49 protein-coding genes and 1 tRNA gene (1 of these 50 only partly in view) are annotated in these 57,671 nt (G+C 74.8%); 16 read left to right on the forward strand and 34 right to left on the reverse strand.

Annotated elements, in window-relative coordinates:
- Positions 1-283: 283 nt before the first annotated feature.
- The 5 genes from MT994_RS15450 (at position 284) to MT994_RS15470 (ending at position 5,271) form a co-directional block, all read left to right on the forward strand.
- Positions 284-784 (forward strand): MarR family transcriptional regulator, encoded by a 501-nt coding sequence (locus MT994_RS15450; RefSeq protein ID WP_021482856.1) that lies wholly within the window; start codon positions 284-286, stop codon positions 782-784.
- A gap of 63 nt (positions 785-847) precedes the next feature.
- Positions 848-2,176 (forward strand): MFS transporter, encoded by a 1,329-nt coding sequence (locus tag MT994_RS15455; RefSeq protein ID WP_354806972.1) that lies wholly within the window; start codon positions 848-850, stop codon positions 2,174-2,176.
- A gap of 137 nt (positions 2,177-2,313) precedes the next feature.
- Entirely contained in the window at positions 2,314-3,261 is a 948-nt protein-coding gene (locus tag MT994_RS15460) for an ATP-binding cassette domain-containing protein (RefSeq protein ID WP_354806973.1), read from the forward strand.
- Positions 3,258-4,079: an ABC transporter permease gene (locus tag MT994_RS15465; protein WP_211435873.1), complete on the forward strand. Its 822-nt coding sequence runs from the start codon at positions 3,258-3,260 to the stop codon at positions 4,077-4,079. The genes MT994_RS15460 and MT994_RS15465 overlap by 4 nt, the downstream gene beginning before the upstream one ends.
- 175 nt (positions 4,080-4,254) lie before the next feature.
- Positions 4,255-5,271 (forward strand): TetR/AcrR family transcriptional regulator, encoded by a 1,017-nt coding sequence (locus MT994_RS15470; RefSeq protein ID WP_168946124.1) that lies wholly within the window; start codon positions 4,255-4,257, stop codon positions 5,269-5,271.
- Positions 5,272-5,341: 70 nt separating this feature from the next.
- On the opposite strand, the gene MT994_RS15475 is transcribed toward MT994_RS15470, so the two are convergent.
- Complete coding sequence (locus MT994_RS15475) at positions 5,342-5,944, reverse strand: NAD(P)-binding domain-containing protein (RefSeq protein ID WP_076406275.1); 603 nt, start codon at positions 5,942-5,944, stop codon at positions 5,342-5,344.
- Between the two features lie 119 nt (positions 5,945-6,063).
- On the opposite strand from MT994_RS15475, the gene MT994_RS15480 reads away from it, so the two are divergent.
- Entirely contained in the window at positions 6,064-6,549 is a 486-nt protein-coding gene (locus MT994_RS15480; protein WP_021483746.1) for a MarR family transcriptional regulator, read from the forward strand.
- Between the two features lie 69 nt (positions 6,550-6,618).
- On the opposite strand, the gene MT994_RS15485 is transcribed toward MT994_RS15480, so the two are convergent.
- From MT994_RS15485 to MT994_RS15520, 8 genes are all read right to left on the reverse strand, one after another.
- Complete coding sequence (locus MT994_RS15485; protein ID WP_034654213.1) at positions 6,619-6,945, reverse strand: hypothetical protein; 327 nt, start codon at positions 6,943-6,945, stop codon at positions 6,619-6,621.
- A complete protein-coding gene (locus MT994_RS15490) occupies positions 6,942-8,795 on the reverse strand; it encodes an ABC-F family ATP-binding cassette domain-containing protein (RefSeq protein ID WP_354806976.1) in 1,854 nt (617 codons plus the stop codon). The genes MT994_RS15485 and MT994_RS15490 overlap by 4 nt, the downstream gene beginning before the upstream one ends.
- A 94-nt stretch (positions 8,796-8,889) precedes the next feature.
- Positions 8,890-9,867: a carbohydrate ABC transporter permease gene (locus tag MT994_RS15495; protein ID WP_354806977.1), complete on the reverse strand. Its 978-nt coding sequence runs from the start codon at positions 9,865-9,867 to the stop codon at positions 8,890-8,892.
- Positions 9,857-10,744 (reverse strand): sugar ABC transporter permease, encoded by an 888-nt coding sequence (locus MT994_RS15500; protein ID WP_228485059.1) that lies wholly within the window; start codon positions 10,742-10,744, stop codon positions 9,857-9,859. The genes MT994_RS15495 and MT994_RS15500 overlap by 11 nt, the downstream gene beginning before the upstream one ends.
- Positions 10,745-10,746: 2 nt before the next feature.
- The gene (locus tag MT994_RS15505; protein WP_061268083.1) at positions 10,747-12,090 is read right to left on the reverse strand and encodes a sugar ABC transporter substrate-binding protein; all 1,344 of its coding nucleotides are present in this window, start codon (positions 12,088-12,090) and stop codon (positions 10,747-10,749) included.
- A gap of 54 nt (positions 12,091-12,144) precedes the next feature.
- A complete protein-coding gene (locus MT994_RS15510) occupies positions 12,145-13,776 on the reverse strand; it encodes an FAD-dependent oxidoreductase (RefSeq protein WP_354806979.1) in 1,632 nt (543 codons plus the stop codon).
- A gap of 48 nt (positions 13,777-13,824) precedes the next feature.
- A complete protein-coding gene (locus MT994_RS15515) occupies positions 13,825-14,913 on the reverse strand; it encodes a LacI family DNA-binding transcriptional regulator (protein WP_061268081.1) in 1,089 nt (362 codons plus the stop codon).
- 248 nt (positions 14,914-15,161) lie between these two features.
- Complete coding sequence (locus MT994_RS15520; RefSeq protein WP_168944534.1) at positions 15,162-17,153, reverse strand: DUF1349 domain-containing protein; 1,992 nt, start codon at positions 17,151-17,153, stop codon at positions 15,162-15,164.
- 258 nt (positions 17,154-17,411) lie between these two features.
- Between MT994_RS15520 and MT994_RS15525 the strand changes: the two genes are divergently transcribed.
- Entirely contained in the window at positions 17,412-18,434 is a 1,023-nt protein-coding gene (locus MT994_RS15525; RefSeq protein WP_354806981.1) for an acetylxylan esterase, read from the forward strand.
- A gap of 68 nt (positions 18,435-18,502) precedes the next feature.
- Here MT994_RS15525 and MT994_RS15530 read toward each other — a convergent pair whose 3' ends face one another.
- The 5 genes from MT994_RS15530 to MT994_RS15550 all read right to left on the reverse strand — a co-directional run bounded on the left by MT994_RS15530 (position 18,503) and on the right by MT994_RS15550 (position 23,775).
- The gene (locus MT994_RS15530; RefSeq protein WP_009864184.1) at positions 18,503-18,916 is read right to left on the reverse strand and encodes a hypothetical protein; all 414 of its coding nucleotides are present in this window, start codon (positions 18,914-18,916) and stop codon (positions 18,503-18,505) included.
- Positions 18,917-18,971: 55 nt separating this feature from the next.
- Positions 18,972-19,922: a 4-(cytidine 5'-diphospho)-2-C-methyl-D-erythritol kinase gene (locus tag MT994_RS15535; RefSeq protein WP_081600140.1), complete on the reverse strand. Its 951-nt coding sequence runs from the start codon at positions 19,920-19,922 to the stop codon at positions 18,972-18,974.
- Positions 19,919-20,860 (reverse strand): 16S rRNA (adenine(1518)-N(6)/adenine(1519)-N(6))-dimethyltransferase RsmA, encoded by a 942-nt coding sequence (rsmA, locus tag MT994_RS15540; protein WP_251176949.1) that lies wholly within the window; start codon positions 20,858-20,860, stop codon positions 19,919-19,921. The genes MT994_RS15535 and rsmA overlap by 4 nt, the downstream gene beginning before the upstream one ends.
- Before the next feature lie 132 nt (positions 20,861-20,992).
- On the reverse strand, positions 20,993-22,444 hold the full coding sequence (locus MT994_RS15545) for a transglycosylase family protein (protein ID WP_354806983.1): 1,452 nt from the start codon (positions 22,442-22,444) through the stop codon (positions 20,993-20,995).
- Positions 22,445-22,785: 341 nt separating this feature from the next.
- Positions 22,786-23,775, reverse strand: a complete 990-nt coding sequence (locus MT994_RS15550) for a WYL domain-containing protein (RefSeq protein ID WP_163188114.1) — start codon at positions 23,773-23,775, stop codon at positions 22,786-22,788.
- A 138-nt stretch (positions 23,776-23,913) separates the two neighbouring features.
- Here MT994_RS15550 and MT994_RS15555 point away from each other — a divergent pair, with 138 nt between their 5' ends.
- Positions 23,914-24,300 (forward strand): VOC family protein, encoded by a 387-nt coding sequence (locus tag MT994_RS15555; RefSeq protein ID WP_251176950.1) that lies wholly within the window; start codon positions 23,914-23,916, stop codon positions 24,298-24,300.
- Between the two features lie 19 nt (positions 24,301-24,319).
- Here MT994_RS15555 and MT994_RS15560 read toward each other — a convergent pair whose 3' ends face one another.
- From MT994_RS15560 to MT994_RS15580, 5 genes are all read right to left on the reverse strand, one after another.
- Entirely contained in the window at positions 24,320-25,486 is a 1,167-nt protein-coding gene (locus tag MT994_RS15560; protein WP_354806985.1) for a ubiquitin-like domain-containing protein, read from the reverse strand.
- Positions 25,487-25,663: 177 nt separating this feature from the next.
- Positions 25,664-26,671, reverse strand: a complete 1,008-nt coding sequence (locus MT994_RS15565; protein WP_194521152.1) for a TatD family hydrolase — start codon at positions 26,669-26,671, stop codon at positions 25,664-25,666.
- A gap of 2 nt (positions 26,672-26,673) precedes the next feature.
- Entirely contained in the window at positions 26,674-28,467 is a 1,794-nt protein-coding gene (gene metG, locus MT994_RS15570) for a methionine--tRNA ligase (RefSeq protein ID WP_251176952.1), read from the reverse strand.
- A 142-nt stretch (positions 28,468-28,609) separates the two neighbouring features.
- Positions 28,610-29,905, reverse strand: coding sequence for a ubiquitin-like domain-containing protein (locus MT994_RS15575; protein WP_354806986.1), 1,296 nt, complete (start codon positions 29,903-29,905; stop codon positions 28,610-28,612).
- 281 nt (positions 29,906-30,186) lie between these two features.
- Positions 30,187-31,434 (reverse strand): PQQ-dependent sugar dehydrogenase, encoded by a 1,248-nt coding sequence (locus MT994_RS15580; protein WP_354806987.1) that lies wholly within the window; start codon positions 31,432-31,434, stop codon positions 30,187-30,189.
- A 211-nt stretch (positions 31,435-31,645) separates the two neighbouring features.
- Between MT994_RS15580 and MT994_RS15585 the strand changes: the two genes are divergently transcribed.
- On the forward strand, positions 31,646-32,455 hold the full coding sequence (locus tag MT994_RS15585; RefSeq protein WP_061268073.1) for an SDR family oxidoreductase: 810 nt from the start codon (positions 31,646-31,648) through the stop codon (positions 32,453-32,455).
- On the opposite strand, the gene MT994_RS15590 is transcribed toward MT994_RS15585, so the two are convergent.
- Together MT994_RS15590 and MT994_RS15595 are read right to left on the reverse strand one after the other, a co-directional pair.
- Complete coding sequence (locus tag MT994_RS15590; RefSeq protein ID WP_354806989.1) at positions 32,439-33,623, reverse strand: aminotransferase class I/II-fold pyridoxal phosphate-dependent enzyme; 1,185 nt, start codon at positions 33,621-33,623, stop codon at positions 32,439-32,441. The two genes, MT994_RS15585 and MT994_RS15590, sit on opposite strands and share 17 nt — an antisense overlap.
- 126 nt (positions 33,624-33,749) lie before the next feature.
- On the reverse strand, positions 33,750-34,214 hold the full coding sequence (locus MT994_RS15595) for a hypothetical protein (RefSeq protein WP_051028253.1): 465 nt from the start codon (positions 34,212-34,214) through the stop codon (positions 33,750-33,752).
- Positions 34,215-34,298: 84 nt separating this feature from the next.
- Here MT994_RS15595 and MT994_RS15600 point away from each other — a divergent pair, with 84 nt between their 5' ends.
- Positions 34,299-34,898, forward strand: a complete 600-nt coding sequence (locus MT994_RS15600; protein ID WP_076406252.1) for an isochorismatase family protein — start codon at positions 34,299-34,301, stop codon at positions 34,896-34,898.
- Positions 34,899-34,907: 9 nt separating this feature from the next.
- Here MT994_RS15600 and rsmI read toward each other — a convergent pair whose 3' ends face one another.
- On the reverse strand, positions 34,908-35,798 hold the full coding sequence (gene rsmI / locus MT994_RS15605) for a 16S rRNA (cytidine(1402)-2'-O)-methyltransferase (RefSeq protein WP_354806991.1): 891 nt from the start codon (positions 35,796-35,798) through the stop codon (positions 34,908-34,910).
- A gap of 35 nt (positions 35,799-35,833) precedes the next feature.
- On the opposite strand from rsmI, the gene MT994_RS15610 reads away from it, so the two are divergent.
- Positions 35,834-37,549, forward strand: coding sequence for a phospholipid carrier-dependent glycosyltransferase (locus tag MT994_RS15610; RefSeq protein ID WP_354806993.1), 1,716 nt, complete (start codon positions 35,834-35,836; stop codon positions 37,547-37,549).
- 51 nt (positions 37,550-37,600) lie between these two features.
- Here the strand turns inward: MT994_RS15610 and MT994_RS15615 are convergent, their stop codons facing one another.
- From MT994_RS15615 to MT994_RS15625, 3 genes are all read right to left on the reverse strand, one after another.
- Positions 37,601-39,283 (reverse strand): hypothetical protein, encoded by a 1,683-nt coding sequence (locus MT994_RS15615; protein ID WP_354806994.1) that lies wholly within the window; start codon positions 39,281-39,283, stop codon positions 37,601-37,603.
- A gap of 94 nt (positions 39,284-39,377) precedes the next feature.
- Positions 39,378-40,865, reverse strand: a complete 1,488-nt coding sequence (locus tag MT994_RS15620; RefSeq protein ID WP_354806995.1) for a family 20 glycosylhydrolase — start codon at positions 40,863-40,865, stop codon at positions 39,378-39,380.
- Positions 40,866-40,970: 105 nt separating this feature from the next.
- Positions 40,971-42,599, reverse strand: a complete 1,629-nt coding sequence (locus MT994_RS15625) for a hypothetical protein (RefSeq protein ID WP_354806997.1) — start codon at positions 42,597-42,599, stop codon at positions 40,971-40,973.
- 198 nt (positions 42,600-42,797) lie between these two features.
- On the opposite strand from MT994_RS15625, the gene MT994_RS15630 reads away from it, so the two are divergent.
- Positions 42,798-43,313 carry a DUF4190 domain-containing protein gene (locus tag MT994_RS15630; RefSeq protein WP_051028544.1) on the forward strand — a complete coding sequence of 172 codons (516 nt, stop codon included), beginning with the start codon at positions 42,798-42,800 and terminating at the stop codon, positions 43,311-43,313.
- A 92-nt stretch (positions 43,314-43,405) separates the two neighbouring features.
- On the opposite strand, the gene MT994_RS15635 is transcribed toward MT994_RS15630, so the two are convergent.
- The 6 genes from MT994_RS15635 to MT994_RS15660 all read right to left on the reverse strand — a co-directional run bounded on the left by MT994_RS15635 (position 43,406) and on the right by MT994_RS15660 (position 51,505).
- Entirely contained in the window at positions 43,406-44,302 is an 897-nt protein-coding gene (locus MT994_RS15635) for a formylglycine-generating enzyme family protein (protein ID WP_194521159.1), read from the reverse strand.
- Between the two features lie 188 nt (positions 44,303-44,490).
- Positions 44,491-44,563, reverse strand: a tRNA-Ala gene (locus MT994_RS15640).
- 64 nt (positions 44,564-44,627) lie between these two features.
- The gene (locus MT994_RS15645) at positions 44,628-45,854 is read right to left on the reverse strand and encodes a hypothetical protein (protein WP_163188101.1); all 1,227 of its coding nucleotides are present in this window, start codon (positions 45,852-45,854) and stop codon (positions 44,628-44,630) included.
- Positions 45,855-45,915: 61 nt separating this feature from the next.
- Entirely contained in the window at positions 45,916-46,566 is a 651-nt protein-coding gene (locus tag MT994_RS15650; protein WP_021479886.1) for a GNAT family protein, read from the reverse strand.
- A gap of 167 nt (positions 46,567-46,733) precedes the next feature.
- The gene (locus tag MT994_RS15655; protein WP_354806998.1) at positions 46,734-49,190 is read right to left on the reverse strand and encodes a N,N'-diacetylchitobiose phosphorylase; all 2,457 of its coding nucleotides are present in this window, start codon (positions 49,188-49,190) and stop codon (positions 46,734-46,736) included.
- Positions 49,191-49,264: 74 nt separating this feature from the next.
- The gene (locus MT994_RS15660) at positions 49,265-51,505 is read right to left on the reverse strand and encodes an NTP transferase domain-containing protein (RefSeq protein ID WP_085387420.1); all 2,241 of its coding nucleotides are present in this window, start codon (positions 51,503-51,505) and stop codon (positions 49,265-49,267) included.
- A gap of 180 nt (positions 51,506-51,685) precedes the next feature.
- Between MT994_RS15660 and MT994_RS15665 the strand changes: the two genes are divergently transcribed.
- On the forward strand, positions 51,686-52,318 hold the full coding sequence (locus tag MT994_RS15665; protein ID WP_034654285.1) for a 5-formyltetrahydrofolate cyclo-ligase: 633 nt from the start codon (positions 51,686-51,688) through the stop codon (positions 52,316-52,318).
- A 72-nt stretch (positions 52,319-52,390) separates the two neighbouring features.
- Here the strand turns inward: MT994_RS15665 and MT994_RS15670 are convergent, their stop codons facing one another.
- The gene (locus tag MT994_RS15670) at positions 52,391-54,925 is read right to left on the reverse strand and encodes a penicillin acylase family protein (protein WP_354807077.1); all 2,535 of its coding nucleotides are present in this window, start codon (positions 54,923-54,925) and stop codon (positions 52,391-52,393) included.
- 298 nt (positions 54,926-55,223) lie between these two features.
- Here MT994_RS15670 and MT994_RS15675 point away from each other — a divergent pair, with 298 nt between their 5' ends.
- The 3 genes from MT994_RS15675 (at position 55,224) to mscL (ending at position 57,049) form a co-directional block, all read left to right on the forward strand.
- Positions 55,224-55,532, forward strand: coding sequence for an FmdB family zinc ribbon protein (locus MT994_RS15675; protein WP_194521168.1), 309 nt, complete (start codon positions 55,224-55,226; stop codon positions 55,530-55,532).
- 184 nt (positions 55,533-55,716) lie between these two features.
- Positions 55,717-56,445 carry an SAF domain-containing protein gene (locus MT994_RS15680; protein ID WP_354807000.1) on the forward strand — a complete coding sequence of 243 codons (729 nt, stop codon included), beginning with the start codon at positions 55,717-55,719 and terminating at the stop codon, positions 56,443-56,445.
- Between the two features lie 130 nt (positions 56,446-56,575).
- Positions 56,576-57,049 (forward strand): large conductance mechanosensitive channel protein MscL, encoded by a 474-nt coding sequence (mscL, locus tag MT994_RS15685; RefSeq protein ID WP_194521170.1) that lies wholly within the window; start codon positions 56,576-56,578, stop codon positions 57,047-57,049.
- A gap of 29 nt (positions 57,050-57,078) precedes the next feature.
- On the opposite strand, the gene MT994_RS15690 is transcribed toward mscL, so the two are convergent.
- Positions 57,079-57,351, reverse strand: coding sequence for a hypothetical protein (locus tag MT994_RS15690; protein WP_354807002.1), 273 nt, complete (start codon positions 57,349-57,351; stop codon positions 57,079-57,081).
- 24 nt (positions 57,352-57,375) lie between these two features.
- Positions 57,376-57,671, reverse strand: the final stretch of a protein-coding gene (locus MT994_RS15695) for a hypothetical protein (RefSeq protein WP_354807004.1). The gene runs 3,742 nt beyond the window's last position; the window shows 296 of its 4,038 coding nt (coding positions 3,743-4,038); the start codon falls outside the window, past its right edge — the gene reads right to left on this strand; it ends in the stop codon at positions 57,376-57,378.

The raw sequence follows: 57,671 nt of genomic DNA on the forward strand, positions 1-57,671 counted from the left end.
GTGGTCGACGACGGTGGGTCGCCCCACCCTGTGCTCGTGTCGCCCTGGTAGGTGCGCGGCCAGGCACGGCCCGCACGACCACGCCTCTACCTCGGCGGACAGCGTCTCTACCTCGCGGGACCACGGCTCTACCTCGCCGAACCTGGGCTCTACCTCGGCGGACAGCGGCTCTACCTCGCGGGGCCAGGGCTCTACCTCGCGGTGGCGGGTCTTGCGGCGCGCCGCGACGACCGGCGAGCCGTCAAGAGTCTTGACGTCGAGACACGTCGAGTACCCTCGCGTCATGGACCAGCAGCACGAGGACGAGGTCGACCGCATCGTCGCGGCGTGGCAGCGCGAGCGGCCGGACCTCGACGTCGAGCCGCTCACGGTGTTCTCGCGGGTCGACCGGCTCGCCCGGCACCTGGACCGGGCGCGGCGCACGGCGTTCGCGCGCGGGCACCTGGAGACGTGGGAGTTCGACGTCCTGTCCGCGCTGCGCCGCGCGGGCGAGCCGTACCGCCTCTCCCCCGGGGCGCTCGTCACCCAGACGCTCGTCACGAGCGGGACCATGACGAACCGCATCGACCGGCTCGAGGAGCGCGGGCTCGTCGTGCGCCGCCGCTCGCCCGACGACCGGCGCGGCGTGCTCGTCGAGCTCACGCCCGAGGGCCTGGAGCGCGTGGACACGGCGATGACCGACCTCCTCGCCGTCGAGGCCCGCATCCTCGACGCGCTCGAGCCGGGCGAGCGACCTGCGCTCGCGGCGCTCCTGCGTACAGTCGGAGGACAGTTCGACGACTGACCGACGGCCCGGACGACCGGGCGGGCGTCGCCGCACGCGCCCGCACCCGGAGGTCCCCGCCCGATGCCGTCGTCACGGCCGCCCCGCCCGAGCACGTTCCGCGGCGGGATCGACGGGGTCCTGCTGGTCGCCGTGCTGCTCGTGGCCGTCAACCTGCGGGCGCCGCTCACGGCGCTCCCGCCCGTCGTCGCGGACGTCGCGGCCGACCTCGACCTCACCGCCGCCGCGGCGGGCCTGCTCACCGGCATCCCGGTGCTGTGCTTCGCGCTCGCGACGCCCGCCGTCGCGGGCCTGCTCGGGCGGTCGTCGCTCCGGACGGCGATCGCCGTCGCGCTCACGCTGATCGTCGCGGGGACGGTCCTGCGCTCGGCGGACCTCGCGGCGCTCGGCGCGGCCGGGACGTTCGCGGGCACGGTGCTCCTCGGGCTCGGCATCACGACGGCGAACCTCGCGGTGCCGATGATCGCCCAGCGCGACTTCCCCGGCCACGTCGCGACGGTGACGGGCCTGTACACGGCGGCGATCAACGTCGGGACCGTCGCGACGACGGCGCTCACCGCGCCGCTCGCGGACGCCGTCGGGTGGCGCTGGGCGCTCGCGTCGTGGTCGGTGCTCGCGGTCGTCGCGCTCGTGTGGTGGCTGCGCGCGGTGCCGCGCGAGGCGCGCGAGCCCCGGGGCGTGTCGGTGGAGACCGTGCCCGGCCCGGCGGCATCGGAGACGGAGGCCGGGGCGGCCGGGGATGCGGCCGAGGCGGACGCGCTGGCGGCGGCCGCGGCGGAGGGCGTCACGGGCACCGACCCGACGACGGCCCGTGAGCGCCACGTGCTCGCGACGCCGTTCACGTGGTGGCTGTGCGCGATGTTCGCGCTCCAGTCGTCGAGCTTCTACGCGCTCACGGCGTGGCTGCCGCTCGTCCTCGAGGACCTCGCGGGCATCCCGCGCTCCGCGTCGGGCGGTGCGGCGTCGCTGTTCCAGGGCTTCGCGATCGTCGGCGGTCTCGCGGTGCCGCTCGCCGCGCGCCGCCTCAGCCTGCGGCAGACGTTCGTCGGGATCGCGGTGCTGTGGCTGACGCTGCCCGTGGGGCTGCTCGTCGCGCCGGGGCTCTGGGCGGTGTGGGCGTCCGCCGCGGGCGTCGCCCAGGCGGCGAACTTCGTCGTGATCTTCACGCTCGTCGCCCAGCGGTACCCGACGGTCCGGCGCGGCCGGCAGGCGTCGGCGACGGTGCAGTCGGTCGGGTACTGCCTGGCCGCCGTCGCGCCCACCGCGGCCGGGGCGCTGCAGACGGCGACGGGGACGTGGACGGTGCCGGTCGCCGTCGTGCTGGGTGCGCTCGTGGTGATGACCGGGATCGGGCTGGTCCTCACCGGCGCTCCCCGTCGTCGCGCGGGCTGAGCGCGCAGCCCTTTCCCCGTGGAGCCTCCTCGCCCTTGACCCCTTCTCGCGCACGTGTTTATGGTGTATACACAGTTTATGGCGCACACGAGCAGTGTGCGCCGCACACGAACGGCCGACGGAGAAGGAGAAGGGCGATGACCGGACCGATGATCGCCGCGCAGGGGCTGGAGAAGTCCTACGGCGACCACGCCGTGCTGCGCGGCGTCGACCTGACCGTGCGCCGCGGCGAGATCTTCGCGCTGCTGGGGCCCAACGGCGCGGGCAAGACGACGACCGTCAACATCCTCACGACCCTCGTCCGGCCCGACCGCGGCACGGCCCGCGTCGCGGGCGCCGACGTCGTGCACGACGCCGCCCGGGTGCGCGAGACCATCGCGCTCACGGGCCAGTACGCGTCGGTGGACGAGTTCCAGACGGGCCGCGAGAACCTCGTGATGATGGGCGAGCTCGCGCACCTCCCCCGCCGGGCGGTGCGCCCGCGCGCCGCCGCGCTGCTCGAGCGCTTCGACCTCACCGACGCCGCGGACCGGCGGGTCGGGACCTACTCGGGCGGCATGCGCCGCCGTCTCGACCTCGCGATCAGCCTCGTGGCCGACCCGGCGGTGCTCGTGCTCGACGAGCCGACGACGGGCCTCGACCCGGCGTCGCGCGCGCAGCTGTGGGAGGTCGTGCGGGGCCTCGCCGCCGACGGGACGACCGTCCTGCTGACGACCCAGTACCTGGAGGAGGCCGACCGCCTGGCCGACACGATCGCCGTCCTGCACGACGGCCGCGTCGCGGCGCGGGGCACGGCCGCCGAGCTCAAGACGCTCGTCGCGGGCGACCACGTGCGCGTGGCGTTCGACGACCCGGAGAGCCTGGCCGCCGCCGTCGGGCTCGCGCCCTCGATCGGGCTGGCCCGCCCGACGGCCGACGCGAAGGACCTCTCGCTCACCGCACCGAGCGACGACCCCGTCCGCACCATCCGCGACGTGCTCGCGGCCGCCGACGCCCACGCGCTCGCGGTCGTGGGGGTCAGCGTCGTGCGGCCCACGCTCGACGACGTGTTCCTCGCCCTGACCCGGAAGGAGGGCGCCCGATGAGCGCCGCACCCACGACCACGCTGCCCCGGCCGTCCCGCACCACGCGGCCGCGCGCGCGGCAGACCCCGGCCACCGCGGCGCGCGACGTCCGCACGATGGTCGGCCGCGAGACCCGCCGCCAGCTGCGCAGCGTCGACGGGCTCGTCACGGCCTTCGCGCTGCCGGTGATGATCATGCTCGTCTTCGTCGTCATCTTCGGCGGGGCGATCGGCGGGGACGACTACATCGACTACGTCGTGCCCGGCGTGCTCGTGATGTGCCTGGGGTTCGGCTCCGCGACGGCCGCGGTCGGCGTCGCGCAGGACATGACGTCCGGCACGATCGACCGGTTCAAGACCCTGCCGATCTTCGGGCCGTCCGCGCTGTGGGGGCACGTCGTGGCGAGCGTCGTGCGCAACCTCGCGTCCGCCGTCGTGGTCGTCGGTGTCGCGCTCGCGCTCGGCTTCCGGCCCGACGCCGGGCCGGCCGACTGGGCGGGGCTCGTCGCGTTCGCGGTCCTCGCCGTGCTGACGTTCACGTGGCTGAGCGTGGCGCTCGGCCTCGTGCTGAGCGTCGAGGCGTCGCAGTCCGTGAACTTCCTCTTCCTGTTCGTGCCCTACCTCAGCTCGGGGTTCGTCCAGATCGACACCATGCCGTCGTGGCTGCACGGGTTCGCCGAGAACCAGCCGTTCACGCCGGTCATCGAGACGTTCCGCGGGCTGCTCGCAGGCGCGCCCGACGCGTCGACGGTCCTCACGGCCGTCGCGTGGCTCGCCGGCTTCCTCGTCGCGAGCTGCACCGCCGGCTCCCTGCTCTACCGCCGGCGGACCGCCCGCTGACCCCCCTCCGCCCCTCTCTCCCACCCACCCCCGCCCCCACCCCCGCGCGGCCGAGCAGGTGGTCCTGGTGCGTCCGGTCGACAGGACGCACCACGACCACCTGCTCGCGCCACCGGGAAGGCCTGCTCGGCAGGGCTGCGACCCACGTCCGGGCACCGTCGGGGAGGATGAAGCCATGACGGACGCACCCGACCTCCCGCCCCGGCTCGCGCTCGCGTGGGGCGTGGCCGAACGCCCCGAGCGCGCGCCGAAGCGCGAGCTGAGCATCGAGCGGATCGTCGACGCGGCCATCGAGCTCGCCGACGCCGACGGGCTCGGGGCCGTGTCCATGGCGAAGGTCGCGCAGAGCCTCGGCTTCACGACGATGTCGCTCTACCGGTACGTCACGAGCAAGGACGACCTGCTGCTCCTCATGCAGGAGGCCGCGCTCGACGTCGAGTACCCGCCCGCGCACGAGCCCGCCGACTGGCGCGCCGAGCTGCGCGAGTGGGCGCAGTTCACGATGGCGGTGTTCGCGTCGCACCCGTGGTTCCTCGACATCCCCGTGACCGGCGCGCCGCTCACGCCGAACAACCTGCGCGGCGCGGACGCCGGGCTGCGCGCGCTGCGGTCCACGCCGCTCGACGACGAGGAGAAGATGTCCGTCATCCTCCTCGTCAGCGGGTACGCCCGGAACGCGGCGCGGCTGCAGACCGACCTCGCACGCGCCGTCGCGGCGGCCGGGGGCGACGAGGCGGTCCAGGGCGGCGCGTGGGCCGACGCGCTGCGCGGGCTCGTGGACGAGGTGCGGTTCCCCTACCTGCGCCCGCTCGTCGAGGCCGGCACGTACGCGGGCGAGGGCGAGATCGACGACACCGCGTGGGGGCTGGAGCGGGTGCTCGACGGGATCGCCGTCTACGTCGACGCGCGGGCCGCCGGGGCGCCCGGCGCGGGCCGCGCGCCCGGGCGGCAGCCCACCACGGTCACGGAACCCGCACCGGCGACGGACCCGCGGGACGCCGTCGCGCCCGTCGAGGTCGCGGTGCACGTCAAGGACGCGCGGGTCAAGAAGGCGACGCTCCGGCGGCGCGACGCGGAGCGGCGCGTGCGCGAGGCCCAGAAGAAGGTGCGCGAGCTCGAGAAGGCCCTGCGGGACGCCCAGAAGGCGGAGCACGAGGCGGCCCGCGCGGCCGTCGAGAAGGCGCGCGGCTGACGCACCACGCACGACGGCGGCCGGCCACCCCCCGGGCCGGCCGCCCGCCGTCGTGCGTGCGCGGGCGGGGTCACTCGGCGAGCGCGAAGCCCGTCGTCCAGGAGGTCTTCTCCCCCGCCGCGAGCGTGAGCTGCAGGAAGCCGAGGGCCTCGAGCTCGTGCGCGCGCTTCAGCGAGCCGGCGTCGACGACGCGGACCCCGGACACGGCGCCCGCGAGGGCGGCCTTCGCGTCGGCGTCGTCGCCCGCGACGAGGACCGTCGTCGCGAGCGGCCCGACCTGGCCGGTGGCGAGCGTCGCCGCGAAGTTCGTGTTGAACGCCTTGAGGACGCGCGCGCCCGGGACGCGCTCTTGGATCTGCGCCGCGGCCGACGAGCCGTCGGGCACGACGAGGGAGTCGAACGTCGCGAAGTCGAGCGGGTTGGTGATGTCGACGAGGACCTTGCCGTCGAGGCGGCCCTCGTAGGCGCCGAGGACGTCGTCGAGCGCCCCGTACGGGAGCGCGAGCACGACGACGTCGCCGGTGATCTCGTCGCCGACGGTGCCCGCCGTGACGCGCGGGTCGACCTCGGTGGCCTCACGGGTCAGGACCTGCACCTGGCTGCCCGCGGCGAGCGCGAGACCGGCGATGGCCGAGCCCATGTTCCCGGCGCCGATGATGGTGATGCTGCTCATGGTGGCTTCCCTTCCTCCGCCGGCCCGACGGTCGGCTATTAGTTGTTGCTACAACTAACACCGTACGCCGCTAAAGTTGTACCGTCAACTATGCGGATCGCCGCACCGGAGGAGGCACGATGACGACGGAACCCCGCTGGCTCGACGACCAGCAGCTCGACGCGTGGAAGCGGCTCGTGGCGGTCGTGGAGCTGCTGCCGGGCGTCCTCGACTCCCAGCTCCGGCGCGACGCCGACCTCAGCCACTTCGAGTACTACGTGCTCGCGATGCTCTCCGAGGCGCCGCGGCGCACGCTGCGCATGACCGACCTCGCGGGCGCCACCAACGCCACGCTCCCCCGGCTCTCCCACGTCGTCGCACGCCTCGAGAAGCGTGGCCTCGTCGAGCGCGTGCCGTGCCCCGAGGACCGCCGCGCGACGAACGCGCACCTCACCGACGCCGGCTGGGAGAAGGTCGTCGCGACCGCGCCCGGGCACGTCGGGACGGTGCGCGACCACGTGATCGACGCGCTCACCGACGAGCAGGTCGAGCAGCTGGACGCCATCGCGGGCGCCATCCTCGAGCGCGTCGACCCCGACGACCGCATGGGCTTCCTGCGGCGCTGAGCCGCACACCCGCGCCCGGCTGGGCCCCGGCGACACGCCCCGGGCGTCCGGACCCGGGTCCCCGCGGGGTCAGCGGGTCCGCACGGGCCCCGCGAGGACGAGCCGCTCGCCCGGCGCGAGCGCGCCGAGCGCGACGAGCGGGTCGTCGACCGCGAGCTCGACCCGCCCGGGCAGGGCGGCGAGCACGTCGTCCCACTCCGGGGCGGCGTCGTCCACCTCGACGCTGTGCCCGTTCACGAGGTCGAACGACACGTACCGGGCGGTGCCGCCCGGGGCACCGAGCGCGAACGCGGTGACGCGGCGCACGTCCGCCCACGGCGCGAGGACGCCGCCCTGCCCGTCGTCGACCTCGACGCCGCGCGCGGACACCGCGACGCGCATCCGGTCGGCCGTCACCCGGCGACCTCGGCCGCCTCGAGCCACGCCGCCTCGAGCTCGTCCTTCTCCGCCGCGAGGGTGCGCAGCTCGGCGTCGAGCTCCGCGACCGCCGCGAAGTCGGTCGCGTTCGCCGCGATCTTCTCGTGCAGCCGGCCCTCGGCCTCCGCGATCTTGCTCAGGCGCCGCTCGATGCGGTTGATCTCCTTCTTCGCCGCCCGCACCTCGGCCGCGCTCGGGCCCGGGGCCGCCACGGCCGGCCCCGCGTCCGGTGTCGCGTCGGCGCCGCCCGTGGGCGCGAACCCGGTCGACGCCGCGCCCGCGCCCGCGAGCGCCGCGCGCCGCAGCTCGAGGTACTGCTCGACGCCGCCCGGCAGGTCGCGCACCTGGCCGTCGCCGAGCAGCGCGACCTGGCGGTCCGCGACGCGCTCCAGCAGGTAGCGGTCGTGCGAGACCACGATGAGCGTGCCGGGCCAGCCGTCGAGCAGGTCCTCGAGCGCGGCGAGCGTGTCGGTGTCGAGGTCGTTCGTCGGCTCGTCGAGCAGGAGCACGTTGGGCTCGGCGACGAGCAGGCGCAGGAGCTGCAGGCGCCGCCGCTCGCCGCCCGAGAGGTCGCGAACGAGCGTCTGCGACCGCTCGCGCGTGAAGCCGAGCCGCTCGACGAGCTGGGACGCGGAGAGCTCCTTGCCGTCGACGACGACCGAGCGCTTCTCGTCCTCGATCACCTGGATCACACGCGCGCCGGCGATGTCGTCGAGCTCGCCGACGTCCTGCGACAGCTCCGCCACGTGGACGGTCTTGCCGCGCTTGACCCGCCCGGAGTCGGGCTCGCGCCGCCCGGCGAGGAGCGCGAGGAGCGTCGTCTTGCCGGCACCGTTGACCCCGACGACCCCGTACCGGTCGCCGGGCCCCAGGCGCCACGTGACGTCGTCGAGCAGCACGCGCTCGCCCTGGCCGTCCTGGCGCGGCACCGCGACCGTCACGTCCTCGAGGTCGAGCACGTCCTTGCCGAGGCGCTTCGTCGCGGTGCGCGTGAGCTCGAGCGTGTCGCGCGGCGGCGGGACGTCGGCGATGAGCGCGGCGGCGGCGTCGAGCCGGAACTTGGGCTTGGACGTGCGCGCGGGCGCGCCCCGCCGGAGCCACGCGAGCTCCTTGCGCAGCAGGTTGTCGCGCTTCTCCGCCACGACGGCCGCGGTGCGCTGGCGCTCGGCGCGCGCGAGCACGTACGCCGCGTACCCGCCCTCGTAGCCCTCGACCTGGCCCGAGCCGTCGCCGCGCACCTCCCACATGCGCGAGCACACGGCATCGAGGAACCAGCGGTCGTGCGTGACGACCACGAGGGCGCCCTTCGCGCCCGGGCGGGCGAAGCGGTCGCCCAGGTGCGCGGCGAGCCACGCGACGCCCTCGACGTCGAGGTGGTTCGTGGGCTCGTCGAGGAACAGCACGTCGTGGTCGGCGACGAGGAGCGCCGCGAGCGCGACGCGGCGACGCTGCCCGCCGGACAGCGTGTCCGCCGGGGCGTCGAGGTCGAGGTCGCCCAGCAGCCCCGCGTGGACGGTGCGGATGCTCGCGTCCGACGCCCAGGCGTGGGTCGCGGCGTCGCCGTGCACGAGATCGCGGATCGTCGCGCCGGTGCCGACGTCGTCGCGCTGGTCGAGCAGGCCCACCCGCAGGCCGCCCACGCGGGTGACACGGCCGCCGTCGGGCTGCTGCGTGCCCGCGAGGAGGCGCAGGAGCGTCGTCTTGCCGGCCCCGTTGGGGCCGACGATGCCGACGCGGTCGCCGTCGTCGAGGCCGAGCGAGACGTCGTCGAGCAGGGTGCGGGTGCCGACGGTCAGCGAGATGCCGTCGGCGCCGAGAAGGTGAGCCACGCCGTCGAGCCTAGGCCGCACCCCGTGAGTGCGGGAAATAGCCGCCGATCCGCGACGGGACCACGACTGTCCCCCGCACCCACGGGAGGGGCGGTCAGCCCTTGAGGCCGGTGTGCGCGAGGCCCTGGACGAACTGCTTCTGGGCGACGAGGAACACCGCGAGGACCGGCAGCACGGTGAGCGTCGTCGCGGCGAGCTGGACGTTCCACATCGGGCCGCCGTAGGCGTCGACGTACTGCGTGAGCGCCTGCGGGAGCGTGAACCGGTCCTTGCTGGACAGGTACACGATCGGCTCGAGGTAGAGGTTCCACGACTTGAGGAACGTGAAGATCGCGACGGCCGAGATCGCCGAGCGCGACAGCGGGAACGCGATCCGCCAGAAGATCCCCCACCGCCCGAGGCCGTCCATGCGCCCCGCCTCCTCGAGCTCGCCGGGGAGCCCGAGGAAGAACTGGCGCATGATGAACGTCGCGAGGACGCTCGGCGCCCCGAGGATCGGGATGACCACGAGCGGCCAGTGCGTGTCGATGAGCCCGAGCGAGTTGACCATCCGGAACAGCGGGACGATCGTCACCTCCGACGGCACGAGCAGCCCGACGAGCACGAGCAGGAACAGCGCGTTCGCCCCGGGGAACCGGATGCGCGCGAACGCGTACCCGGCCATCGAGGCCACGAGGATCGTCCCGACCGTCACGACCACGGCGATGTAGAGGCTGTTCCAGTACTGCTGCGCGAACGGCTGCAGCCGGAACACCTCGCCGTAGGCCGCGAACGACGGGTCGTGGGGCCAGAGCGTCGGCACGGCCCGCAGGATCTCGCTCATCGGCTTGAGGCTCGACGTCGCCATCCACCACGTCGGGAAGACGAACGGCACGCTGAGCACCACGAGGAGCGCCACGAGCGCCGCGCGCCCCCAGCGGCGGCGCGTGCGCGCGCTCCCCGTGCGGCGCGCGGGGCGTCCGCCGCGGGTCGCCGCGCCGTCGGCGCCGCCCGTGCCCGACGCCGCAGGCCGGGCCGGGCCGTCGTCCGCGCCCGGGAGCGTGGCCGGGCCGGGCATCACGTCAGACTTCATGGAAGACCCACCTCTTGCGCGTCTGCCACTGCACGAGTGTCAGGACGAGGACGATGACGAACAGCAGGACGGAGATCGCGCTCGCGTAGCCGAAGTCGTTGAACCGGAACGCCTGCTGGTACAGGTAGTAGACGAGCACGGTGGTCGAGTTCCCCGGCCCCCCGCCCGTGAGCACGGCGATCTGCGCGAACACCTCGAGCGAGCCCACGATCGTGAGGATCGAGACCAGCAGGACGGTCGGGCTGATGAGCGGGAGCGTGATCGACCGGAACCGGCGCCACGCGCCCGCGCCGTCGATGCGCGCGGCCTCCTGGATCTCCTCGGGCACCCCCTGCAGGGCCGCGAGGAACAGGATCATGTTGAGGCCCACGTTCTTGAAGACCTGCACGACGATCACCGAGAGCATCGCCGTCGTCTCCCCGCGCAGCCAGTTCGGGCCGTCGACGCCGAGCAGCGACAGGAACCCGTTGATGCCGCCGTCCGCCTGGAGCAGGAAGCTCCACACGATCGTCCACGCCACGAGGGACACGACGACGGGCGAGAAGAAGAACGTGCGGAACGTCGTCGTGCCGGGGAGCCGCTGGTTGAGCAGCACCGCGAGGACGAGCGCGAGCGAGATGTTGAGCACGACGAGCCCGACGGAGAACCACAGGCTCGCGAGGAGCGAGTCCCGCAGCCCGGGGTCGGCGAGCATCCGCTCGTAGTTGTCCCCGCCCGCGAACGTGAACGTGTTCGCGAGGACGTTCCACTCGTGCAGCGAGTACCAGACGACGGCGACCAGCGGCGCGACGACGAACGCGAGCGCGCCGAGCACGGCGGGCGCGACCATGGTGTAGCCCACGGCCGCGTCCCGTCGTGCGAGTGCGGAGGACGCCACGCTCAGTCCCCGAGCAGGGGCTGGATCGCCGCGCACGTGTCGGCGAGGACGCCCTCGACGTCCGCGTCGGCGGTCCACAGCGCGTCGAGCTGGGCGCGCACCGTGTCCTGCAGCTTGGCGAAGTTCTGGTGCGACGGCTTCGTCACGGCGCCCTGGATGCCGTCGACGACGACCGCCTGGAGCTGCTCCTCGCTGAGCTTCGGGTTGGCGGCCCCGAGCGTCTCGGCGGTGAGCAGCGACTCGCGCGGCGGCGGGAAGTACGCGGCGAGCGTCTCGGCGTTCTCCGGGTTGGTGAACCACGCGAGGAAGTCGGCCGCGACGTCGGGGTGCTCCCCGGCCGCGAAGACGCCGATGCCGGCCTGGCCGATGACGTTCTGCTGGCCCGCCGGGCCCGCCGGGAGCGGCACGACGTCCCACCCGAACGAGTCGTCGAGCGACGACGCGCGGCTGATCTGCGTGATCGTCATGGCGGAGTCGCCCGCGAAGAAGTCGGCCGTCGTGCCGGGACCGGGCAGCGCCTTGTCGACGAACGTCGCGTCGTGGATCCACGTGAGCGCGTCGACCATCTCGGGGTCGGTGAACGTGCACTGCGTGCCGTCCTCGCTCCACGGCGTCGCGTCCCAGCCGTCCCAGATCGTCGACAGGTTCTCCCAGACCTTGTAGTCGAAGTCGCGCACCACGAGGCCCTGCTTGCCCGACGTCGCGGCGGCCGCCGCCGCGATCTCGCGGACCTGGTCGTAGGTCCAGTCGCCCGACGCGACGAGGTCGGCCGGGTTCGGCTGGCCCGCCGCGGCGACCTGGTCGGTGTTGACGAACAGCGCGAACGGCGAGTTGGAGAACGGGTAGGCGTAGAGGCCGCCGTCCTTCTCCCACAGCGCGAGCGACGAGTCGAGCAGGTCGTCGTACGCGTACCCCTCGGTCTCCTGCAGCTTCGGGCCGACGTCGACGAGCGCGCCGCTCGCCACGAACTCGGGCGCGTAGCTCTCGAGGATCCACGCGAGGTCCGGCGCGTTGCCGCCCGCGAGCTGCGTCGTGAGGGACGTCGTGTAGTCCTCGAACGGGATGGTCTCGAACGTCACGCCGGACACGAGGTCGGGGTTCTCCGCGACGTACGCGTCGGCGATCTCCTGGAACTGCGCGAGCTGCGTCTCGTCGGCCGTCCAGACGGTCATGCGCAGCTCGACCGGCTCGCTCGGGGTGCTCGGCTCGCCCGCGACGTCGTCGCCGCCGCCGGAGCACGCGGTGAGGACGAGGGCGAGCGCGACGCCGCCGGCGGCCAGGGGTGCGCCGACGAGGCGGCGGCGCGGGGCGGACCGAGGGGCCGACCGTGGGGTGAGGGGGTTCATCAGTTCTCCTTCGGACTGAGGGTGGGCGGGGGTACCGGGCGCGGGGAGCCCGGGTCAGTAGGGGTGGGCCTCGGCGGGCCAGCGCAGCTCGACGCCCGCCCGGACGAGCTCGTCCTGGTAGTCGGCGAGGAGGTCGGCCTTCGACTGGACGGCGTGCGGCGTGCGGCCGGTCGCGAGGCAGTGGGCCGCGAGGTGGCCGGCGGCCTCGCCGACGTTCCACTCGACCGGGTGCAGGCGGTAGCAGCCGTTGGTGATGTGCGTCGTGCCGATGTTCTTGTTGGCGGCGAGCAGGTTGGTCACGCGCTGCGGCAGCAGGGCCCCGAGCGGGATCTCGAACGGCGTCGACGCCACGTCGATGTACGTGTCGCCGCCCGTCGAGGGGTGCAGGTCGATCCGGTACATGCCGACGCCGACCGAGTCGTCGTAGCGCGTCGCGCCGCGGTCGCCGCGCACGGCGTACGAGACGTCGTTCTCCGTCACCGTCGTCACGGCGCGCAGGCGGCGGGACTCGCGGTGGTAGGCCGCCTGGGCGAGGCCGTCGGCCGAGCCCATGACGTCGGGCCGCAGGCGCAGGCCCGGGAAGCCGGTCCCGCCGTCGGCGCGGGGCGCCTCGGTCTGCATCCAGTAGAGCATCGAGAGGCTGAGCTGCCGGGCGTCGGCGATCCGGGCCTCCTCCACGTCGCGCGGCACGTCGAGCACGGGCGCCAGGAAGTAGTCGATGCTCGGCCAGTTCACGAGGCACAGGTCGCTCGCGTAGTGGCCCGGCGCGAAGAGGTCGCGGGCCGCGATGCGCCGGAACGTCCAGAGGTTGCCGTCGCCGGGGTTCTTCGACTGGTCGGCGTCGACGGCGCGCGGGTCGTCGCCCGGGTTCGGGGTGAACGACCGCACGTCCATCGCGAGCGTGCGCGGGTTGGGCGCCTCCCACGACAGCATCCGGCGCCCGTTCCACGGGCCGGGGGTGTACGTGCTCCAGAAGTCGTAGCGCTCGGGGCGGTCGATCGTGTGGTCGCCGTCCACGTGCTCGACGGCGAAGCACACGCTGAGGGCCTGCACGTTGTCGGGCTGCGCCTCGTCCGGCGCGCTCGGTTCCCCGGTCTCGCGGTTCGACTCGAACCCGGTGACGTACTCGGTGCCCGTCAGCGGCAGGAGCTCGCCCGTCTCGGTCGCGTCGACGACGAACGCCGCGTGCACCGTCACGGCCGCGCCCGCGGCGTCGGCGGTGACCGGGGTGAGCGTCACGGAGGTGACGCGGTCGCCGTCGGTGGTGGCCGTCGTCGGGCGCACGCGCTCGAGCAGGCGGATGCGGCCGGCGGACCGCCACGGGGCGAGCATCTCCTCGAGCACGCCCACCGCGACGCGCGGCTCGTGGCACAGCTTGGAGACCCAGCCCGCGCCGGGGTTGAGGGCGTCCCACGTGCGCGCGGCGTCGGTGAGCGGGTACGAGCGGCGGTAGACGTCGCGGATGCCGTCGCGCAGCGCGCGGTAGCGCGCGGTCACGCCGAACCGCTCGACCCACGGGCTCTCGTCCGGCGGTACCGCCTGGGACGTGAGCTGGCCGCCGATCCACGGGTGCTCCTCGGTGAGGACGACGCGGGCGCCGCGCTCCGCCGCCGCGAGCGCGGCGGCCACGCCGCCGAGCCCGCCGCCGACGACGAGGACGTCTGCCTGGAGGTCTGCATGGGTCACGCTGGGGTTTCCGTTTCTCTGGTGCTCGGTGGTGCGGTCTGAGGTCGGTCAGGCGGGCGCGACGACGCCCGACGGCGCGGCGACGGTCTCGCCGTCGACGTCCACGCACTCGAGGAGCTGGTGGAGCTCGTCCTCCGGGACGGCGACGGCGCGCGACGCCCGGCGGTCCGAGCGGCCCGAGCCGGACTCGGCCGCGACGAGGCGGGACAGCAGCACGAGGGCGCGCGCGCCCATCTCCTCGCGCGGGATGGAGAAGCCCGACCAGCGGCGCCCGCCCGGGCGCCCGTGGTGCGGCTGGCCGAGCAGGAGCACGGAGACGTCCGCCGGCACGCGCACGCCCCGGTCCTCGAGCTCGTCGACGAGCTCCTCCGGGGAGTTCTCGGGTGCCACGACGACGGCGGTGAGCCGCTGGTCGACGATCTCGGCCGCCGTCGCGGGCACGTCGTCCAGCTCGACGAACCGGACGGTCAGGCCGTGCGCCTTCATCGTGGCGCGGTAGGCGTCGACGCGGTCGAGCGTCGGCTGGTCGGTGCCGCGGGGCCCGACGTACCCGATGCGCTCGTGCCCGAGCTCGACGAGCCGCTCGACCTGGCGCGCGGTCGCCGCGACGTAGTCGGCGCCGACGTAGGGCAGGCGTCCGCCGTCGCTGCCGCGCTTGCCGATGAAGACGAAGGGGTAGTTCGTGTCGAGCAGGTGCTGGAGCTCGCCGCGGTCCTCGTGCTGGCCGAGCAGCAGGCAGCCGTCGGCGATCCCGAGGCGCTGCCAGCCGTCGCGCGTGAGGCGGCGGCGCCCGTCGACGACGCGCGCGCTCGTGAACAGCAGGATGTCGATGCCCAGCTTCTCGGCCGCGTGCTCGATCCCGACGAGGAACGGCCCGTAGAAGTCGCGACCGGAGCGCGGGAACGTCGCCTCGTAGGTGAAGACGCCGAGGATCTGGTTGCGCCCGCCCGCGAGACGCTGCGCGACGGGGTTCGCCGAGTAGCCCGTGATCCGGATCGCGTCGAGCACGCGCTGGCGCGTCTCCTCGCTGATCCGCACCCCCGCGGGCGTGGAGTCGTTCAGCACGAACGAGACCGTCGCCTGGCTGACGCCCGCCATGGCGGCGACGTCGGCCTGGGTGATGCGGTGCCTCGGCATGGATCCTCCTCGATCACGTCGTCGATGACGTGGAAGGAGTCTCGCCAGGCCGGGCCCGGCCGGTCAACGAGGTAATACGCATTATTACGCCGGGACCCGCGCGGCTCCGCGGGTGGGCGGGCGCCGGGTGATCCGCATAATGCCCCGGTCGTCGCCGTGGCCGGGCGTGCGGCGCGGGAAGCACGACGGGCCCGGGGCCGCACCGTGGTGCGCCCCCGGGCCCGTCGCCCCCCTGCTCGCGCGGCGCGCTACCCGCAGGTCAGCGCGCCGTACGGCGCGGTCGTCGTCCCCTGCCCGACGCCGTCCGTCCCGACGACCTCGACCGTCGCCTCGCCCGCCGCGACCGTCGTGGCCCGCGTCGCGAACGACTGGTACGCGCTGCGCCCGGGCGCGACGTCGGCCACGGTGCGCTCGCCGAACGGCGTCGCGAGCCGGACCGCCACCGCGTCGTCGCCCGCGGGGCGCGCCGTCACGGCCACGTACGCGCGGCCCGCGAGGCACCGCGTGACGGCCTCGACCTCGACCGCGGGCTCGTCGTCGTCGCACGCCGCCGCCTCCTGGGCGGTCGGCGTCCAGCGGAACCAGTCGAACGACGCGACGATCTCCGGCGGCGTCGCCGAGCCGCGCATCGCGAACGGACCGACGCCCGTCGCCCGGAGCGCCGCCACGTCCACCGTGCGACCCCACGGCGCGAACTCGACGCCGTCGACCGACACCGACGCCTGCACGGCGGTCCCGTCGCTCGTCAGGCGCAGCCAGAAGGTGTCGCCGAGGCCCGCCGGCGGGACGACCGAGTCGAAGCCGGTGTTGCGGTCCGTGCCGTTCTGGCGCCAGATGAACTCGACCCGCGGGCCGAGCGACCCGTGCACCAGGTCGAGCTTCGCGTAGTTCGCGTCGTCGCGGTACAGCAGGAGACCGCCCTGCTGGAACCGCTCCGTCGGGGAGACGGAGACGGCCGTCGTGACCTCCCACGACCCGGCGGGCACGGCCTGGAGCGGCAGCGCGGCGCCCGCGACGCCGGTCGGGTACGCCGGGACGCGCAGCGCGCCGTCGACGAGCTCGTGCCGGGCCGTCCCCGGCCGGACCACGGTCCAGCGCGCCGGGTCGAGCGTCGTGCCGTCGAACTCGTCGGACGCCGCGCCGCTGCACCGCTCGCGCAGCGGGTCGGGGTCCTGGCCCGGCTCGGGGGGCCGCACGGCGTCGGGGTCGCGCTGCGCCCACGCGATCGTCGCGCCCAGGCGGTCGCCGGACTCGTAGAAGAGGTACGTCTCGTCGCCGTCGGTGACGATCTCCGGGGCTGCGACCCGGCCCGTGTCGTCGCCCACTCCGCTCGCGCGGTGCAGCTCCCACCGCGGGCCGACCTGCGTCATCGTCGGGTCGAGCGTGCGGGCGAACGTGATGCCCGTGGAGCCGTGGTAGATCACGTACAGCTGACCGTCCCACTCCCACAGGTTGCCGCCGGACACGTTGGTGCCGGTCGCGGCGTCGGGCACGACGAGCGGGTCCGGCCGCACGACCCAGGTCTTGCCGTCGACCGACTCGGCCAGCTTGATCCGCCGGATGTTGTCGGTCCGGTTCTGCATGTACGTCATGGCGAACCGGTAGCCGGACGACGGGTCCGGGTGCTCGACGACGCGCGCGTACGACGTCTCCGTGGTCCCCGCGCCGCCGTCGGCGTTCGTCAGGGCGACGCCGGAGTCGTCGAACGCGAGCCCGTCGGGCGACGTCGCCCAGCGCGTCGTGGAGTTCTCGCCGTGGAAGTACAGGAGCACCTGGTCCGTCGCGTCGTCCCACAGGACGTCGGGCGACGAGACGTGCGAGACGCGCTCGTAGAACGGCAGCCACTCGTCCGCGACGATCGGGTTGTGCGCGTACTCCGTCCACGGGCCCTCGAGCGAGTCGGCGTACATGACCGAGATGCCGCCCGGGGAGTCGTGCGGGGCGTAGTAGAGGTACCACTCCCCCAGCGGGTCGTCGAGGTACGCGCCCGCGTGGAAGACGCTCGGGAAGATGAACTCGTCTGTCGGGTTGTAGATCATCGACTCCTTGTCGGTGACCACGCCGCGGTACTCGAACACGGGCAGGTCGGACGCGGACGGGCCGTCGGTCGTCGCTCCGGTCGTCACCCCGGTCGTGGTGGCGGCCGTGGCCGCGGGCGGCGGTCCCGCGGCGAGGGCCGTCGCGGGGACGACCGCCCCGGCGGCGAGGACCGCCGTCAGGGTGGCGACCGCCGTCGCCACGGCGCGCGGTCTGCGGCGTGGTGCTGCTGCTCGGGTTCTCACAGGGGACCTCCGTCGGTTCCTCGCCGGCGGCGTCGTCGCCGCCGGGCGCCACGTGGAGACGTGGGCTGGTGGCAGTGTCGCCGGAGGGGCGCGGGGCAGGTCAAAGGGATGATGCGCATTATTAGCGTGCTCACGGTGCGCCGGGCCGCGACGCTAGAGTCGTCCCGACCGCACCCGAACGTCGGACATCAGACGTATTGACCGGAGGATCGCCCCGTGCCGCTCTTCGACCTGCCCCTCGCCGAGCTCGAGACCTACGCCCCCGCGCTCGACGAGCCTGGCGACCTGGACGCCTTCTGGGCGCGGACCCTCGCGGAGTCGCGCGAGGCGGGCGGGGACCTGGCTCGGTCGGTGCGGCTGGAGCGCGTGGAGACCGGCCTCGACCTGGTCGTGGTCGACGACGTGACGTTCCCCGGGTTCGCCGGCCAGCCCGTCAAGGCGTGGCTCGTGCGGCCCGCCGAGGCTGCCCGTGCCGCCACGGCCGGCGACGGCGCCCCGCTGCCCGCGGTCGTCGAGTTCCTCGGCTACGGCGGCGGCCGCGGGCTGCCCCACGAGCACCTCGCATGGGCGAACGCCGGGTACGCGCACCTCGTCGTCGACACGCGCGGCCAGGGCAGCCAGTGGGGCAGTGGCGGCGGCACTCCCGACCCGGCCGGGTCGGGGCCCGCCGTCCCGGGCGTCCTCACGCGCGGCATCGAGGACCCGCACGACCACTACTACCGCCGCGTCTTCACCGACGGCGTGCGGGCGGTCGACGCCGTGCGCTCGGTGCCCGGCGTCGACCCCGAGCGCGTCGCCGTGCACGGCGTGAGCCAGGGCGGCGGCATCGCCATCGCCGTCGCGGGCCTCGCCGACGGGCTCGTCGCGGCCCTCCCCGACGTCCCGTTCCTGTGCCACTACCGCCGCGCCGTCGAGATCACGGACCGCGACCCGTACCGCGAGCTGACGCGCTACCTCGCCGTCCACCGCGACGCGGAGGAGACCGTGTTCCGCACGCTGTCCTACCTCGACGGGGCGGTGCTCGGCCGCCGCGCCACCGCGCCGGCGCTGTTCTCCGTCGCGCTCATGGACCAGGTCTGCCCGCCGTCCACCGTCTACGCGGCGTACAACGGCTGGGGTGCGGCCGCCGGGGCGGCTCCCGGCGCCGAGCGCGCGATCGACGTCTACCGCTACAACGAGCACGAGGGTGGCCAGGGCTACCGCTTCGCCCGTCAGCTCGCCTGGCTGCGCGACCGCTAGACCGCCTGGCTGCTCGACCGCTGGACCGCCTGGCTGCGAGACCGCTAGACCGCCTGGCTGCGAGACCGCTAGACCGCCGGGCCGCGCGACCGCGAGGTCGCGCCGCCCGGCGCGGCGCGCAACCGGCGCAGCGCGACCGCCTGGGAGCCCGCGAACAGCCCGACGTCCGCCGCGACCGCGAGGACCGCGAGCAGCACGAGGACGCCCGCCGTCGTCGCCGAGAACGCGGCGACGGCAGCGGCGGCCACGACGTTCGCGACCATGACCGTGCGCAGGGCGGCGCGCAGCGGCAGCCGCGCGGTCATCCAGACGACGGCACCCGCCCACGCGACGACCGCCACCCCGAGCCCTGCGAGGACCGGGACCGGCACCCGCAGCGCGGGTGCCCACGACGGCGCGAGGGCGGCGACCACGACGCCGAGCACGAGGCAGTACGCGGCGTCGAGCCGCAGGCTGAGCAGTCCGAGCCGTTCCCCCACCATGTCGGCGAGCCTACGCGCACGACCCGCGGGGGCGCGCCCGCTGCCGGCCGGGTGGTCAGTGCGCGACGACGCGCGCGCCCGCCGCGGGGGCCGTCGTGCACCACACGGTGTCGCACGCGTCGTTCGCGGTCCACGAGGCCGCGATCGCGAGCGCGTGCTGGCGGCTGCGGGCCAGCGCGGCGACGGTCGGGCCGGAGCCGGACACGATCGCGCCGAGCGCGCCGGCCTCCGTCGCGACGTCGATCGTCCGCTGGAGCTCGGGCCGCAGCGCGAGCGCCGGGCCCTGGAGGTCGTTGCGCAGCACCTGCCCGAGCCCGACGGCGTCGCCCGCGCGCAGGGCCTGCATGAGCGCGGTGTCCTCCGCGAGGTCCAGCTCGGCGGGCCCGCCCACGGTCTCGTCGAAGGTGCGGTAGACCTGCGCGGTCGACAGGCCCTCGGCCTGGACCGCGAACACCCAGTGGAACTCCCCGCGCGTCATCGCGGGGGTGAGCACGTCGCCGCGCCCCGTCCCGACGGCGGTGTGCCCGACGAGCCCGAACGCGACGTCGGCCCCGAGCCCCGCGGCGAGGCGGACGAGCTCGGCGCGCGGCACGCCCGCGTCCCACAGCGCGTCGCACGCGACGAGCGCGGCCGCGGCGTCGGCCGACCCGCCGGCCATGCCGCCCGCGACGGGGACCTCCTTGTGGATCTCCAGCCGCACGTCCGGGTCGAGCCCCACGTGCTCCGCGAGCGCGACGGCGGCGCGCCACGCGAGGTTCGTCTCGTCGGTCGGCACGGCGTCCGCCTGGAGGCCCGAGACGCTGAGCGAGACCCCGGAGCCGGGCGGCACCTGGTGCGCGACGACGTCCTCGCTGAGCCCGACGGCCTGGAAGATCGTCACGAGCGGGTGGTAGCCGTCGTCCTGCACCGCCCCGACGCGCAGCGAGAGGTTGACCTTGCCGGGCGCGCGCACGCGGACGGACGGGGGCGGCGCGAGGGAGATGCTCGGCGGGCGCGGGGGTGTCACGCGTCCACTGTGCCAGGTCGGCCGGTGGGTCGCTCCGCGGCGGGGGCGGCGCCGCGCGCGGGACGGTCGGCGAGCCCGACGCGGCGGACGAGCTGCTCGGCGACGCGCGCGAAGGCCGCGACGTCGAGCACCTCGCCGCGCGCCTGCGGGTCGACGTCCGCGGCCTCCAGCACCTCGGCCGCGACGCTGGCGGAGCCCGCCAGACCGGACAGCGCCGAGCGCAGCATCTTCCGGCGCTGCGCGAACGCGGCGTCCACGACGGCGAAGACCTGCTCGCGGGTCGCTGCGGTGGCGGGCGGCTCGCGGCGGTCGAGCGCGACGAGGGCCGAGTCGACGTTGGGGACGGGCCAGAACACGGAGCGCCCGATCGTGCCCGCGCGCCGCGCGTCGGCGTACCAGGCGGCCTTGACCGACGGCACGCCGTACGTGCGCGACCCGGGCGGCGCGGCGAGCCGGTCCGCGACCTCCGCCTGGACCATGACGAGCACGCGCTCGAGCGAGTCGAAGCGCTCGAGGAACGTGAGCAGCACGGGCACCGCGACGTTGTACGGGAGGTTCGCGACGAGCGCGGTGGGCGGCTCGCCGGGCAGCGACGTGACCTCGAGCGCGTCGGCGCCCACGACCTCGAGCCGGTCGCCGACGTCGGGCACGTGCGTCACGACCGTGTCCGGGAGCTGCCGCGCGAGGACGGGGTCGATCTCGACCGCGACGACGCTCGCGCCGGCCTCGAGCAGCCCGAGGGTCAGCGAGCCGAGCCCGGGCCCGACCTCGACGACGCGCTCGCCCGGGCGGACGTCCGCCGCGCGCACGATCTTGCGGACGGTGCCGCCGTCGTGCACGAAGTTCTGGCCGAGGGTCTTGGTGGGGCGGACGCCGAGACGCCCCGCCAGGTCACGGATCTCGGCCGGACCCAGCAGGGCGCCTCGGGTATCGCTCATGGGACGCAAGCCTACCGACCCGGCGCCGACCGGCCCTCGCCGGGGACGACGAAGGGCGGGACGCCGTGCGCCCCGCCCTTCGTCGTCGTCCACCGGTCCGCCCTCAGGCGGCCGGGTGCGTGCCGTACGGGCTCAGAGGAGCCCGAGCTTGCGCGCGCACGCGGGCCACTGGCCCCAGCCCGAACGGGCCTGGAGCGCCTGGGCACGCTGCGTCTGCTCGGCCGCCGAGGCCTCCGACGGGAGGCCGGAGCCGCCCATCGCCCGCCACGTGGAGAGCGAGAACTGGTAGAGGCCGTAGTAGCCGTTACCGGTGTTCGTCGCGGGGTTGCCCCCGGACTCGCACTGCGCGAGCGCGGACCAGACCCCTGCCGGGGCCGACCCGAGGTCGGCAGCCGGGGCGGGTGCCGGGGCGGACGAACCGCCCGACGAGGAGCCGCCCGACGACGAGGACGACGAGCGCTGCGGCGCCGCCTGCTTGGGCTCCGGCTTGGGGCGCTCCTTGGTGCCCTGCACGAGGATCTTGTTCACCGGCGGCGTCGTGACGCCCTCGGAGACGAGCTCGCGGGACTCCTCCACGCCGTCGACCGTCGTGACGCGGTGCACGGTCGTGTGGACGCCCTCGGCGCCCTCCTGCTTGACGACCGGGTCGAGGTCCTTGAAGCGGTCGGCGTCCTCCTCGGTGACCGTCTCGAACGGGACGGCCGCCTCGGTGGGCACCTCCTCGACCTTGACGCGCTGCACGACGAGCGAGACGGGCGCGGCGTCCGCCGCGGCCTCGGTGTCCTCGGACGTCGCGGCGGCGGCCGGCTCCTCGGTGGCGGCCGCGTCGGCGGCGGGCGCCTCGGCCGGGGCCGCGGCGGCCTGGGCCGCCTCGACCTGCTCGGTCTTCTCGACGTGGACGCGGTCGAGCTCGCCGAGCTGGACGCCCTGCTGGTCGAGGATCGCGTCGATGCCGATGCTGCCGTCGGGGGCGACCTTGGTCTCGCCGTCGACGACGACGTTCACGGGGCCGTCCGCGTCGAGGCGGATCGGGAGGGAGGCGCGCTCGCCGGAGCGCGACGCCACGAGGCGCACGTCGCTGCCGCGCGAGGCGAGGGTCGTGAGGGCCTCGTCCGCGTCGAGCGACGTGAGCCACACGGAGGACTGGGAGCCGTCGACCTGCACGGGCACCTCGCGCCCGTAGCGCACGACGACGTCGCCGCCGCCGCGCAGGGCGGAGTCGACGTCCGGGACGACGAGGTCGCGGTCGCCCACGGCGACGTCCTGCTCGGCGAGCAGGCCCTCGACCGAGCCGGCGAAGGTCGTGACGGTGGTGATCTGGCCGTCGACGTCGAGCTCGACGGTCTTGCGCGCCTGGCCGTAGGCGACGGCACCGGTCGCGAGGAGCACGACGGTGGTCGCGCCGGCGACGAGCGGCCAGCGGCGGCGACGGTGCGCGGTGGTGGTCGCGGGGCTCTGGGGGCTCTCCGCGAGGGTCTCGGTGGTGTCGGGGGTGATGTCGGCGCCCTCGGGGGCGCCGGCCGCGTCAGCGGTCCGGTGGAAGGGGTTCTTCACTCGGGTCCAGTCGTCGTGCGTCCCGGGCACGGAGGCTCGACGGCGCGTGGCACCACCCGTGGCCCACGGCGGACTGACGTCCTCCGCGGCGGGCGCACACGTGCGACCACGGGTCTCGAGCGGCCGATCCGGCTGCCGGCGCCACCCTCGGCACCCCTTCCCCAGGGCCCGTCGACGGCGCACCGCTCGCGTCGGTCCGGGCACGTCCCGCCGGTCCGGGTGGACCGTCGGAGCACGCCGTTCACGCGCGAGCGACGATCGACCGTAACCGATCTGTTATCGAAGTCCAACCCCTGGGGGGATACGCTGGCGAGTTCTGTCCGGATTTCGGCGTGAATGTCGTGCGCTCTCCACGAGTCCCGCACGCCGCCTCACGCGCCCTCCCCCTCCCCGTGCTCGTGCCCGTGCGCGCGCCCGGCGCGCGCGCCGCGCGCCCCGAGCCGCGCCAGGACCGTCGCGAGCTCGGGCGGGTCCAGCACGGTGACGTCCACGTCCAGGCTCAGCAGGAACCCCGCGACCTGGGCGAGCGACGTGCCCCCGGTCTCGAGCACGCACGCGTCGGGGCCGTCGTCGGCGAGGGCGCCCGCGACCGGGGAGAGCCGCTCCGCCACGACGCCCGCCGGGGCGTGCAGCCGCACCCGCACGGGCCGCGCCCACGCGGCGGAGCCGACGCCCCGCACGACGTGCGCGACGGCGTCGCCGCCCGGCACGGGGCGCGGGACGAACCGCGGGCCGCCGGGCGTGCGCAGCGTCAGCCGGTCCACGCGGAAGGTGCGCCAGTCGTCCCGGTCGAGGTCGAACGCGAGCAGGTACCAGCGGCGCCCCACGTGGACGAGGCGGTGGGGCTCGACGGCGCGGGACGTCGTCGTGCCGTCGTGCGCGCGGTAGTCGAGGCGCAGCCCCGTGCGTGCGGCGACCGCCGCCGCGACGTCGGCCAGCACCTGCGCCCCGACGGCGGGCCCACCGCCGGGTGCGCTCACGACGGCGGCGCGCAGGGCGTCCGCCCGGACGCGCAGGCGGGCGGGCAGGACCGTGTCGAGCTTGACGAGCGCGCGCGCCGCGACCTCCTCGACCCCGGCGATCGACCCGGTGGCCGCGGCGCGCAGCGCGACCGCCACGACGGTCGCCTCCTCGTCGTCCAGCAGCAACGGCGGCAGCGCCGCCCCCGAGCCCAGCCGGTACCCGCCCGCGGCTCCCGGGGACGACCGCACCTCGTAGCCGAGCAGGCGCAGGCGCTCGACGTCGTTGCGCACCGTGCGGGTCGTCACGCCCAGGCGGTCGGCGAGCTCGGGCCCGGACCAGGACGCGCGCGCCGGCAGGAGCGCCAGGAGGCGCAGGAGCCGGACCGAGGTGTCGAGCACGTCCCCAGCGTGCCGCACGATGCGGAACCGCACGTTCCGCAGCGGGGTCTACGGTCGACGTGTCGGCCCCGCCGGGGGCGGCGGGAGGACGGCACCGGGCACCGCCCGACGACGGAGGAGACGACGATGCTGCGTGGGATGGCGACGCTGAACCTGTGGGCCGACGACCTCGAGGCCGCGGGCGCGTGGTACGCGGAGGTGCTCGGGACCGAGCCCTACTACGTGGTGCCGGGCGGGTACGTGGAGTTCCGCGTCGGCGACCGGCAGGACGAGCTGGGCATCATCGCCCGGTCGTGGTCGCCGCGCCCTCAGCCGGGCACCCCGGGCGGCGCGATCGTGAACTGGCACGTCGACGACGTGCGGGCCGCCTTCGCCCGCCTCCTCGCCCTGGGCGCGACGGAGTACGAGGGCGTCGTCGAGCGCGGGCAGGGCGAGGGCTTCGTCACCGCCTCGGTCGTGGACCCGTTCGGCAACGTGCTCGGGATCATGCAGAACCCGCACTACCTCGAGATGCTCGGGCGGTAGCGGCGCGACTGCGGAGCGGTCAGTACCAGCCCTTGGCGACGGAGTGGGACCACGCGGAGCACGGCGTGCCGTAGCGGCCCTCGATGTACCCGAGGCCCCACGTGATCTGCGTCGCCGGGTTGGTGCGCCAGTCGGAGCCCGCGCTCGCCATCTTGGAGCCGGGGAGCGCCTGCGGGATCCCGTACGCGCTCGAGCTCGGGTTGTCCGCGTCGACGCGCCAGTTGCTCTCCTTGGTCCAGAGCTTGTCGAGGCACACGAACTGGTCGTCGCCCCAGCCGCGCTGCGCGGCGAGGGAGCGGCCCACGGCGCGCGCCGAGCCCGGGTCCACCGAGACCGAGACGTCCATCGTCCCGACCTTGATGACCTCGTTCCGCGGCTCCGTCGTGACCGTGCGCGTGAGGACCGTGCGCGACACCTCGGCCCCGCCGAGCGTCTGCACCGAGTAGGTCGTGACCGCCTCGCCGACGCGACCGGACTGCACGACGACGCGGTGCCCCTGCGGGAGCGTCGGGTCCTCGCGCTCCTCCGTCTCGAACGGCAGGACCTCCGTGACCGTGTCCGCCGTGGCCGCCGCGCGGCTCACGAGCACGAGCATCCCGTCCACCGCCGCGGCGTCGAGCGGCGCGGACGTGCCGTCGCCCTCGGCCAGCACGATGCCCGCGGTCGCGAGGACCCCGCGCACCGTGGGCTCGGCCGTCGTGATGGGCATGACGGCGCCGTCCACCGCGACGTGGACCGTCTTGAGCGTGGAGACCCGGATCGGCTCGCGCCCGAGGGCCTGCGTGCGCGACACCTCGGTCATGGCGCCCTCGGCGCGCGGGCCGAGGTAGGTGAGCAGCTCGCCCACGGTGCGGGCCGTCGTCGGGATCGTCTGCACCTGGCCGTCGATCTCGACCGTGACGTCGTGGCTCGTGCGCACGACGATCGTGCCGCCGTCGCGCGCCGGGTCGGCGAGCGCGGGCTCGACGAGGTCCTGCTCGCCGACCGCGACGCCCTGGTAGTCGAGCACCGCGGCGACAGTGCGCCCGTACGCGGAGACCTGGTGCAGCTCGCCGTCCACGTCGAGCGTGACGTCCTTGTGGAGCGTGGCGAACGCGCCGGTGACCCCGACGAGGCTCGCGACGACGAGGCCCTGGGCCGCGAGGCGCTGCACGCGCCGCCGGCCGGTTCCGTCAGGTGCGAGCACGCGGGCGGTCCCTTCTGCGGGAGGACGCCCGCCGGCGAGCGCCGGGGGCGAGGTGCGGGACGTCGTCGGCGCGGGGCGCGCGACGCACGGACCCGACCGTAGCCGAAACGTGACCTGGCGCGAAACCTCGCAGCCCTCGCGCACCGGACGCGGTGCGCCCGCCCGGGTGCGTGGTCGTCACCAGGGGCCGTACACCGCGACGGAGGTCGCGGCCAGGCGCTCGCACACGTCCGCGAGCGGTCGGTCCACGACCTCGGCGACGGTACGGACCGTCGTCGGCAGGACGTACGGCGCGTTGGGCCGCCCGCGGTACGGGTGCGGCGTGAGGTACGGCGCGTCCGTCTCGACGAGGACCTGCCCGAGCGGGACGGCGCGCAGCGCGGCCCGCAGCTCGTCGTTCGCGCGGAACGTCACCGGGCCCGCGAAGGACAGGTACCAGCCCTGCTCGGCGCAGAACCGGGCCATCGCGGCGTCGCCCGAGTAGCAGTGGAAGACCGTCCGCTCGGGGGCGCCGTCGCGCGCGAGGACGTCGAGCACCTGCGCGTGGGCGTCGCGGTCGTGGATCTGGAGCGCGAGGCCGAGCTCCTTCGCGAGCGCGACGTGCGCGCGGAACGCCTCGCGCTGGACGGCCTCGCCCCGGGCACCGGTCCGGAACAGGTCCATCCCGGTCTCGCCGATCGCGCGCACGCGGTCGTTCGCACGCGCGATCGCCGCGATCTCCGCGACCGCGTCGTCGAGCGGCACGTCGTGGTGCGGCCGCGGGTCGGGCTCGAGCCCGTCCGGCCCGACCTCCCGCACCCCGCCGTGCAGCACGGCCTCGTTCGGATGGATGGCCACGGCCCCGAGCAGCCGCCCGACCCCCGGCGCCCCCGCGCCGCCGACCAGGTGGTCCTGGCTCGTCCCCGCCTCAGCACGCGCCGGATCCGCCTGCTCGCGACCCCAGACCGCCTGGTCGCCGCGCAGGAGGGCGTCCGTCCAGCGGGCCGCCGGGAGGTCGCAGCCCACCTGCACGACCCGGTCCACGCCGACGGCCGCCGCCCGGGCCAGGTGGTCCACGACGGTCGGGGCAGGGGTGCCCTCGGGGAGGACGTGCGCGATCGAGTCGAGGTGCGTGTGGTTGTCCACCACCGGGACCGGCAGCGGCTCCGGGTCCGGCGGCCAGCCGCGCTCGCGCTGCTTGGCCACCGTCAGGCGCCCTCGCGCAGGCGGTCGAGCTCCTCCTCGACGATCGAGTCGTCGAGCTTGGTGAACACCGGCGTCGGCTTGCCGACCGGGGTGCCCGGCACGACGGCCTTCGGCTCCCACGTCGCCAGGCCCTCGGCGCGGTAGTCGCCCGTGATGACCGGGTAGTGGCGCGAGTCGTCGTCGAGGTCGGCCACCTCGTCGATGCGCGGCTGCGCGGCGAACGTGCCCGTGCCGCCGAACGCCTCGTGCACCTGCTGCGCCGAGTGCGGCAGGAACGGCGACAGGATCGTGTTGAGGTCGCTCACGGCCTGGGTCACGGTGTGCAGCACGGTCGCGAGCCGGTCCGGGTCGGTCTTGAGCTTCCACGGCTCGGTGTCCGACACGTACTTGTTCACCTCGCCGACCGTCTTCATCGCCTCGGCGACGGCGGCGCGCTGGCGGTGCGTCGCGATGAGCTCGCCCACGCGCCCGAACGCGGTCGTCGTCGTCGCGAGGACGCCCTCGTCGATCGGCTGGCGCTGCCCCGGCTCCGGGATCGCCCCGAAGTTCTTGTGCACGAGGTTCGCCGTGCGGTTCACGAGGTTGCCCCAGCCGGCCACGAGCTCGTCGTTCGTGCGGCGCTGGAAGTCGGCCCACGTGAAGTCGACGTCCTGCGTCTCCGGACCGGCGGACGCCACGTAGTACCGGAACGCGTCGGGCTGGTAGCGGGCCAGCATGTCGCGCACGTAGATGACGACGCCGCGCGACGACGAGAACTTCTGGCCCTCGACGTTGAGGAACTCGCTCGACACGACCTCCGTCGGGAGCTGGAGGTTCCCGTAGGCCCCCGGCGCCCCGCCCTTGCTCCCCCGGCCGTCGTAGCCGAGCAGCTCGGCCGGCCAGATCTGGGAGTGGAACGTGATGTTGTCCTTGCCCATGAAGTAGTACGACCGCGCCTCGGGGTCGTTCCAGAACGCGCGCCACGCGTCCGGGTCGCCGCTGCGCCGCGCCCACTCGATCGACGCCGAGAGGTACCCGATCACCGCGTCGAACCACACGTAGAGGCGCTTGCTCGAGTTCTCCTCCCACCCGGGCAGCGGGACCGGGATGCCCCAGTCGATGTCTCGCGTCATGGCGCGCGGGCGCACGTCGTCGAGCAGGTTGAGCGAGAACTTCAGGACGTTCGGGCGCCACGCGGTGCGCGTGCGCAGCCAGTCCCCCAGCGCGTCGACGAACGCGGGCAGGTCGAGGAAGAAGTGGTTCGACTCGACGAACTTCGGCGTCTCGCCGTTGATGCGGCTGTGCGGGTTGATGAGGTCGATCGCGTCGAGCTGGTTGCCGCAGTTGTCGCACTGGTCGCCGCGCGCGCCGTCGTAGCCGCAGATGGGGCACGTGCCCTCGATGTAGCGGTCGGGCAGCGTGCGGCCCGTGGACGGCGAGATCGCGCCCATGGTCGTCTGCTCGACCATGTACCCGTTCTTGTGGACCGTGCGGAACATCTCCTGCACGACGGCGTAGTGGTTGCGCGTCGTGGTCCGCGTGAAGAGGTCGTACGACAGGCCGAGCTGGTGCAGGTCCTCGACGATGACGCGGTTGTACCGGTCCGCGAGCTCCTGCGGGCTCACGCCCTCCTTGTCGGCCTGGACGAGGATCGGCGTGCCGTGCTCGTCGGTGCCCGAGACCATGAGGACGTCGTGACCCGCCATCCGCATGTGCCGGCTGAAGACGTCCGACGGGACACCGAAACCTGCGACGTGGCCGATGTGGCGCGGCCCGTTGGCATACGGCCACGCCACGGCCGAGAGGATGTGGGTCATGGTGCCCGATCCTAGTCGGGCAGCGCCGCGCCTCGCGGCGGCGTCCACCGCCGGGGAACGAGCGCCGCCGAGCACGGGGTTGCCGACGTTCTCAGCTCCAGGACGTCGGCAACCCCGTGCTCGGCGGAGGGAAGGCGCGTGCTCAGTACCAGTTGACGGCCTGCGAGTGCGACCACGCGCCGCACGGCGAGCCGTAGGAGCCGGCGATGTAGTCGAGGCCCCAGGCGATCTGGGTCGCGGGGTTGGTCGCCCAGTCGGCGCCCTTGCTCGCCATCTTCGAGCCGGGCAGCGACTGCGGGATGCCGTAGGCGCTCGACGTCGGGTTGTCCGCCGTCGGGTTCCAGTTGGACTCCTTGGTCCACAGCTTCTCGAGGCACGTCCACTGCGAGCCGGTCCAGCCACGCTCGGCGGCCATGGCCTGCCCGATCGTGCGCGGGTCCTTCGGGCGCTCCTTCGTGCCGGTCGTGACGACCTCGTCCACGGGAGCGGTCGTCACCTCCTGCGAGAGCAGCTCGCGCGACTCCTCGACGCCGTCCACGAGGGTGACCTCGAACGTCGTCGTGGTGACGCCGTCGGCACCCGCCTGGGTGACGGCCGACTCGTCCGTGTACTTGGCGTCGTCGGGCTGCTGCACGGTCCCGTGCGGCACGGGGGTCGTGGTCTGCTGCTGCTCGACGACGACACGCTGCACGACGAGCGACACCGCCGGCGCACCCGGCTCGGGCGCCTCGACGCGCTGGACGCTCACGCGGTCCAGGTCGCCGAGCTCGATGCCCTGCTGGTCGAGGATCGCGGGGACGCCGATGCTGCCGTCGGGCGCGACCTTCGTCTGCCCGTCGGCCACCACGTTCACCGGACCGTCGGCGTCGAGGCGCAGGCCGAGCGACGCGCGCTCGCCGGACCGCGACGCGACGAGGCGGACGTCGCCGCCGCGCTCGGCGAGGGTGTCGAGCGCCTCGTCGGCGTCGAGCGCGGTGAGCCAGACGTCGGACTGCGCGCCGTCGGTCTGGACGGTGACCTTCTTGCCGAGGCGCACCACGACGTCGTCGCCGTCGCTGAGCGCGGAGCCGGGGTCGGGAGCGACCTGGTCGCGCGCGCCGACCTCGACGCCCGCGGCGTCGAGCGCGCCACCGACGGAGCCGGCGAGCGTGCTGACGGTGGTCGTCTCGCCGTCGACGTCGATCGTCACGGTCTTGCTGGCCTCGCCGTAGGCGACGGCACCGGAGCCGACGAGCGCGACGGCGGTGGCCGCCGTGACGATCGACCAGCGGCGCCGGCGCGTGGAGCGCAGGGTCCGGGCCGCGCGGGCGGACCGACGGGTGGCGTTCTCGGGGTTCTCGGGGCTCTCGGCGGTCGGCACCGCCTCGGGCGTGGCCTGGGGGGTGTGCGCCGTGACGTCGGCCGTCTCGGGCGCGCGGGAACGGAAGGGGTTGTGCACAGTGGTCCAAGTCGTCGGGGGCTCCCGGGCACGGGGGTCGACGGCGCGCACGCGCCCGCGGGGTGCTCCGCAGCGTGGCGGGCGCACCCGGTTCGACCAGCCGATCCGGCGTCCTGCGGCCCTCGGCGCCCTGGGCGCCCGGGAGAGGCCGCGTCCCACGGCCGGCCATTACACCTGTCCCCGGTGAGCGGCTACGCGAGACACTCGACCGTAACCGATTCGTTATCGCACACCAAACCGCCTGGTCAGCTCGCGCGTCCGGCGCGCACACTCCCGGGCGCTCACCCCGCCGGCGTCACCGTGACCCGGAGCAGCCGGTCGTCGCCGTCGCGCGGCTCGCCCCGACCGTCGGTGTTGCTCGTCAGCACGTAGAGCACCGCGCTCCCGTCGTCGCCGGGCGGCGTCGCCGGGTCGACGAGGACCGCGCGCAGCCGCCCCCGGTCCGTGAGCACCGCGTGCGGCGCGCCGAACGCCGCGGCGTCGGTGCCGCCGTCGGGCGAGGCGAACGGCACGCGCCAGAGCCGCTCCCCGCGCAGCCCCGCGAGGTACGCGCCCTCACGGGTCACGGCGATCCCGCTGGGCGAGGCGTCCGACGTCGGCCACGTCGCCACCGGGTCGACGAACCCGGCGGCCGCCCCGCCCGTGCCCTCGACGTCGGGCCAGCCGTAGTTCCCGCCGGGCACGACGACGTTGAGCTCGTCGAACGTGTCCTGGCCGAACTCGGACGCGAGCATCCGACCCGTCGCGTCCCACGCGATCCCCTGGACGTTGCGGTGCCCGAGGCTCCACACCGGCGAGGCCGGTTCCGGGTTGCCCGGCGCGGGGTCGCCGTCCACCGTGACGCGCAGGATCTTGCCCGCGAGCGCACCCGGGTCCTGCGCCGCACCGCGCTGCTGCGCGTCCCCCGTCGTGACGTAGAGGTGGCCGTCGGGCCCGAACGCGAGCCGACCGCCGTCGTGCGTGGACGCCGCGGGCACGCCCTCGACGACCGGCGTCAGGGCGGAGAGCTCGCGCCCCGCGAGCGTCCCCCGCAGCACCTCGTTGCCGTCCGGCGCGGTCCGGTACACGAACACCTCCCCCGCCGCGGCGCCGCCCGCCGGGCCCACCGCGACGCCGAGGAGCCCCGACTCGCCGCGCGCGACCGTGCCGTCGCGCAGGTCGTCCGCTCCCGGCCCGGTCACCGGCTCGACGGCGCCCGTCGCCGGGTCGACGACGACCAGCCGGCGCTCGTCGCGCAGCGAGACGAGCAGCGTGCCGTCCGCGAGCGCCGCGAGCCCCCACGGCGCCGGGAACCCGGTCGCGACCTCCGCCACGTCGACGCGCACCTCCGGCACGACGAGCAGGCCGTCGGCGGCCGGTGCCCGCGACGAGCCCGACGCGCCGGGCGTGCCGGGGTCGGCCGGCGCGGACGTGGCGGTCGTGACCGACGGCGCGGGGGCGGGCGCGTCGTCCGGCGCCCCGCCCGAGCACGCGCCGAGCACGACGGCGAGCCCGACGGCGAGCGCGGGCCCGCCGGCCCGCGCGGGCACGGCGGGACCTCGCCGGGCGGCCCGGGTTCCGTGGTGGCGTCGCACCTGCCCATCGTCACCCGGAGTGGCAGGTCGCGCCGGGGGGGCCGGGCGGGGACGACGGACCTTCGGCCCGCGCCGCCGGTCCTTCGGCGGCCACCCGGGCCGGGACGGCGAGGCATGCTGGAGGTGTCCCCGAGGTCCGGGGACGTGGGCGAGGAGGCGTGTGCACATGTCGCGGACGTACGTGGTGACGGGATCGGCATCGGGCGTGGGGGCCTGCGTGGCCGGGCTGCTGCGCGAGCGGGGCGACCGGGTCGTCGGCGTGGACCTGCGCGACGCCGAGGTCCAGGCGGACCTCAGCACCGACGAGGGTCGCGAGCGTGCGGTCGAGGAGGTGCTCGCCGCGACGGACGGCACGGTCGACGCCGTCGTCGCGTGCGCCGGGATCTCCGCGCCCGTCCCGACGACCGTCGCGGTGAACTTCTTCGGCGTCACCCGGTTCCTCACGGGCCTCCTGCCCGCGCTCGAGCGCTCGCAGGCGCCGCGCGTCGCCGTCGTGTCGTCGATGGCGACGCTCCAGCCGGTGTCCGAGGCGATCGTGGACGCGTGCCTCGCGGACGACGAGGACGAGGCCCTGCGCGTCGCCGGCACGCTCGCCGAGCAGGGCCCGCAGGTCGGGTACCTCGCCTACCCGTCGTCCAAGCGCGCGCTGTCGCGCTGGGTGCGCCGCGAGTGCGTGACGGCGGCGTGGGCCGGGCGGGGCATCCCGCTCAACGCCGTCGCGCCCGGGACGGTGCTCACGCCGATGACGACCCAGCTCCTGTCGACCCCGGAGTCGGTCGCGATGGTCGACGCCGCGGTGCCGATGCCCCTCAACGGGCACCAGTCGCCCGAGTCGGTCGCGTCGCTCCTGCTGTGGCTGACCGACGCCGCGAACACGCACGTCACCGGGCAGACGATCTACGACGACGGCGGCGCCGACGCCGTGCTGCGCGGCGACGACGTGTGGACGGGGACGGTCCCTAGCCCAGCCGGGTGAGCCCGCGGCGCAGGCCCCGGACGGCCTGACCGATGCGGTGCTCGTTCTCGATGAGCGCGAACCGCACGAACTCGTCGCCGCCGGGGCCGAACCCGACGCCCGGGGACACCGCGACGTCGCACTCCTCGACGAGGTGCGTCGCGAACTCGATCGAGCCCATGTCGCGGTACGGCTCGGGGATCCGGGCCCAGGCGAACATCGTCCCGCCGGGCTTGTGGATGTCCCAGCCGATGCGCTGCAGGCCGTCGTACAGGGCGTCGCGACGAGACTCGTAGACGGCCGAGATCTCCTGCGGGAACTCGGTCGCCTCGTTGAGCGTGACGGTCGCGGCGATCTGGATGGGCTGGAACGTGCCGTAGTCGAGGTAGCTCTTGAGCTTCGCGAGCGCCCCGACGACGTCGCGGCGCCCCACGAGGAACGCGACGCGCCAGCCCGCCATGGAGAACGACTTCGTCATCGAGTACAGCTCGACCGCCACCTCGCGCGCGCCCTCGCACTCCATGATCGACGGCGGCTCGAACCCGTCGAACGTCATGTCGGCGTACGCGAGGTCGTGCACGAGCACGACGTCCTTGTCCCGCGCCCAGTCGACGAGACGCTGGAGGTCCTCCTTGGTCGCCACGGTCGTCGTCGGGTTGTGCGGGAACGACAGCACGACGACGCGCGGCTTGGGCCAGCCGAGCTCCCACGCCTCGATGATGCGGTCGATGTACCCGGCGGCGTCGGTCCCGTCGCCGATGGGGACCTGGCGCGCGTCGGCGCCCGCGAAGTAGGGCCCCCAGATATGGATCGGGTAGCTCGGGGTGGGGACGAGCGCGACGTCGCCCGGCTGCAGCAGCACCCACATGAGGTGGCTGAAGCCCTCCTTGGCGCCGATGGTCGAGATGATCTCGGTGTCCGGGTCGAGGCTCACGCCGAACCGGCGCTGGTACAGCCCGGCGACGGCCTCACGGAGCTTCGGGATGCCGCGCGACGCGGAGTAGCGGTGGTTGCGCGAGTTCTGCGCGGCCTCGGCGAGCTTGTCGACCGCGACCCGCGGGCTCGGCAGGTCCGGGTTGCCGAACCCGAGGTCCACGACGTCGCGCCCCGCTCGGCGTGCCTCGATCTTGAGCCCGTCGATGATCGTGAAGACGTAGGGCGGCAGACCGGGGATCCGGCGGAACTCCATCGCAGTGCTCCAGCTCTGTGCGGCGCTCCCGGGCGCGGGGGTGCGCACGGGTCGCGGGTCTCGCAGGGTACGCCTGCCGCCCGACGACGTGACACCGCGTCTCGCGACCGGCTCACCGGCCTCGGGTCAGCCCGACCAGCCGAGGTTGCGCGCCATGCGCTCGAGCGTCGCGACCGTCCGCGCGTACTCCTCGCGGCTCACGCCCTGCGCGACCCGCTCGCGCGCGACCGACACCGCGTCGAGCAGGTCGTGGTACGCGTGGTTGCCCGCGACCGTCACGGACAGGCCCTGGTCGCCGCGCGCGACCCAGCCGCGGCGCACGAGGTCGTCGATCTCCGCCGTCACGGCGCTCGCGCCGCCCGCCCCGGCACCCGTGAAGGGTGACAGCACGCCGTCGACGCTCGTCTCCTCGCTCACGCCGTCACGGATGGTGTTGAGCACCTGCCAGTGCCGGCGCGTGAGGCCCGAGTGCTGGAACACGGCGTCGAGGTTCTCGTCGATGAGCCGGTCCACGAGCTTGAGCCAGTACCCGAGGGGTCGTCCGGCGTCCGTGCCGGAGGTCGTCGTGGGCGGTTCCTGGTGCTCGGTCATCGCTGCCTCCCGGTCGGATCACGGCTGGGCCCCACTCTCGCACCCGCGCTCCCCCGGTGCCCGCCGGGGTGGCAGAGTGGGCGCATGACCGAGAGCACCCCCGCGCCGCGCCGCGCGCTGATCGTCGTCGACGTCCAGCCCACGTTCTGCGAGGGCGGCGAGCTGGGCGTCGAGGGCGGGAACGCCGTCGCCGAGCGCATCGCCGAGCACGCGCGCGACCACCGCGACGCGTACGACCTCGTCGTGACGACCCAGGACTGGCACGTGGACCCGGGCCAGCACTGGAGCCCCGACCCGGACTTCGTCGACACGTGGCCGCCGCACGGGATCGCCGGCACCCCCAACGCCGAGCTGCACCCGGCGCTCGCCGACCTCGCGCCCGACGCCGGGGTGAAGAAGGGCGAGTACCAGGCCGCCTACTCGGGCTTCGAGGGCGTGGACGTCGCGGGCCGACCGCTCGTGGACCTGCTGCGCGACGCCGGGATCGAGGCGGTCGACGTCGTCGGCATCGCCGAGTCCCACTGCGTGCGCGCGACCGCGCTCGACGCGCACGCGCTCGGCCTCGCGACGCGGGTCCTCACCGACCTCACCGTGCCGGTGACGCCCGAGCTCGGTGCCGCCGCGCGCGAGGAGCTCGCTGCGGCGGGCGTCACGCTCGTGGCGAGCGACGCCGTCGGGCGCTGACCACCGCGGTCACCCGCGGCGCGCGTCCAGCGCGGCGGCGTACAGGTCGCGCTTGGACACCCCGGCGCCCTGGGCGACGTCCGCGACCACGTCCTTGAGCCGCTCCCCGCCGTCGACGCGCGCCAGGACGGCGGGCACGAGCTCCGCGAGCGGAACGGGCCCGCGCGGCGGCGCGCCACCGACGACGACGCAGATCTCGCCGCGCAGCTGCTCCTCGGCAGCGCGCTCCGCGAGCTCGGCGAGGGGGCCGCGCAGCACCTCCTCGTAGGTCTTGGTGAGCTCGCGCGCGACGGCGGCCGGCCGGTCCGGGCCGAACGCGCCCGCCATCGCGGCGAGCGTCTCGGCCACGCGGTGCGGTGCCTCGAAGAACACGAGCGTGCGCGGCTCGTCGACGAGCGCCGCGAGCGCACGCGAGCGGTCCCCCGCCTTGCGGGGCAGGAACCCCTCGAAGCAGAACCGGTCCGTCGGGAGCCCCGAGAGCGCGAGGGCCGTGAGGACCGCGCTCGGCCCGGGCGCCGTCGTCACCGGGAGGCCGCGCTCGACCGCACGGCCCACGACGCGGAAGCCCGGGTCGGACACGCTCGGCATCCCCGCGTCCGACACCACGAGCACCGTCCCGCCGCCGTCGACGACGTCGAGCAGGTCGTCGGCGCGCTCCACCTCGTTGTGCTCGTGGAAGCTCACGACCCGCCCCCCGACCTGGACGCCCAGACGGCCCGCGAGCGCGTGCAGGCGCCGCGTGTCCTCCGCCGCGACGACGTCGGCCTCCGCGAGCAGGCGGCGCAGGCGCGGGCTCGCGTCCTCCGCGTTCCCGATGGGCGTGCCGCCGAGCACGAGGTGCCCGGCCTCACGCCGGGTCGTGGGCGCGTCGGGGCCGGGCACGTCGGTCGAGGAGGACATGGCTCCCAGGGTTCCACACGTGCGCGGCCCCTACGATGGCCAGCGTGTCCCAGCCGCCCGCCGACGCGACCCCCGGCCCCCGCCCCCCGGCCGACGCCACCGACGCACCGCCGACGGACGTGAGGGCGGACGACGGCGCACCGCCGTCGGACGTGACGACGGACGACGGCCCCGCGCCGAGCCACCGCGAGCGGCTCCTCCTCGCGCTGCTCGGCCCGCGGCGCCTCGCGCTCGGCGCGACCGCGCACGACCGGCTGTGGGGGTGGCTCGGCGTCGCGATCGTCGCCGTCGTCGCGGCCGTGCTGCGGCTGTGGAACCTCGGCCGGCCCGGCACGCTCGTGTTCGACGAGACGTACTACGTCAAGCACGCGTGGACGCTGCTCCGGGTCGGGTACGAGGCCGACTGGCCCGAGGAGCCGAACCCGGCCTTCGAGGCCGGGGACGTGAACTCGTTCCTGCCCACGGCCGACTACGTGGTCCACCCGCCGCTGGGCAAGTGGATGATCGCGCTCGGCATGAAGGCGCTCGGCGGGGCCGAGAACCCGTGGTCGTGGCGGATCGCGTCCGCCGTCGTCGGGGTGATCGCGGTCGTGCTCGTCGCGCGCATCGCGCGCCGGCTGTTCGCCTCGACGGCGATGGGGATCGTCGCGGGCGCGCTCATGGCCGTGGACGGCGAGGCGATCGTGCACGCGCGCACCGGCCTGCTCGACAACATGCTCATGCTCTGGGTGCTCGTCGCGTTCGGGTGCCTCCTGCTCGACCGCGAGCAGGCCCGGCGACGCCTCGCGGAGCGCTGCGGGGCGATCCTCGACGCGGGCGGGCGTATCGGGCGCTACGGCCCCGGCCTCGGGTGGCGGTGGTGGCGCTTCGCCGCGGCCGTCGCGCTCGGGCTCGCGTGCGGGGTCAAGTGGTCCGGCCTGTACTTCCTCGCGGTCCTCGCCGTCGTCTCCGTGCTCTGGGACGCGACGGCGCGGCGCACCGTGGGCGTCGGGCGCTGGTGGGAGGACGCGCTCGTGCGCGACGCGATCCCGGCCGCGCTCGTCATGCTCCCCACCGCTGCGCTCACCTACGTCGCGACGTGGACGTCGTGGTTCCGCTCGCCCGGCGCGTACATGCGCCAGTGGGCCGTCGAGCACCCTGGCGAGGGCGTCCAGTGGTTGCCCCCGGCGCTGCGGTCGCTGTGGGAGTACCACCTGAAGATGTGGGACTTCCACACGGGGCTCACGTCCGAGCACACGTACGAGGCGCACCCGCTCGGCTGGATCCTCCAGTGGCGGCCCACGTCCTTCTACTGGCGCTCGTACGAGGCCGGCGAGGCGGGCTGCGAGGTCGAGCGGTGCGCGCGGGCGATCACGTCGCTCGGGAACCCCGTCCTGTGGTGGGCGGCGGCGCTCGCGATCCTCGTCGCCCTCTACGCGCTCGTGCGGCTCAAGGACTGGCGCGCGCTCGCCGTGCTCAGCGGGATCGTCGCCGGGTGGGCGCCGTGGTTCCTCTACGCCGAGCGGACGATCTTCACGTTCTACTCGATCGTGTTCCTGCCGTGGGTCGTGCTCACGCTCGTCTACGCGATCACGCTCGCGCTCGAGCGCACGGAGGGGCGGGCGGTCGCCCGGGCCCGGGTGCGCGTCGGGATCACGGTGCTGCTCACGACGATCGGCGCCGTGAGCGTGTTCTTCTACCCGATCTGGACGGCGTGGCAGGTCCCGTACTGGTTCTGGCGAATGCACATGTGGCTGCCCACGTGGATCTGACGCGCTGACCCGGCGCGCCGGCCGGGCGCCCCCGCGCGCGCCGGGCCGGCGTCACTGGTAGCTGACGAAGTCCGGGGTCGGGCTGATGCCCCACGTCTGCTCGGGCGTGAGCATGGGCGCGTCCTCGTCGTAGAAGTTCTTCCAGCCCCAGAACAGCCCCGCCGGCGCGTCCTGGTGCAGCGTGGACCACGTGGCCGCCTTCGCGCCCTGGCCACCCTGGCCGTCGGCGTGGACGACGGTCGCGAGCTCGGGGTGGGCGGTGTCGAGGCGGGCGCGGTCGGCGATCATCGACGTCCGGAACTGGTGCAGCAGGAAGACCTTCTGCGGCAGGTCGCGCTCGCGCACGAGGCCCGCGAGGTAGTCGCCGACGGCGTTGACCTCGTCCACCCCGACGGAGCCGATCTGGGCGAGGTGCACCTGGTCGGGGCCGAGGCGCCACTCCGGGTCGAGCGCGACGCCGACGTGCGGCTGCGCGACGAGGTCCTCGTACGCGCGCACCTGCGTGAGGAAGTCCGTGCGGCCCGGCTGGAAGTCCAGCACGACGTACACCCCCGCCTCGCGCGCGGCGTCCACGTAGGGCCGCACGAGGTCGGCGGCACGCTCGTTCGAGTAGTTGCCGTCGGAGCCCGCGGACCCCGACGCGACCGTCGTGATGATCTCGAGCGTCGGCACCACGGGCTCCTCCGTGAGGCCCTGGTACCAGGCCGCGTGCTCCTGGGCGCGCGCGATCGTCGCGGCGACGTCCTGCTCGCCGAGCACGCCGAGCACCGGCGCCCCCGGCGACCCGTAGAGCGCGACGTAGCGCTTGCCGGGCAGGGCGAGCTGCCCGCCGCCGGGCAGCTCCGTGCCCGTCGCGGCCGCCTCGACGCGCCACCCGAGGTCGTCGGGGCTGCCGAACGACGCCCCGAGGCCGACGGTCGCCGTCGCCTCGGCCCCCGCGACCGCCTGGACGGCCTCGGACGTGGTGCGCGGGTCGCCGCCGGGGGCGTCGACGACCGTCGCGCCCGACGCGCGGGCCGTCGCGGCCGCCGGTCGGGCCGCGGCCCCGGCGTCGGGGTCCGTCAGCGCGAGGACGCCGGTCGACGTCTGGGCGTCGCCCGACGCCGGGAGGTCCTGGACCGCGAGGTCGGCGGCGCCCGCGAGCGACTCCTCGTCGACGGCGCCGTCGGGCGCGACGGCCGCCGGGTCGACGTGCACCGTGGACACGTCGTCGAGGCCGGGGACGCTCGTCCCCTCCGGCGCGACGACGACCGCCTCGGCGGCGTCGAGGCGTGCCAGCTCCTCGGCGAGCGCCGCGTCGTCCCCCGCGACCAGGACGGGCGCGACGACCCGCTCGGCGAGCGCCGCGGCGACGCCGACCGCGGTCGCGTCCTCGACGGCGTCGTCCGGCACGACGACCGCGACCGGCGCGGTCGCGAAGAACGTGCGGCTCGCCGCGAGCGCGAGCGCGGCGGGGTCTTCGTCGGCGAGGGTGAGGACGCCCTCGGGCGTCGCGGCGCGGGCGCCGTCGGCCTCGGCCTCGGCGCCTGCGGCGGGCCCCGTGCTGCTCGCGGCGGGGTCCGGGTCGCCGCCCGTGCACGCGGCGAGCGCGGTCGCCAGGGCCAGCGTCGCGGCGAGCGCGGCCGCACGACGGCGCGGGCCGCTCCGGCGCGCGCGGGAGCCGGGGTGTGGGGTCGAGGAGGGAGTTCCGGACGGGTCGTCGTGGCGGGCGGCGGAGAAGGTCACGAAGGCCATCGATCGATGGTCCGTCAGCGGTCGCCCGCCTCGCGACCGCAGGACGAGTTTTCCCCGGTGACGTCGACCACCCCGCGGGCGTCGCCCGCCCGCGTCACCAGTCGACCTGCTCCGAGGGATGGAAGGGGGTGCCTGAGCGGCGCCACGCGTGCGCCTCGCGGGCGACGCGTCGGCGGTAGTCGTCCCAGTCCTTGCGGTCGGGGGCCGTCCAGGCGACCTCCGCGACGGCGCTCAGGCGCGGCAGGAGCATCGTGAACAGCGCGTCGAGCGTGGGGATGCGCTCCGTCCAGACCGCGGCCTCCACGCCCTCGATCGAGTCGGCAGGGAGCCCGGGGACCACCTGCTGGGGCTCCCAGTCGTACGCGTCGCGGACCTCGACGAGCCCCGCCCACTCCTGCCCGAGCGGGAAGTCGGCCGTGTACTTCATGTCGAGGTAGACGCGGTTCGCGGGCGACATGATGACGCGCGCTCCCGCCCTGGCGGCGTCGACGAGGTACGTGAGGTCCATGGGGTGGGTGTCCCAGTACTGCACGAGGGTGCCCGGGCGCAGGGGCGCCTTCGCCGCCTCCTGCCACGCGACCGGCTTCTTGCCCGCCTCGAGGATCAGCCGCTCGCACAGCTCGACGAAGCGCGCGTACTCGGCGGGCTCCATCTTCAGCACCTCGTCGCCGCCGAGGTGCACGTGCTCACCGTCGGTCGCGTGGGCGAGGTCCGTGAAGACGTCGCGCAGGAACGGCTCGGTGGCCGGGAGGTCGAACGTCAGGCGCGAGAAGCCCACCTCGATGCCGTGGTAGGCGTCCGTGGGGACGCCGTCGGGCATGAGGTCGCCGTACACGTGGGTCGCCGCGTTGATGTGGCCCGGCACGTCGATCTCCGGCACGACGCGCACGAAGCGCTCGGCCGCGTGGTCCTGCAGGGCGCGGAAGTCGGCGAGGGACAGGTGGCCGCCCGTCCCGCCGGACGTGTCGCCGCCCGAGGAGAGCTTGGCGAGCTCGGGCCGCGACGGCGACTCGATGCGCCAGCCCTGGTCGTCGGTGAGGTGCAGGTGCAGCACGTTGAGCTTGTACGCCGCCGCGACGTCGACCACGGCCCGCAGCGCGTCGAGCCCGAAGAACGTGCGCGCCACGTCCACGGAGAGACCGCGCCAGGGGTAGCGCGGCGCGTCGTGCACGACGACGTGCGGCACGCGCGCGGGCGCCCCGTCACCCGGCGCGACGACGAGCTGGCGCAGCGTCTGCACCGCGTGCAGCAGCCCGGCCGGCTCGGGCGCCGTGGCGGTGACGCCGGCGGCGTCGACGACGAGGCTGTAGCGCTCGGGGCTCGTGGAGCCCTCCGGCCCGGCCGCCCCGTCGACGCGCAGGACGAGCGCGGTGCGCTCCCCGTCCGCGGCGGGAACCGCGACGGCGGCGGGGTCGTCGTGCGTCGCGGTGACGCCGTCGAGGCCGGAGAGGACGCGCGCGGCGAGGTCGGCGAGCCAGGGGGCGGCACCGTCGAGACCGACCGCGTGGACCTCCAGGGCACCGACGGGCACGTGGCCCTCGCCGGGCTCGACGTGCAGGGGCTGGGGGATGATCGAGACCATCAGGTACCTCGTCGTCTGGGTCTGGTCGAATCGATTCGGCTTTTGCGAGCGACACACCCTAACCCGCGCGCGCGGGACCGACCAAGTGCCCTGCGGAGCGGATCGTCAGCGCGACGGCGCCACGTAGCGCGGGCTCGGGTCGAGCGACAGGACGCCCTCGACGTCCCGCGCCGGGTCCGCCGAACCCGTGGTCCAGCCGCCCACCACGCCTGCCGGCACGTCGTCGAGCAGCGTGCCCCACTCGCGCGCCCGGGCGCCGAACCCCGCCTGCGCCGTCGGCTGCAGCACGACGGCCGCCTCGCCCGCACCCACGTCGAGCGCGGCGGCGTCGAGCACCGCGTCGGCGTCGGGTCGCTGCACGACGACGAGCTTCTGCGGCAGGCCCTGCGTGCGCACGACCTCCCCGACGGCACCGATCGCGGCGCTGAGCTCCGCCGCGCCCACCGTGCCGGCGCGCGACCCCTCGCCCCCGCGGCGCGCGTCGACCGCGAGCGCGACGCCCACGGTCGGGCGTGCGAGCAGGTCCGCGTACTCGGCGACCTGCTCGTCGAAGCTCGCGCGGCCGGGCTCCAGGCGCAGCACGACGAGCACCCCCGCGGCCGCCGCGGTGTCGACGAGCGGGACCAGCTCCTCGGCCGGGATCTCGGTCGAGTAGTCGCGGTCCGCGCCCGGGTTCGACGACGCCCGCGTCGCCGGCACCTCGAGCACCGGGACCACCACGTCGTCCGGGGCGGCCTCGGCGTACGCCGCCGCCGCCTCCTGCGCACGCTCGACGGCCTCCGTCGCCGAGCGCTCCCCCACCGCGACGAGGCCCGACGTCACGGCGTCGGCCTCCACCGCGACGTACCGGACGCCGTCGGCCAGGACGAGCTGCGAACCGCTGGGGAGCAGGTCGCCCGCCTCGGCCGACCGCAGCCGCCACGTGAGGTCGTCGGCCGTGCCGAAGCTCGCGCCGATGCCGACGACGGCGAGCGCCTTCGCCGCCGAGATCGCGTCGACGACCTCGGCGGACGCCCGCGGGTCGCCCTGCGGTACCTCGAGGGGCACGGCGCCCGCGGCGCGCGCGGTCGCGATGGCGGCGGACTGCGGTCCGCCCGGCACCGCGAGGCTGCCCGGCTCCGTGAGGGCCAGGACCTCGGTCAGCGTCTCCGGCTCGCCCCGATCGGGCAGCGCGGCGCGGACCTCGTCGAGGTCGCGCTCGTCGAGCGTCCCGTCGGGAAGGAGCGCCCCGACCTCCAGCAGGACGCGCTCGACGCCGTCGACGTCGCCCAGGGTCGCGCGCGCGGGCTCCTCGCCCACGCCCTCCTGGCCGGGGGGCGCGTCCGGCTCGCCCACCTCGACGACGGCGACCGCGCCGAGCCGGCTCAGCTCCGTGCGCAGCCCGCCGTCCGAGATGGCGCCCCCCACGAGCAGCACGGGCGCGGCGAGCTCGACGGCGGCCGCGGCCGCGGTCGCGCGCGCGGCCTCGTCGTCCGCCGTGGCGAGCACGACGACCGGCGCGTTGGTGAAGAACGCCTGGCTGCTCGTCAGCGCGAGCTCCGCCGGCTCGGTCGAGCCGAGCACGAGGACGCCGTCGCTCGGCTCGGCGGCGCGGGCGACGAGCCCGGTCTCGCCCGAGGACGGCCCGTCGGCCTTCGCCGTCTCCGCGGCACAGCCGCCCAGCGCCACGACGGCACCGAGCGAGAGGACGACGGGGAGGGCGACAGGGACGAATCGGACCTTCCGAGTGTTCACGCCCCCATCATCGCGCACCCGGCGCGGCTCGCCGACCGAGGGATGTGAGGGACTCGTGATGGTCGGACCCGACCGGCCGCGGGGTCGCGTGACCCCACCCACCCGGACCAGCCGCCGGGCGCGCCGCGGAATCACAGGGCGGGCGGCGGCCCCGACCGGCATACTGGGCAGGCCCTGACCGAACGCCGAGGAGATCGCATGTCGACCCCCGACCAGCCCGACCAGAACCCGCAGCAGCCCGGCGGGACGCCGTCCGGCCCGCCCGCCTACGGCGCGCCGCAGCCCGGCGAGCCGCAGCAGCCGCCGCAGGCCCCGCAGTACGGCGCCCCTCAGGCCCCGCAGTACGGCGCACCGCAGGCGCCCCAGTACGGCGCACCGCAGGCGGGCGCCCCGTCGTACTCCGCCCCGGGCCAGGACCCGGGCAAGACGATGGGGATCGTCGGCCTCGTGCTGTCGTTCCTCGGCTGCCTCTCGATCGTCGGCCTGATCCTCAGCATCGTGGCCTTCAACAAGTCCAAGAAGGCCGGCTACAAGAACGGCCTCGCGCTCGCCGGCATCATCGTCGGCGCGATCGTGCTCGTCCTGACGATCATCGGCTCGATCGTGTTCTTCAGCACCGTCGGCGCCGTGACGCAGGAGGTCCTCGACGCGTGCTCCGGCGTGCCCTCGGGCACGGTCGTCGAGGTGCGTGGCGAGCCCGTCACCTGCCCCTGACCTCGTCGCGGCCACGCCGCTCCGCGAAGGCCCTCACCGCTCGGTGGGGGCCTTCGTCGTGCCCGGGGCGCAAGCGGGTCACCGACCCGCGGTCAGCGGACGTCCGCGGCGCAGCGGAACCCGAGGTGCGTCGTCGCGCTGTCGTCGGACTGCGCGGACCGCGCCGCGGGCCGGTAGCGGCGACAGTACTCGGGCGCGCACAGGTACGAGCCGCCTTTCGTCACGCGCAGGACCTCCGGCGACGTCGTGGGGGCCAGCAGGTTCGGTCGTCCACCGGCGTCCGGCCCGCGCGTGCCCGGGACGACGTGGCGCGGCGTGAACGTGTCCGCCGTCCACTCCCACGTGTTCCCGATCAGGTCCACGAGCCCGTACCCGTTCGGCTCGTACGAGCCGACGGGCGACGTCCCGCCCCAGCCCGCGTCGTCGTACGGGAACCGGCCCTGCCAGGTGTTGGCCATCAGGCGTCCGCCCGGTGCGAGCTCGTCGCCCCACGCGTACTCCGCGTCGTCGAGACCGCCCCGTGCGGCGCGCTCCCACTCGGCCTCGGTGGGCAGACGCCGTCCCGCCCACTCCGCGTAGGCCGAGGCGTCCTCGAACGCGACGAGCACCACCGGGTGGTCCGGCCGGTCGTCGACGCCCGACCCCGGCCCCTGCGGCGAACGCCACGACGCCCCGGGCTGCCACCGCCACCACTGCCGCCAGTCGCGCAGGTCGACCGGGCCCGCCGTCGGGGTGAACACGAGGCCCCCGGGCACCAGGTCCACCGGGTCGGCCCCCGGGAAGTCGGCCGGGTCGAGCGGACGCTCCGCGACCGTCACGTACCCGGTGTCCGCGACGAACGCCGCGAACTGCGCGTTCGTCACCGCGTGCCGCTCCAGGAGGAACGGCTCCACCTGCCGGTCGTGGGCCGGACCCTCCTCCGGGTAGTGCCGGTCCGAGCCCATGCGGAACGTCCCGCCGGGGACCGGAACCAGCACGGTGAGGGCCACGTCGCCAGGATAGGTGCGGCGCGCACCGGCGGCGCGGCGGCCACCGCGCCCGCCTCCCTCGCGCGCCGCGAGGTCCACTCGACGTCGGCGGCAGCGCGAGGGCCGCGATCGAGGCAGGAGGCTCCGGGAAAAAGACGAGACCCTCGCCGTCTCAGGTCGTCGACCTGGTCTGGCGAGGGTCTCTCCGGTGGAGCTAGGGGGATTCGAACCCCCGACCTTCTCATTGCGAACGAGACGCGCTACCAACTGCGCCATAGCCCCTCAAGCGAGGAACAGATTAGCACCCCGAGGGCGGGGTCTCGCAAACCGGCCGCCCTCAGGGGGTCTACTGCCCTGCCGCCCGACGGCGCGCCAGGATCTCGTTGAGGTCCAGGCCGAGCGTCTCCGTGGACGGCTTGCGCTCGTCGCCCACGGCCGGGGTCGGGGCGCCGGACCGGGCGTCGGCGGCCACCACCGGCTCGACGCGGGCCGACACCGTGGGCGAGACGACGTCGTCGTCCGTGAGCGGGGCGGGCTCGCGGCGGGGGGCCGTGGGCTTCATGGTGTACGTCGGCGGGGGCACGGGCACCGGGTCCCACGCGCGGCCCGTCGGGACGCGCTCGGCGTCGACGACCTCGACCTCGACGACCGGGGTCGTCTCGCGAACGGTGGTCGGCTCGTCGGCCGCTGGGGCGGGCTCCTCGGACGCGGGGCCCTCGGCCGGACCGGACGCGGTGGCCCGCTCGCGGGACGACGCGCCCGTCGTGGCCGGCGCGCCGGCGTCCGCGGAGGCCGCGGCGTTCGCCCGCGCGAGGTCCTGCGGCGTGACGCGCGGGATCATCTGCGTGCTCACCTGCGAGCCGTGGACGGCGCGACCCGTGACGCGCGGGCGCGCGCCCCGGGGGGCGGGCGGTGCGCCGAGCACTGCGCCGCGAGCCGCGCGGGCCGCGGCACGACGCTCGGCCAGCCACGCGGCGTCGGACCGCTGGGCGGCGAGCACCGCACGGCGGCCGAGCACGAGCACGAGGCCGAGGAACGCCGTCGGGACCACGCCCGCCCACCACGGGACGAGCCCGAGCGCGACGACGACCCACACCCCGACGGTCGCGAGGAGCAGCACGACCGTGAGCGCGAGACGACGGCGCGCCGCGGCGGCGCGCCGCTCGAGGAGCTCGAGGCGGGACTGCTCGGAGGCCGGCTGACGGCGCGGCGGTGCCCCGCGCGAGGGTGACGCGCTGACGGTGCTCCCCATGGCGTGCGTTCCCTCCTCGTCGTGCGTCCGGCCCTCGGACCGGCTCTGCGTCCCGGCTGCCCCGAGCAGGGGGCGCCCTCCGGCTCCGGCGGGACCGGAGGCGATCGCCGCGACGGTCGTGACGCCGTCGAGCCGGGCGTCCCAGCGGTCGAACCCCCCGCCGCCCGGGCCGGCGACGGCCAGGACGCGCAGGGAGCCGGAGAAGCGGTCGTCCGTGCGCGCGTCCAGCAGCTGCTGCCGGTGACGCACCCGGTGCGGGACGTAGAAGCCGACCCACAGCAGGAACACCGCGAGCGCGACGATCCCCGAGGCCGATTCCACATCACGACCGTAGGCGAGGCCCGCGGCCACGCTCCGCACGCGCCCCGGCGTGTCGGGCGGCTCAGATGCTCTCGCGGCGTGTCGCCTGCCAGCGCGCGAGGAGGCCGTCCGGGACCTCCTCGCTCGTGACGGCGAACGTCCGGTGGTCGCGCCACTCCCCCTGGATGTGCAGGTACCGCTCGCGGACCCCCTCGTCGCGCAGCCCCAGCTTCTCCACGACGCGCAGGCTCGGGCCGTTCTCCGGGCGGATGTTGATCTCGATCCGGTGCAGGCCGAGGATCGTGAAGCAGTAGTCCGTGGCCATCGCGACGGCGGTCGGGATGACGCCACGGCCCGCGACGTGCTCGCTCACCCAGTAGCCGATGCTTGCACCGCACAGCGACCCGTACGTGATGGACGACACGGTGAGCTGGCCGACGAGCTCGCCGTCCAGCTCGACGGCGAACGGCAGCGAGGACCCGGCGCGCGCCTGGGCCGACAGGACCCGGACGTACTCCGCGAACGTCGGGGGCCCGCCCGGCGTGCCGGGGCGCGGCGACGTGCCCTCCCACCGCTCCAGCCAGTCCGCGTTGCGCGCGCGCAGCCGCATCCACGCGTTCGCGTCCCGGCGCCGCAGCGGACGCAGGACCACGGACCCGCCCAGGGTGTCGTCCCGCAGCGTCACGGGCCACGGCTTGGCGACGGTCCAGCCGCGCGCGATCTTGTGGGTCATGCGGCGGTGTACCGTCCTCGGCCTGTCGGTGGGCTTGGCGACGAGGACCGGCGGTGCGCCCGGCCCTCGGTGCACAGGGTGACACCACCGGGCGCCCGCGCGCCACCGACCGGTGACGCGGGCACCCGGTGGTGTCCCCGTGCTCAGACCCCTGCTCAGCCCCGTCCTCAGCCCAGCGTGACGACGACCTTCGCCTCCGTGCCCGCGGGCAGCGCCGGGATCGGGGTCGCCGGGTCGTGCTCGACGCCGTCGACCGTCACCGAGCGCACGCCCTTCGACACGTGGTCCGGGTTGCGGACCTCGATGTCGTAGACGGCGCCGCGCCACTCGCGACGCACCTCGAACCCGTCCCAGTCCTTCGGGATCGACGGGTCGACGACCAGGCCGTCGAGCGCGAGGCGGACGCCGAGCACGTACTTGGTCACGGCGGTGTACATCCAGCCGGCCGTGCCCGTGAGCCACGGGTTCTGCGCCTTGCCGAACCACTCGTGGTCGCGGCCGTAGAGGAACTGGACGTACGCGTAGGGCTCCGCCCCGCGGACCTCGATGTTGTCGTTCTGGTGGTACGGCAGGATCGCGTCGTAGAACTGCACCGCCTCGTCGCCGCGGCCCAGCATCGCCTCGGCGATGATCGGCCACGCGTTCGGGTGGGAGAAGATCGCGGCGTTCTCCTTGATGCCCGGGTACACGCGCGTCACGAAGCCGACCGTGTCGTCGACCTTCGTGAACGCCGGCCAGTTGAGGTGGTTGCCGTACTCGGAACCGAGGAGCTCGCGCACCGCGTCCATCGACGCCTCGCCGCGCTCCTGGCTCGTGATGCCCGCGATGACGGGCCAGGCCTGGTGCTCGAGGAAGATCTTGCCCTCGTCGTTCTGCGCCGAGCCGATCTTCACGCCGTCGCGCGTGTAGCCGCGGATCCACCAGCGCCCGTCCCAGAGCTGCGCGTCCGCGACCTTCGCGATGCGCTCGCGCTCCGCCGTGAACCGGACGACGTCCGCCTCGGCGCGCTCGTCGCCCGCCGCCGCGAGCGGCTCCGCGACCTCGAGGAACGCGCCGATCGCCCACGCGTGGAGGAAGGTCACGAGCGACGTCTCGCCGCCGCCGAGGTTGAGGCAGTCGTTCCAGTCGGCGCGCAGGCCGAGCGCGACGCCGTTCTGGCCCACCTGCTCGGCGGAGAACTCGAGCGCGCGGACGAGGTGGTCGTAGACGGTCGCGGGCGTGCCCTCGGCGAACGGGATCTCCAGGTCGAGGAACGCGCGGTCGCCCGTCTCCTTGACGTACTCCACGACCGACGGCACGAGCCACAGGTGGTCGTCGGAGCACGTGTCCTCGAGGCCGTGGATGAGGTCCTTCGGGTCGACCGTCGGGACGATCGTCGGCGACGGGACGTCGGGCAGCTTCTCCGCGTCGGGGTCGAACGCCTTGGGGTCGAACAGGTGCAGGCCGTAGCCGGCCTCGGTCTGGGCCCGCAGGAGCTCGACGATGCGCTGCCGCGTCTTCGTCGGGTTCGAGTGGATGACGCTCATGACGTCCTGCGCCGTGTCCCGGTAGCCGAGCCCGGCGCGCCCGCCCACCTCGACGAACGACGCGAACCGCGACCACACGACGCACGTCTCCGCCTGGAGCAGCGTCCACGCGTTGATCATCGTGTTCATGCCCTCGTGGGGCGTGCGGATGCGCAGCTTGTCCTGCTTGGCGCGCCAGTAGTCGCGCAGCCGCTCGCGCTCGTGGTCGACGGCCGCGACGTCCGAGTACTTCGCCTGGATCGCGCGCCCGGCCGCGTCGCGCGAGCCGTAGCCGAGCATGAAGACGAGGCGCTTGGTCTCGCCCGGCGCGAGCGTCACCTTGTGCAGCAGCGCGCCGCAGTGGTTCTGCGTCGTCGCGCTCGTGTTCGAGCCCTCGCCCCGCTCGATCGCGAGCGGGTTGCTCTCGGTGCGGTACGGGCCGATGAAGCTGTCGCGCAGCGAGTCGTACGACGACGGCGTCTCGCTCGACGCGAAGTAGTGGTACGTCCAGGGCTCGTAGTAGAAGTCGTACTCGATGATCCCGTCCTCGTACGAGGAGCCGGACGCGTAGAGCGACATCTGCAGGTTCTGGTTGTCGATCGTGATCGTGTGGAACGAGAACTCCACGTACGACCCGACGGTGAGCTCGCGCACCTCGTCCGTCGTGTTGGTGACGCGCACGTCCCACAGCTCGACGTCGTCGTCGAGCGGGATGAAGACCGTCTGCTCGGCGTCGATGCCCTTGTACTCGGAGCGGAAGGTCGTGTAGCTCAGGCCGTGGCGCGTGGTCCAGCGCCCCGCGCCGCCGGCCGGGTCGAGCTCCTCGTCCGGCCCGACGAACGGCTTGCCGACCGGCTGCCAGGACACCGACCAGTAGTCGCCGTCCGCGTCGTCGCGCAGGTAGACGTAGTGACCGGGGCGGTCGAGCGGCACCCCGTTCTGGCGGAAGCGCGAGATGCGCCCGTACTGCGAGCTCTTGTAGTACGAGTACCCGCCGCCGTGGTGCGACAGGACCGTGCACATGTCCCGGGTGCCGAGGTAGTTCGTCCACGAGACGGGGACGTCGGGGCGCTCGACGACGTACTCGTCGTGCGCGGTGTCGAAGTGGCCGTAGCGCATCGTTGCTCTGGTTCCTGTCCTGGGGTGGGGCTGGGGGCTGGGTGCGGCGGGGGTGCCGGGTGGGGGCGCGGGCGTCAGACGCCGGCGGTGACGAACCCCTGCAGCCACTCGAGGAGCTCGGCGGCCTTCTCGGGGGTGTCCGCCTCGACGAACATGCGCAGGACGGGCTCGGTCCCGGAGAACCGCAGGAGCGCCCAGTTGTCGTTCTCGAGGAGGATCTTGGTGCCGTCCAGGTGGGAGACCGAGACGACCGGGTACGGCCCGACGTGCGTGAGGGGCTGCGCCTCGAGCCGGCGCGGCACCTCGACGCGCATCTCCGGGGTGGCCGGCACGCCCGCCTCGAGCGTGTACAGGCGGCCGGTGATCTCGTAGAGCATCGCGCGCAGCTCGGAGATCCGCTTGCCCGTGCGCGCCAGCATCTCGGCCACGAGGGCGCACGCGAAGATGCCGTCCTTGCCGAGGATCCAGCCGCGGATCGTCAGGCCACCGGACGACTCGCCGCCGAGCACGGCGCCGATCTCCGCCATGCCCGCGGTGACGTGCTTGAACCCGACCCTGACCTCGCGCGACTCCTCGCCGAAGTGCGCCGCGAGCCGGTCGAGCAGGTGCGTCGTCGCGAGGTTGCGCACCACGCCGCCCTTCTCCCCGCGGACCTCGTGCAGGTACCAGTACAGGAGGAGGAGCAGGTCGTTCGTCGAGATGTACTCGCCCGTCTCGTCGACGATCCCGATACGGTCCGAGTCGCCGTCCGTCGCCATGCCGAGGTCGTAGCGGCCGCCGCCCTGCTGGATCATCGTCACGAGCGTGCTGAGGCGCTGGAGGTCCGGTGCCGGCGCGACGCCCCCGAACAGCGGGTTGTGCGCCGCGTGGATGAACTCCGACCGCACGCGCATGTCGGACAGGATGGTGCCGAGCGTGAGCTGGCTCGTGCCGTACATCGGGTCCACGACGACCTGCAGGTCCGAGCCGCGCACGGCCTCGACGTCGATGATCCGCTCGATCGCGTCGACGTACGGGTCCGTGAGCGACCGGTCGACGACGACGCCCGTGCGGCGGGCCACGTCGATGTCGAGCGTGATGACGTCGTCGACCGACAGCGCGTTCGCCTCGTCCTGGTAGCGGTCCGTCTCGTCGTCGAGCGGGAGCGAGCCGTCCTGGCGGAACACCTTCATGCCGTTCCACTCGGGCGGGTTGTGGCTCGAGGTGACGATGATGCCGTAGGCCGCCCCGAGGTAGGGCGCGGCGAAGGTCACGAGCGGGGTCGGCACGTCGTCGGGCAGGAGGGTCACCGCGATGTTGTTGCCCGCGAAGACCTCGGCCGCGGCGATGGCCGACTCGCGCGAGAGGAAGCGGCGGTCGCCGCCGATCACGACGCCCTTCCCGTCCAGCCCGCGGCGGATCGTCTCGTTCGCGATGGCCTGGCACAGCCGGCGCACGTTGGCGAGCGTGTAGCCCTCGCCGATGACCGCGCGCCAGCCGCCGGTGCCGAACACGATCTTCGTGTCCGTGTTCTTCTTCGGCACGAACAAGCGCTTGAGGACGATGTCCGCCGCCTGGGCGAGCTCGTCCGGGGTGTTGATGCCGCGGACCTCGTCCACGTCGACGATGCGGTACGACGAGATGCGCTTGCCCGCCCCGATGACGCGGCGCGCGAGCTCGGTGAGCCGGTGCTCGCCGTCGGCCGCCATGCGCTCCAGCTCGCCGAACAGCAGGCGGGGCGCCGCGACGTACGCACCCACGTTGATCTCGGTGCGCGGCTCGGGCGCGGCGTCCGCGACCTCGGACGACTCGAGGATCGCCGTGATCTCGCCCCCGGCGCGGACGACGCGCCCGTAGCCGTCCGGGTCGTCCACGACGGCGGAGAGCAGCGACAGGTCCGCGCCCGTGAGGGTGTGGCGCGTCAGCAGCCCGAGCAGCGACTCGGAGCGCAGCAGCGGCGTGTCCGCGTAGGCGACGAGGACCGGCTCGTCGACGCCCGGCCCGAGCACCGACGCGATCGCCTCGCGCGCCGCGAGGACCGCGTCGCCCGTGCCGAGCGGCGACTCCTGCTCCACGTAGACGACGTCCTCGCCGAGCAGCTCGCGCACGGTCGGGTCGTCGGGCGACACGACCACGACGATGCGGCCCGCGTCGACGACGCGGCGGACGTTCGCGACCGCCAGCTCGACGACCGTCGCGTCACCCAGGGGCCGCGACAAGAGCTCGCGCGACGCGTCGTCGTGGCCCGCGGCGAGCACGACGGCGGCACGACCGGTCCTCGGGTGGGCGCCCCCTCGTGGGGTGGTCTCGGTGGGGTTCGCGGTCGTCGCGGTCATGGCGTCCTCACTGTCGGCACCTCTGTCGGACGGCGACCCATTTGTCAGGAGTCCGAACTACTGGCTCCCTCCGATCATAGGCACCCCGGACGCGTCCGCGGAACCCGCTCCGGGCCTCCGGGGCCGAAGGTCACCCGCGCGGCGTCGGCGCGGACGCGCGCGCCGGGTGACAATAGGGACATGAGTGGCCCGGTCCAGCCATACCCCCTGCACGGAAGCATCGAAGCCGAGGACGCGAAGGAGATCCTCCGCAAGGCCATCCGCACCCACCGTCAGGCGCGGTCGGAGCGGCTCCGCAAGGAAGCGGACGCCGCCATCGCCGACGTCGTCGAGACCATCCCCGAGGTCGCCGCCGCCACGTGCGTCGCGACCTACGCCGCGCGCCCGGGTGAACCCGGCACGTCGGCGATGCTCGAGCGCCTCGCCGCGCGCGGCGTCCGCCTGCTGCTCCCCGTGCTCGGCGCGGGGCTCCAGCGGGACTGGGCCGTCTACGACGGCCCCGCCGACCTGCAGGTCCGCGCGCCCGGGCGGCCGCCCGAGCCCGGCACCCCGACCCTGGGTCCGGAAGCGATCGCCGAGGCCGACGTCGTCGTCGCGCCCGCGCTCGCCGTCGACTCGCGCGGCGTCCGGCTCGGCCAGGGCGGCGGGTGGTACGACCGCGCGCTCGAGCACGTGCGCCCCGGCACCAAGGTCGTGGCCGTCGTGTTCCCGGAGGAGGTCTACGACGCGAGCGACCGACCGCTGCCGGTCGAGCCGCACGACCGCACGGTCGACGCCGTCGCGACGCCCCTCGGCTGGCGCTGGCTGCCGTAGCAGGCCGCGCCGTCCGCTCCCGCGCCGTCCGCCACCGCGCCCGCGCACGGGGCGGACGCGCCGGCGGCTCCGCTACGGCACGAGGGTGAGCTCGTCCTTGCTCGCCTCGGCGACCGCCTCGGTGGAGAACGGCCACGCGTACGTCTCCCCGCGGGACCACGTCTTCAGCTGGTCCGCGTAGTGCTTCGACGCCGGGTGCCCGGAGGTGCCCGTGACGGTCACCCACGTCGAGCGGTCGAGGTCGCCGAGGTCGACGACCATGCGCATCGACGGCCCGGCCGTCACGTCGAACGACCCGGACGCGGCGTCCCACGCGGTCGCGTTGACGATCGACGAGCCACCCGGCATGCCGACCGGGGTGGGGTTGACGTAGTCCCGCACCGGTCCCGGGATCGACTCGCCGCCCAGCACGGGGTGCTTGAGGGCGAGCACGTGGATCTTGCCCCAGGCCCAGTCCGACGGCTGCTTGCTCTGCTCGACGGTGAGGTCGAGGCGCGCGGAGACGAGCGCCTGCGTGAGCACCTCGTCGCGCGTCTCGACGACGCTGACGGTCTGGCGGTCGTCCCAGAACGGGTCGGTCGGGTTCTCCAGGAGGTTCTGCACGACGGCGAGCCAGCGGCTGCCGCCACCCGGGCGCGCCGACTCGGGCAGGTCGTCCCAGAACGTGAGCTGGAGCAGGTTCCGCCACACGGCCGCGAAGTACGCCGCCGCGGCGGAGTCGGTGTCGGTCCGGTAGTCCCAGTCCGCGAGGAGCTGCTGGCCCTCGGCCGCGAAGTCGTCGTCGATCTCCTGTTCGAGCAGGGGCTGCACGAGCACCTCGGCGTACGGGCTGCGGTCGTCGACCTGGACCTCGTTCATCGTGTCGACGTCCACGGTGCGCCCGGCCGAGATCTCGGCCTCCAGGAGCTGGCGGATGCGCTGCGAGCGGTACCCGTAGTCCCAGTCGGTCGTGAGGAACGGCGCGACGCCGTCCGGCAGCACGGCCTGGTTGGCGGCCACGATGAAGCCCTCGGCCGGGTCCACGACGCGCGGCATCTCCTCGCTGGGGACGTAGCCCTGCCAGTCGTAGCGCTCGTCGGAGCCGTCGCGCGGCCACGTGCCGTCGGAGGGCACCTCGGCGTCGGGGACCGCCTGGCGCACGGGGATCTTCCCGGGCGCCTGGTAGCCGATGTGGCCGTCCGCGGTCGCGAAGACGATGTTCTGGGCCGGCACCTCGAAGAGCGCGGCGGCCGCCTGCATGTCCTCGGCGTCCTGCGCGAGGTTGAACGCGAAGACGGCGTCGGCGGTGCGGCCCGGCTCGAGCGCGGTCCACTGGAGCGCGACGGCGTACTCCCCCAGCCGCGTGTCCAGCGCGGGCGTGTCGACGGCCGCGTCCGTCGCCGGGATCGCCTCGGAGACGATCGGCCCGTGGAGCGTCGAGCGGACCTCGATCTCGATGTCGTCGCCCCCGGCGACGCGCAGCGTCTCGGTGCGGGTCTCCAGCGGGACCCACTCGTCGCCGCGCAGGTACGTGTCGTCGCGCACGCGCTCGACGAAGAAGTCGGTGACGTCGGCGCCCATGTTCGTCAGGCCCCAGGCGAGCTGGGCGTTGTGCCCGATGACCACGCCGGGGAAGCCGGCGAACGAGAAGCCCGCGACGTCGAACCCGCACGCCGGGGAGACCTCGTTGCAGTGCAGCCCCACCTGCGCCCAGATGCCGGGCGCCCCGAGGGCGAGGTGCGGGTCGTTCGCGAGGATCGGCTTGCCCGACGCCGTGTGCTCGCCGGAGACGACCCACGAGTTCGAGCCGGTGCCCTCGCCGCGCCCGATGAGCACGGGGACGGCGCCGAGCGCGCGGTCCGCGGCCTCGAGCGCGGCCTGGAGGTGGTCGGAGCCGTACTCGGCGCGGGCCTGCGGGCCCAGGTCGAGGGCGACCTCCTGCGTGTTCTCGAGCTCGCCGGGGTCGAGGATCGGCGCGTTGAGCTCGGACGGGTAGGCGGGGAACAGCTCCGCGACGCGCGCCGTGTCCTGGAGCGTGCCGTAGGCCAGCGCGCGGTCGAGCTCGTCGTCGTAGTTGCCGCGCAGGTCCCAGGCCATCGCCTTGAGCCACGCGAGCGAGTCGACCGGGTCCCAGGGCTCGGGCTCGGCGACGTCGACCTGCAGCCCCAGCACCGTGTACTCGAGCGCGATCTCCGACGGGCTGCGGTCCTCCAGGTAGGCGTTCACGCCCTCCGCGTACGCCTGGAGGTACGCCTTCGTCTCCGGGGAGACGACGTCCCACTCCTCCTCCGCGACCTGGCGCCAGCCGAACGTGCGCGTCACGGTGTCGGCGGCGATGGCGTCCGGGTTGTCGCCGACGAGCTCGGCGAGCCGCCCCGACGTGACGTGCCGGCGGTAGTCCATCTCGAAGAAGCGGTCCTGCGCCTGGACGTAGCCCTGGGCGCGGAAGAGGTCCTCGGGGGTGTCGGCGTAGATCTGCGGCACGCCCTGGGCGTCGCGCAGCACGGTCACCTCGCTGCCGAGGCCGGGCACGGAGATCTCGCCGGACGCCTGCGGGAGCGGGCGCCGGACGGTGACCACGACGAACGCGGCACCCGCGACGAGCGCGACGACGAGCAGCGCCGCCACGCCGATCAGGACGCGCCGGCGCGTGGACCGGCGATGGCGCCGCGGCGGGGCCGCGGCCTCGCCCGGGGTCGCGGGGTCGGCACCGGTGGCGGGGTCACCGGCGGGGGCCTCGGCGGGTTCGTGCGCAGACACGGATGCGAGACTACCCCGGCCCTGCCCGGGCGCCGGTCCGCGTATGATTAGCACTCGGAAGTTTCGAGTGCCAGGCGGTGTTGACACCGTCGACCAGGCCGAGACCGTCCCGATCCCGACCCGCCGGTGGCCGCCTCGACGGCCGTCTCGTGAACGAGGAGAACCCGTGCCCACCTACGCCTACACCTGCACCGCCTGCGGTCACGCCTTCGACATCCACCAGTCGTTCAGCGACGACGCCCTCACGGTGTGCCCCGAGTGCTCGGGCCGCCTGCGCAAGGTGTTCTCCTCCGTGGGCGTGACGTTCAAGGGCTCCGGCTTCTACCGCACGGACTCGCGGTCCGGCGGGAAGACGTCGACGGCGCCCGCCGCCTCGACGTCCAGCGCGTCGTCCTCGTCGTCGTCGGCGGGGTCGTCCTCGTCAGGCGGCACGAGCTCGGGCGGCGCGTCGAGCAGCTCTGCCGCGTCGTCCTGACCTGACGCGGCGCCGCCGGGTCTCTCGCCCCTGACGCGCCCCGGCTCCGGCGTCGGCGCCGCACCGGTGCGCGACCGACCACAGCGGGTCGGCCGGCTCACGGTGCGCGGGCCGCACGCCGCGTCGTCCACAGACCGCCGCGCACCGCGGCCACCGGCTCGCCGCGCGCGGCTACCTTCGCGCCATGCCTCGCTCCTCCCGCCCGCCCGGCCCGTCAGCCCACCCCGGCCGCGCCGCCGCCGCCCGGCGGCGGCTGCTGCACGGCCTGTGGTGGCGGTCCCGGTTCGTGGTCGCCGCGTTGTGCTGCGGGCTCGCCGCGTCGGTCGTCGTCGGTGCGCTGCGGCCCCCGCCTCCGCCGACGGCTCCCGCCGTCGTGACGGCCCGCGCGGTGCCGCCCGGCACCACGCTCGCGGCACCCGACGTGCGGGTGGACCACGTCCCGGCCTCCCTCCTGCCCGCCGGGGCACCAGTCCGGGCCGACGACGTCGTCGGACGCCGCGCGACCGTCGCCCTGCCGGAGGGCACGCTCCTCCAGGACGGCCTCGTCGCCGGAGGAGAGCTCGCCGCCGGGGCGCCCGACGGGACCGTGGTCGCGCCCGTCCGGCTCGACCCGGGAGTCGCCGCGCTCCTCGGGCCGGGCGACCGCGTCGACCTGCTGGCCGCGGGCGACCCCGCCCTCGCCCCGGGGCCCACGCACTCCGCGCAGACGGAGGCCGCTCCCCCGGGCGACCCGTACCTGGCCCGCGCCGCGGTCGTCGTGCCGGCGCCCGAGCCCGACGACGGCGGCGGCCTGCTCGGCAGCGGCGGGTCGGGCTCCGACGTCGTGACGCTCGTCGCGGTGCGCCCCGAGGAGGCCGTCCGGCTGGCGGCGCGGACCGGGCACGCCCCCGTCACGGCCGTCCTGGTCCCGTGACGACACCACGAGACCGCCGACCCGCCGGGCGAAGCCGTTGCCGCTCGCCGCGCCCGTTGGCAGGATCGCGCGTGCACGTCTGGTGGCGCCGCCGCCACGCGTGCCCGTCGACAGGAGAGGGAAGCAGCACATGAAGGGCGTGTTCCAAGGGTTCAAGGAGTTCGTGCTCCGCGGCAACGCGATCGACCTGGCGGTCGGCGTCGTCATCGGGGCGGCGTTCTCCGGCGTCGTCACGGCGATCGTCGAGGACTTCATCAACCCCCTCATCGGGGCGATCTTCGGCAAGCCCGACCTCACGGGCCTGTGGGACATCACGCTGCGCGCGGGAGACGCGGCGAAGGACATCCCGCCCTCGGTCATCTCCGTCGGCGGGGTCCTCAACGCGATCCTCCAGTTCCTCATCATCGCCGTCGCCCTCTACTTCGTCATCGTCCTGCCGATGAACAAGCTCGCGGAGCGACGCAAGAAGGACGAGGAGCCCGAGCCCGAGGCACCGGCCGAGGACGTGCGCGTGCTCCAGGAGATCCGCGACCTCCTCGCCGCCCAGGCCGGCAGCGGCCCCGGCGCGGCGCCCGGCGGGCCGACGCCCCCGCAGCACCTCTGACGCCGCTCAGCCGGTCGCCCGGCGAGCCGTCAGTGGCGCCCGTAGTGGGGCGGCACGTCGCCCAGCAGGCGGTCGTCGTTCTCGCCCGGCGCGCCGCGCCGGGGGGCTGACTCGTCGCCCCAGCCCTCGGCCCGCTCGTCGGCGCTCGTGCCGGGCACCACCGTGCTCTCGGTCCCCCGCCGCACGGCCCGCCGCGGACGCCGACGGCGCCCGGTCTCGGGCTCCGGCTCGGGCTCGGGACGGTCGCGCGCGTCGTCGGGCAGGTTCCGCGGGTCGGGGCTCGGGTCGGCGGTCGTGCTCACGCGTCCCATGGTCCCACCGGCGGGCTACAGGTCCTCGTCGCCGTGCTGCTCGTCGTCGTCGATCACCGGCACGACGACGATCCGGTCGCCCCCGCCCGTCTGCGCGACGCCGCCCGTCTCCGGGAGCCGCGCGTCGCGCACGGCCTGCACGACCCGCCGGATGCGCTCGGCCTCCTTGGCGGGGTCGAGGAACGCGGCGGCGGACCAGACCTGCGCGACCGTCCAGCCGATGCGCTCGAGCCGCTCGGCGACCTGCCGGTCGCGCACGCGGACGCTGCGCTCGGCGACGTAGGCCGCGTCGTCGGTGAGCACGGCGACGA

This window comes from Cellulosimicrobium sp. MI9406 (assembly GCF_040595865.1).
Lineage (GTDB): Bacteria > Actinomycetota > Actinomycetes > Actinomycetales > Cellulomonadaceae > Cellulosimicrobium > Cellulosimicrobium funkei.

Excerpts from the sequence above, each read along its gene's own strand:
- MT994_RS15455 (WP_354806972.1), top strand. The coding sequence starts at position 848 with ATGCCGTCGTCACGGCCGCCCCGCCCGAGCACGTTCCGCGGCGGGATC.
- MT994_RS15465 (WP_211435873.1), top strand. The coding sequence starts at position 3,258 with ATGAGCGCCGCACCCACGACCACGCTGCCCCGGCCGTCCCGCACCACG.
- MT994_RS15600 (WP_076406252.1), top strand. The coding sequence starts at position 34,299 with ATGACCGAGAGCACCCCCGCGCCGCGCCGCGCGCTGATCGTCGTCGAC.
- MT994_RS15650 (WP_021479886.1), bottom strand. The coding sequence starts at position 46,566 with ATGACCCACAAGATCGCGCGCGGCTGGACCGTCGCCAAGCCGTGGCCC.
- MT994_RS15555 (WP_251176950.1), top strand. The coding sequence starts at position 23,914 with ATGGCGACGCTGAACCTGTGGGCCGACGACCTCGAGGCCGCGGGCGCG.
- MT994_RS15530 (WP_009864184.1), bottom strand. The coding sequence starts at position 18,916 with ATGGTGGGGGAACGGCTCGGACTGCTCAGCCTGCGGCTCGACGCCGCG.
- MT994_RS15610 (WP_354806993.1), top strand. The coding sequence starts at position 35,834 with ATGGCCAGCGTGTCCCAGCCGCCCGCCGACGCGACCCCCGGCCCCCGC.
- MT994_RS15660 (WP_085387420.1), bottom strand. The coding sequence starts at position 51,505 with ATGACCGCGACGACCGCGAACCCCACCGAGACCACCCCACGAGGGGGC.
- MT994_RS15470 (WP_168946124.1), top strand. The coding sequence starts at position 4,255 with ATGACGGACGCACCCGACCTCCCGCCCCGGCTCGCGCTCGCGTGGGGC.
- rsmI (WP_354806991.1), bottom strand. The coding sequence starts at position 35,798 with ATGTCCTCCTCGACCGACGTGCCCGGCCCCGACGCGCCCACGACCCGG.
- MT994_RS15615 (WP_354806994.1), bottom strand. The coding sequence starts at position 39,283 with ATGGCCTTCGTGACCTTCTCCGCCGCCCGCCACGACGACCCGTCCGGA.
- MT994_RS15665 (WP_034654285.1), top strand. The coding sequence starts at position 51,686 with ATGAGTGGCCCGGTCCAGCCATACCCCCTGCACGGAAGCATCGAAGCC.
- MT994_RS15515 (WP_061268081.1), bottom strand. The coding sequence starts at position 14,913 with ATGCCGAGGCACCGCATCACCCAGGCCGACGTCGCCGCCATGGCGGGC.
- MT994_RS15630 (WP_051028544.1), top strand. The coding sequence starts at position 42,798 with ATGTCGACCCCCGACCAGCCCGACCAGAACCCGCAGCAGCCCGGCGGG.
- MT994_RS15460 (WP_354806973.1), top strand. The coding sequence starts at position 2,314 with ATGACCGGACCGATGATCGCCGCGCAGGGGCTGGAGAAGTCCTACGGC.
- MT994_RS15585 (WP_061268073.1), top strand. The coding sequence starts at position 31,646 with ATGTCGCGGACGTACGTGGTGACGGGATCGGCATCGGGCGTGGGGGCC.
- MT994_RS15495 (WP_354806977.1), bottom strand. The coding sequence starts at position 9,867 with ATGAAGTCTGACGTGATGCCCGGCCCGGCCACGCTCCCGGGCGCGGAC.
- rsmA (WP_251176949.1), bottom strand. The coding sequence starts at position 20,860 with ATGAGCGATACCCGAGGCGCCCTGCTGGGTCCGGCCGAGATCCGTGAC.
- MT994_RS15475 (WP_076406275.1), bottom strand. The coding sequence starts at position 5,944 with ATGAGCAGCATCACCATCATCGGCGCCGGGAACATGGGCTCGGCCATC.
- metG (WP_251176952.1), bottom strand. The coding sequence starts at position 28,467 with ATGACCCACATCCTCTCGGCCGTGGCGTGGCCGTATGCCAACGGGCCG.
- MT994_RS15655 (WP_354806998.1), bottom strand. The coding sequence starts at position 49,190 with ATGCGCTACGGCCACTTCGACACCGCGCACGACGAGTACGTCGTCGAG.
- MT994_RS15480 (WP_021483746.1), top strand. The coding sequence starts at position 6,064 with ATGACGACGGAACCCCGCTGGCTCGACGACCAGCAGCTCGACGCGTGG.
- MT994_RS15595 (WP_051028253.1), bottom strand. The coding sequence starts at position 34,214 with ATGACCGAGCACCAGGAACCGCCCACGACGACCTCCGGCACGGACGCC.
- MT994_RS15680 (WP_354807000.1), top strand. The coding sequence starts at position 55,717 with ATGCCTCGCTCCTCCCGCCCGCCCGGCCCGTCAGCCCACCCCGGCCGC.
- MT994_RS15450 (WP_021482856.1), top strand. The coding sequence starts at position 284 with ATGGACCAGCAGCACGAGGACGAGGTCGACCGCATCGTCGCGGCGTGG.
- MT994_RS15620 (WP_354806995.1), bottom strand. The coding sequence starts at position 40,865 with ATGGTCTCGATCATCCCCCAGCCCCTGCACGTCGAGCCCGGCGAGGGC.
- MT994_RS15590 (WP_354806989.1), bottom strand. The coding sequence starts at position 33,623 with ATGGAGTTCCGCCGGATCCCCGGTCTGCCGCCCTACGTCTTCACGATC.
- MT994_RS15505 (WP_061268083.1), bottom strand. The coding sequence starts at position 12,090 with ATGAACCCCCTCACCCCACGGTCGGCCCCTCGGTCCGCCCCGCGCCGC.
- mscL (WP_194521170.1), top strand. The coding sequence starts at position 56,576 with ATGAAGGGCGTGTTCCAAGGGTTCAAGGAGTTCGTGCTCCGCGGCAAC.